This is a genomic window from Geodermatophilus sp. SYSU D00766 (assembly GCF_054049915.1).
Window position 1 is genome coordinate 1 of the sequence record NZ_JBJGYI010000019.1, and the last position, 56881, is coordinate 56881.

The following is a 56881-nucleotide window of genomic DNA, read 5'->3' on the forward strand; positions in this document are numbered from 1 at the left end:
TTACGGCGGTCATGGCGAGAGGGAAACGCCCGGTCCCATTCCGAACCCGGAAGCTAAGCCTCTCAGCGCCGATGGTACTGCCCTGGAGACGGGGTGGGAGAGTAGGACACCGCCGGACAACCATTCACGAGGACGGGAGTCGGAGCCGATGGGCTCCGACTCCCGTCCTCGCCCATTTCCGGGACATTCCCCGGCGACGTCTCCCCGCCGCCGGTCAGCGGCGACGGACCTCCTTGGTGGTCGCACCGACGTTGTCGGCGAACCAGGCGTTGAGCGGCACGAGGTCGCGCCAGGCGTCCCGGACACGGTCGAGCGCGCCGGGCCCGTGCAGCCAGTCGGCGTACTCGAACAGCCGGCCCGCGTGCAGCGAGCGGTGGCGCAACAGGTCGGCACGGTCGTCGTCGACGTCGTAGCCCTTGGGTGCGCGGGTGAGCCGGTCCCCGTCGATCACCCAGCCCTCGCCGGCCAGGCGGTGCACCTCGTCGCGCAGCCGGGGACCCTGGACGTCGTCGGCGACCGCCCGGCGGAAGCGCTCCACCTGGTCGGACTCCAGCCGCCACGCGCCACCGGCCACCCGGAGGCCCTCCGCGGAGATCTGCACGTACCAGGCGCCGGCTCCGCGGCCCTCGGGCACCACGACGGCACCCTGGTGGGTCTTGTACGGCGTCTTGTCGTTGCTGAAGCGGACGTCGCGGTAGGGCCGGAACAGCTTCGCGGCCCCGAACTCGGGGGCCAGCGCGTCGACCAGCGCCTGCATCGGCGCCCGGACGGAGGAGTCGTAGACCGACTTCGAGCGCGTCCAGTAGGTCTTGGAGTTGTCGGCCTCCAGGCCCTCGTAGAAGACCAGCCCGTCGTCGGGGAAACCGGCGAACGTCATGCGGCCTCCTCCAGGATCGTGTGCCAGCGGACCTCCCGCAGCGGCGTCCCGTCGGCGTCGAGCGTGCGGACCCAGCCGTCCCGGTCCCAGCCGGCCGACTCGAGGAACCCGGCGGTGACCCGGTCGCCCTCGGCCACCCACGTCTGGAGGCGGGCGGTGCCCGTCGACCGGGTCAGATCGGCGACGGCAGCGAGCAGCCGGCTGCCGTGGCCGCGCCGTCCCCAGCGCGGCTCCACCAGCAGGACGGCGAGCTCCGTGGTCGGCCCGGCCGGGTGGGGATCCTCCCCGGGCGCGACCTCCGCGGGACCGTAGGCGGCGAAGCCGACGACGCGGCCGTCGTCGAGGGCCACGAGGACACCGTGCCCCGGGGTCGGCGGGGAGGTGATGGCCGCCGTCCACGCCTCGGTGGCGGACGCGGCGTCCCAGCCGTCGAGGACCGCGGCAGGCAGCGCGGCCGCGGCGCGCCAGGCCTGCTCCTGCACCCGCGCCACCTCGGCGGCCTCGGCCGGGGTCGCGGGGCGCACCGACACGTCCGCGGTGCCGGTCAGGCGCGGGAACGGGGTCCGGGGGTCCACGCGGGGAGCCTAGGTCCGACCGGGGGCGGAGAACGTCACAGGACCGGGGCAGGATCGCAGGCGTGCCCGCACCGACCGCCGAACGGCTGCCCGCCGCGCTCGCCCGGCGCATCGCGCTGGCCGCCCAGGGCTTCGCCGACCCGCGCCCCGACGGCGTCGTCGACAGCCGCCGGCTGCGGCGGATGACCGACCGGCTCGCCGTCGTCCAGATCGACTCGGTCAACGTGCTCTCCCGCTCGCACTACCTGCCGGCGTTCAGCCGGCTGGGTGCCTACCGCCGCCCCGTCCTCGACGACTTCATGGCCCGCCGCCACGAGGTGTTCGAGTACTGGGCGCACGAGGCGTCCTACCTCCCCGTGCGGCTGCACCCCCACCTGCGGTGGCGGATGGCCGCGGCCGAGGAGCACGCCTGGGGCTCGATGGTCCGCATCCAGCGGGAGCGGCCCGGCTACGTCACCGAGGTGCTCGACCGGGTCCGCGCGTCCGGGCCCACCAAGGCCAGCGACCTGGCCGAGCCCCGGCCCGACCGGCCCGGGAGCATGTGGAACTGGCACGCCGGCAAGGTCGCGCTGGAGTGGCTCTTCTACACCGGCGCGCTCACCGCCCGGGCGCGGACGACGTCGTTCGAGCGGGTCTACGACCTCACCGAGCGCGTGCTGCCCGCCGCCGTCGTGCAGACCCCCACCCCGGAGCCGGCCGACGCCGTCCGGGAGCTGGTGCGCACCGCCGCCCGCGCGCTCGGCGTGGCCACCGAGCGCGACCTGCGCGACTACTTCCGCCTGCGCCCGGCGCCGGCCCGGCAGGCGATCGCCGAGCTGGCGGAGGCCGGTGAGCTGCTCCCCGTCGAGGTGGCCGGCTGGGGCGCGCCGGCCTGGCTGGACCCGGCGGCCCGGCGGCCGCGGTGGATCCGCACGCAGGCGCTGCTCTCGCCGTTCGACTCGCTGGTGTGGGAGCGGCCGCGGGTCGAGCGCATCTTCGGCTTCCGCTACCGCCTGGAGATCTACACCCCGGCCGCGCAGCGGGTGCACGGCTACTACGTCCTGCCGTTCCTCCTCGGGGACCGGCTGGTGGCCCGCGCCGACCTCAAGGCCGACCGGCAGGCCGGGGTGCTGCGCGTGCAGGCCGCCCACGCCGAGGCCGGGGTCGACCGCGCCGAGGTCGCCGCCGCGCTGGCCGCCGAGCTGCGGCTCATGGCCGACTGGTCCGAGCTCGACGACGTCGCCGTCGCCGGCCGCGGCGACCTGGCCGCCGACCTCGGCTGCGCGCTGCCGGGCCCGCGCCCGGTCGTCGCCTAGGCTGGCCCGCCGTGGGCAGCAGCAGCGGACCGGTCGACACCCAGTACGAGGACCTCCTGCGGCGGATCCTCGAGACCGGGACGCCGAAGTCCGACCGCACCGGCACCGGCACCGTGAGCACCTTCGGGGAACGCCTGCGCTACGACCTCGCGGAGTCCTTCCCGCTGGTCACGACGAAGAAGGTGCACTTCCGCTCGGTCGCCGTCGAGCTGCTGTGGTTCCTGCGCGGCGACGGCAACGTGCGCTGGCTGCAGGAGCAGGGCGTCACCATCTGGGACGAGTGGGCCGACGCCGACGGCGACCTCGGGCCGGTCTACGGCGTCCAGTGGCGGTCCTGGCCCACGCCCGACGGCGGCACGGTCGACCAGATCCAGGGCGTCCTCGACACGCTGCGCACCGACCCCGACTCCCGCCGCATGGTGGTGTCGGCGTGGAACGTCGCCGCGCTGCCGCAGATGGCGCTCGCGCCCTGCCACGCGCTGTTCCAGTTCGCCGTGCACGACGGCCGGCTGTCCTGCCAGCTCTACCAGCGCAGCGCCGACATGTTCCTGGGCGTCCCGTTCAACATCGCCAGCTACGCGCTCCTCACCCGCATGGTCGCCGCGCAGGCCGGCCTCGAGCCCGGCGAGTTCATCTGGGTCGGCGGCGACTGCCACGTCTACAGCAACCACGTCGAGCAGGTGCGCCAGCAGCTCTCCCGCGAGGCGCGGCCGTTCCCGACGCTGGAGATCGCGCCGGCGCCGTCGCTGTTCGACCACGCCTTCGCCGACTTCACCCTGCATGGCTACGACCCGCACCCGGCCATCCGCGCCGCCGTCGCGGTCTGACCCGTGTGACCGTCTCGCTCGTCTGGGCGCAGGCCCGCGACCGGGTCATCGGCGCCGGCGGCCGGCTGCCCTGGCACCTGCCCGAGGACCTGCGTCTGTTCAAGGAGCTGACCTCCGGCGGCACCGTGGTCATGGGACGCCGGACCTGGGAGTCGCTGCCCGCGCGCAACCGCCCGCTGCCGGGCCGGCGCAACGTCGTCCTCACCCGGGACCCCGCCTGGGCCGCCGACGGCGCCGAGCGCGCCGGCTCGGTCGCCGACGTGCTCGCCACCGCCCCCGGCTGCTGGGTGATCGGCGGCGCGGCCGTCTACGCCGCGTTCCTGCCGCACGCCGGCCGGCTGGTCGTCACCGACGTCGACCTCGCCGTCGACGGCGACACCCGCGCCCCCGCCCTCGACGGCCGGTGGCGGCCCGTCACCCGGACCCCCCGCGAGGGCTGGGCCACCTCGGCGACCGGGCTGCGCTACGCCGTCACCGAGTACGGGCGCGCCCGCGCTGCCGCGCCGGGGACCGACGGGCACGGTCGGTAGATCCGGAGACCGGCGGGGACGGTCGGTAGATTCGGGTGCATGACCTCCGACCCCGCCCGGCCGTTCGGGCGCGTCCTCACGGCGATGGTCACCCCGTTCACCGAGGACGGCTCGATCGACACCGCCGGGGCGCAGGAGCTGGCCGCGCACCTGGTCGACCGCGAGGCCCACGACGGCCTGGTCGTGCTGGGGACGACGGGGGAGTCGCCGACCGTCCGCGACGGCGAGTCGCGCGCGGTCCTCAAGGCGGTCCTCGACGCCGTCGGCGACCGCGCCGTGGTCATCGCCGGGGTGGGCACCAACGACACCGCGCACAGCATCGACCGGGCCCGCGACGCCGAGCGCATCGGCGCGCACGGGCTGCTCGTCGTCACCCCCTACTACAACAAGCCGCCGCAGGCGGGGCTGCTGCGGCACTTCACCGCCGTCGCGGACTCCACCGACCTGCCGGTCATGCTGTACGACATCCCGCCGCGCTCGGTGGTGCCGATCGAGGTCGAGACCCTCGTGCGGGCCGCCGAGCACCCGCGGATCGTGGCGGTCAAGGACGCCAAGGGCGACCTCGGCGCCGTCGCGTGGACGCGGGCGCGCACCGACCTGGCCTACTACTCCGGCGAGGACATGCTCAACCTGCCGCTGCTGGCGCTCGGGGCGGTCGGCGTGGTGAGCGTCGTCGGGCACCTGGCCGGGGCCCGGCTGGCCGAGCTGATCGCCGCCGTCGAGTCCGGCGACCTGGTCCGGGCGCGCGAGGTCAACCAGGGCCTGCTGCCGCTCTACACCGGCATCTTCCGCACCCAGGGCGTCATCATGGTGAAGGCGGCGCTGCGCGAGCTGGGGCTGCCCGCCGGTCCCGTGCGCCCGCCGCTGGTCGACGCCACCCCCGAGCAGATCGCGCAGCTGCGCGCCGACCTCGCCGCCGGCGGGGTCCACCTCCGAGAGGCCCACGTGAAGTGACCGTCAGCTCCGCCGGACAGGCCGGCCAGCCCCACCTCGACCTCAAGACGCCGCCGCCGCTGCCGGAAGGAGGGCTGCGCGTCATCGCCCTCGGCGGGCTCGGGGAGATCGGGCGCAACATGGCCGTCCTCGAGTTCGACGGCAAGCTGCTGGTCATCGACTGCGGCGTGCTCTTCCCCGAGGCCGAGCAGCCCGGCGTCGACCTCATCCTCCCCGACTTCGGGGTCATCGAGCACCGGCTGGGCGACATCGAGGCCGTCGTCCTCACCCACGGGCACGAGGACCACATCGGCGCGATCCCCTACCTGCTGCGGCTGCGCGGCGACATCCCGCTGGTCGGCTCCCGGTTCACCCTCGCCCTGGTGGCGGCCAAGCTGCGCGAGCACCGGCTGGTCCCCACGCTGGTCGAGGTCGCCGCCGGCGACGACCACGTGGCCGGGCCGTTCCACTGCGAGTTCATCTCGGTCAACCACTCGATCCCCGACGCGCTGGCCGTCGCCGTGCACACGCCCGCCGGCGTCCTGGTGCACACCGGCGACTTCAAGATGGACCAGCTCCCGCTCGACGGCGTCCTCACCGACCTCGGCGCCTTCGCCCGGCTCGGCCTCGAGGGCATCGACCTGCTGCTGGCCGACTCCACCAACGCCGAGATCCCCGGCTTCGTCACGCCCGAGCGCTCGATCGGCCCGGTGCTCGAGGACGTCTTCCGCCGCGCCACCCAGCGGCTGATCGTCTCCAGCTTCGCCAGCCACGTGCACCGCATCCAGCAGGTGCTCGACGCCGCCGAGATGCACGGCCGCAAGGTCGCCTTCGTCGGCCGGTCGATGGTCCGCAACATGGGCGTCGCGCGCGACCTGGGCCTGCTGCGCGTGCCGCCGGGCCTGATGGTCGCCCTGGACGAGGCCACGAGCATGCCGCCCGAGCAGGTGGTGCTGGTCAGCACCGGGTCGCAGGGCGAGCCGCTGTCGGCGCTGGGCCGGATGGCCCGCGGCGAGCACCACCAGGTCACCATCGAGGCCGGCGACACCATCGTGCTGGCCTCCTCGCTGGTCCCCGGCAACGAGACCGCCGTCTACAAGGTGATCAACGGGCTGGCCCGGCTCGGCGCCACGGTCGTGCACAAGGAGACCGCGCGCGTGCACGTCTCCGGGCACGCCCCCGCCGGGGAGCTGCGCACGCTGCTCAACGTGGCCAAGCCCCGCTACCTCATGCCGGTGCACGGGGAGTGGCGGCACCTGCGGGCGCACGCGGCGCTCGCCGAGGAGACCGGCATGGCCGCCGACCGCGTGCTGCTCGCCGAGGACGGCGTCGTCGTCGACCTCGTCGACGGCAAGGCGACGATCACCGGGTCGGTGCCGGTGGGCAACGTCTACGTCGACGGCCTCAACGTCGGCGACGTCGGCGAGGAGGCGCTGCAGGAGCGGCGGATCCTCGGCGACGAGGGCTTCGTGGCGCTGACCGTCGTCGTCGAGCCCTCCACCGGCACCATCGTGCGGCCGGTGCACCTGTCCACCCGCGGCTTCTCCGACGACCCCACGGCGTTCGACGAGGTGCTGCGGCTGGTCGAGGAGAACCTCAAGCGGGAGCTCTCCGACGGGCAGACCGACGCCCACCGGCTCTCGCAGACCATCCGCCGGACCGTGGGCAAGTGGGTGAGCGACACCCACCGCCGCCGGCCGATGATCATCCCGACCGTCCTCGAGGTCTGACGGGGGACTCCCTCGGCCCACCGCTCGCAGGCGGGCTCCTGGCAGGTGGCCGGGGCGCGCCTGAACGCGGTGGGCCCCTCGGCCGTACCCCCTCGTGTGCGGCGCCCGGTCCGCGGGCGTCGCCGCTCTCACGAGGGGACTGTCATGCCTCCAGCACCCGGGCGACCCGCCGCACTCCGCTCCGGCGCCGCGGCCGGTACGTCGGCGTTCGCCCTGCTCCTGCTCACGGCCACCCCCGCCGCCGCCGGCGGCCCCGGCGACTGGCACCACTCGGGCGGTTCGTACCACTCGGCAGGCCGGTCCTCCTCCGCCGGGTACGACGTCACCACGACCGACGACGGTGGCGCCGGCTCACTGCGCGCCGCGGTGCAGGCGGCCAACGCCGCAGGCTCCGGCAGGATCGTCCTGTCCGACCGCACCTACCGCCTGACGCTGGCCGGGTCGGACGACACCGCGGCCGCCGGCGACCTCGACGTCACCGGCCGGGTGGTGATCGAGGGCCGCGGTGCCACGGTCGACGCCGAGCACCTCGACCGGGTGTTCGACGTCCGGCCCGGCGGCTCCCTGACCCTGCGGGAGGTCACCGTCACCGGCGGCGTGGCTCCCGGCGCCCCGGGCACCACCGGCGGCGCCTCCGGAGGAGGTGTCCTCAACGCCGGCACGCTCGTCGTCGAGCGCAGCACGATCACCGGCAACTCGGCCACCCGTGCCGGGGGCGGCATCGAGGCGATCGCGGGGTCGACGACGACCGTCACCCGTTCGACGCTGTCGCACAACAGCACCGGCGCGAGCCCGGGCAACGGTGGCGGGCTGCACCTGACCGGCACCGGCACCGTGCACGTCGAGCGCAGCACCGTGGAGGACAACACCGCCGCCGCGGAGGGCGGCGGCCTCTGGAACTCCGCGACCGGCACGATGACCGTCGAGCGCAGCACCGTCACCGGCAACCGCGCCAGGGGCCCGGCGGCCGACAACGGCGGCGGTGGGCTGTTCAACGACGGCGGGTCGCTGACCGTCGACCGCACCGAGGTCCGCGGCAACGTCGCCGACGGCGCCTCCGGCTCCGGCGGCGGGCTGCTCAACGACAGCGGCACGATGACCGTCACCCGCTCGGTGGTCGAGGGCAACAGCTCCCGGCGGGCCGGCGGCGGCATCGAGGCCGACACCGGGACGACGACGCTCGACCGCACCGCGCTGACCGGCAACACCACCGGACCGGTGCCGGGCAACGGCGGCGGCCTGCACCTCACCGGCGCCGGGACCGTGCGCATCGACCGCGGCACCGTCACCGGCAACAGCGCCGCGGCCGAGGGCGGTGGGCTGTGGAACTCCGAGCCCGGGACCATGACGGTCACCCGCACGACCATCCGGGGCAACACCGCCCCGCTCGGCCCCGACGTCTTCCAGGACGGCGCGGGCGCCGGCTTCACCGTCGACGGGCGCACCGTCCCCGGCGAGGTCTGACCGACCCGGCGGAGGGCGCCGGGCACGGGGATCGGCGCCCTCCGTCGCACCTCGGGTGCGGCGGGTCAGGACCCCGGCGGGCTCAGAACCGCGAGCGGACCACCACCTCGCCGTCGGCGTCGACCACCTCGAAGCCGACGGCGTCGTCGCGCAGCACCGAGGAGTTGAGGCTGCAGCGCATCTGCTGCGGGCCCACCCCGAGGAACTCCCCGGCGGGCACCTCGCGGCCGGCGTCGTCGGTGACCGCCACCCGGTAGACCTCGCCGGCGGCGAACCCGGTGCCGGTCAGCTCCACCTCCACGCCCCAGGTGTGCGGCACCAGCTGCGCGCTGGCCTCGACGCCGGGCTCCACCGCCTGGACCGCCACCGGCTCCAGCGGCACCGGATCGGGCACCGGGCGCAGCGCCCACCCGACCGCGCCGCCCGCGGCGGCCACCCCCGCGACCGCCGCGGCGGCCAGCACCCGGCGCCGCGCCGCCGCCCGGCGCAGCGGTACGACCCGCCGCTCCTCCTCGGCGATGCGGGCCAGGACGCGGGCGCCGAGGTCCGGCGGGGGAGTGGGGGTGGCGTCGAGGGCGTCGGGGTCGACGGCGGCCAGCCGGGCGGCCAGCGGCGCGATCCCGGCCAGCTCGGCGCGGCACTCCGGGCAGCCGTCGAGGTGGGCCTGCACCCGGTCGCGCTCGGCCGGCCCGAGGTGCCCCAGCGCGTAGGCGCCCAGCAGCTCCCGCAGCTCCCGGTGCACGTCCCCGTGTGCGCCGCTCACGGCTCGACCCCCATCTCGTCCAGGGCCAGGCGCAGCGCCTTGAGCCCGTAGAACACCCGGCTGCGGACGGTCCCGACCGGGACGCCGAGCTCCGCGGCGACCTCCGCGTAGGGCCGCCCGCGCAGGTGCGTCTGCACGATCGCCGTCCGGTGCTCGGCGCTGATCCGCCGCAGTGCCTCCTCCACCACCCAGGCGTCGACCAGTCCCTCGTCGGCGGCGGCCACGGCGGGGCCGTCGACGTCCGCGCCGTCGGTCAGGTGCCGCTGCCACGGCCGGACGGCGAAGCGGCGGGCCTCGTCGACCACCACGTTGCGCGCGATCGCGAACAGCCACGTGCGCAGGCTCGCCAGCTGCGGGTCGAAGGAGCCGGAGGCGCGCCAGGCCCGGAGGAACACCTCCTGGACGACGTCCTGCGCGGCGCCGCCGTCGCCGAGCTGCCGCAGCGCGAAGCGGTACAGCTCCCCGCCGTGCGCGGCGTAGGCCGCCCGCACGTCCAGCCCCGTCGCCGGCACCGGTGTGTGCCGTCCCATCCACGACCTCCCGGCGCTGCGGCTGCCCGTCACGGGGACGTACGCACGCCGGGGCGCTCCGGTTCAGCCGGCGACGGCGCCGGCCGCCCTTACCGCACCACGGTGATCGGTTCGATCCCCTCGTCCTCGGGCAGCGCGAAGCCCCACACCTGCGCGTAGAAGGACAGCTCGCCGTCGAGCGCGGCGCGGATGTTCTCCGCCCGCCGGAAGCCGTGCTGCTCGCCCGGGAACAGCAGGTAGGCGTGCGGGACGCCCTTCTCCCGGAGCGCGGCGACGATCGCCTCGGCCTGGTCGGGCGGCACGACCTCGTCCTCCTCGCCCTGGAACACCGCCAGCGGGGTGTCGAGCGCGTCGACGTGGGTGATCGGCGAGCGCGCCGCGTAGACGTCGGCGCCCTCCGGCCAGGGCGCCACCAGGCCGTCGAGGTAGCGGGACTCGAACTTGTGCGTCTCGGCGGCCAGCGCGCCGAGGTCGGCGACGCCGAAGTGGCTGGCGCCGGCCGTGAAGACGCCCGGGCGCATGGTGAGGGCGGCCAGCGTCGTGTAGCCACCGGCCGACCCGCCCCGGATCGCCGTGCGCGCGGGGTCGACCCGGCCGGCGTCGGCGAGGAACCGGGCGCAGGCGACGACGTCGTCGAGGTCGACCTCGCCCCAGCGGCCGCGCAGCGCGTCGCGGTAGCGGCGGCCGTAGCCGACCGAGCCCCGGTAGTCGACGTCGGCGACGCAGAAGCCCCGCGTCGTCCAGTACTGCACCTCCAGGTCGAGCACGGGTCGCGCCGCCGCCGTGGGGCCGCCGTGCACGACGACCAGCAGCGGCGGGCGCTCGTCCTCCGGCGCGCTCACCGAGGGGTTCGCCGGCGGGTAGACCAGGGCGTGGGCGACCCCGATCCCGGTGCCGCGGTCCTCGGTCGGGAAGGTCACGTGCTCGGGCACCGAGAACCAGGCGGGGTCCAGGCCGAGGTCGCGGGCCGGCCGCAGCACCTCCGCCGCACCACCGTCGGCGCCGCCGTCGACGTCGACGCGCACCACCACCGGCTCGGTGGACGGGCTCGCGGCCACGCAGACCACCGCCGTCCCCTGCGCGCGCAGGTACCGGAAGGTGCGGTACGGGACGTCGAGCCGCCGCAGCTCCCCGTCGGCGGAGAGCACGCCCAGCACGTCGCCGCCCTGCTCGCCCACCGCCACGACCAGCCGCCCGTCGGCGAGCACGGCGTAGCGGCTGGACGCGAACTGCCACTGCGGGCCGCCGATGTCGCGGCCGACGTCGAGCACCGTCTCCACGGCGCCGCCGGGCCGCCACCGGTACAGCGACCAGCAGTCACTGCGGTCGCAGAGGAACAGCAGGTCGCCGTCGGGCCCCCACACCGGCTGCACGACGCTCTCGCCGGGACCGCCGGCCACGACCGTCTCCGCGCCGTCGCCGGCGCGGACCACCAGGCGGGCGGCGTCCCACGGCATGTCCGGGTGGTCCCACTGCAGCCAGGCCAGCTGCCCGTCCGGGCCGGGACGGGGGTCGGAGACGAAGTCGGGCCCGCTGACCAGCACCTCCGCCGTGCCGTCGGCGGCCAGTCGCACCACCTCGTTGACGACGTCGGCCGCGGCGCCGCTCGCCGCGTGCGTCTCGCGGACCGCCAGCAGCCCGCCGTCGCCGGTGGGGGTGAGGTCGGCGTACCGGACCCCGGCCGGCAGCTCCGGTGCCGGGGTGAGCGCGACCGGGTCGGCGGCTCCGGGGTCGAGGCGGTACAGCCGCTGGGTGTCGAAGTGCGTGAACCACAGCGTGCCGCCGGCGACCGCCCAGGCGCCACCGCCGTACTCGTGCACCCGGGTGCGGGCGTTCCACGGCTGCGGCAGCACGTCGGCGACCGCGCCGTCGGCCGAGCGGCGCACCAGGGCCGACCGGCCGCCCTCCCCGGGCCGTGACTCCGACCACCACACGTCCCCGCCGTCGACGGCGACCTCGCCCAGCCGGGCGGCGGCGCGCACGACGAGTGCGGAGGTGACCGGGGTGGGCCAGCTGCCGTACGGGACGGTCGGGGGAGTCGGCATGGGCCGACCGTAGGGGCAGGACACGAGCTCGCGCCTGCCCGGGAGGACCCTGGACGGCGGCTACCGTTCGACGCATGCCTGCCCGCACCACGCCCTCGCGCCGGCCGTCCGGCTCGGCTCCGAAGGGGAGGTCCGGGTCCACGGCCGCGGGCAAGCGGCCGCCCGCGCGCAACGGCAACCGCAAGCCCGCCGCCCGCCGGCCCGCGCAGCGCCCCGGTGCCGCCGCCGGGATCTGGCGCGCGACCGCCGGCGCCTGGGGCCTGCTCGCCCGCGGCGCCGGCGGCCTGGCCCGGTCGGTCGCCCGCCCGGAGGAGGCCGAGCCGCTCGCGCCCGAGCACCGCCGCGACGGCGCGGGCCTGGCCGTCCTCGGCCTCGCCGTCGTCCTGGGGGCGGCCGCCTGGTTCGACGGCATCGGCCCGGTGGGCGCCGGCCTGGCCGACGCCGTCCGCTGGGTCGTCGGCTCGCTGGTGGTGGTGCTGCCGGCGCTGCTGTTCCTCGCCGCCCTGCGGCTGCTGCGCCGTGCCCCGCGCCCGGAGGCCCGCGGCCGGCTGGCCATCGGCTGGCTGTGCGCCACGCTCGCGGTGCTGGGCATCGCCTCCGTCGTCGGCACCCCGGCCGACCCCGTCGCCGGCCGGCCCGGCACCGGGGGCCTGGTCGGCTGGGCGGTCGGCACCCCGCTGACCGCGGGGCTCGGTCCCGTCGTCGCGGTCGTGCTGCTGTCGCTGCTGGCGGTGTTCGCGCTGCTGGTCCTCACCGCCACGCCGCTGCACCAGGCGCCCGAGCGGCTGCGGGCCTTCGTCGACCGGACCACCGGCCGCTCCGACGAGGAGTGGGACGACGACTACGACGACGAGCACGACGAGGAGCCCGAGGAGGCCCCCCGACCGCGCCGCTCGAAGCGCGCCGCGCTCGCCGAGGTCCTCTCCGAGGACGCCCCCGACCTCACCACCACCGGGCCCATCGACCACGGGGCCTACGCCGAGGCGCCCCTGGCGGTGCGCACCGTGCCAGCCGAGGAGCCGCCCGCTCCGCGCCCCCCGGTGGTCGACCGCACGGCCGCGCCCGAGCCGCTGGAGCCGGTCGAGGAGCCGCAGCAGCTCGTCATCGAGCCGGTCGAGGGCGAGTACCGCCTCCCGGCGACCAGCCTGCTGCGCCCCGGCACGCCGCCGCGGGCCCGCTCGAAGGCCAACGACGACGCCATCGAGGCCATCCGCGGCGTGCTCGAGCAGTTCAACATCGACGCCGACGTCACCGACATGACCCGCGGCCCGACGGTCACCCGGTACGAGGTCACCCTCGGCCCCGCCGTCAAGGTCGAGAAGATCACCGCGCTGACCCGCAACATCGCCTACGCCGTCGCCAACGACAACATCCGCATCCTCGCGCCGATCCCCGGCAAGTCGGCGGTGGGCATCGAGGTGCCCAACACCGACCGCGAGACGGTCAGCCTCGGCGACGTCATGCGCTCGCCGGCGGCCAAGCAGGACCAGCACCCGATGCTCGTCGGCCTCGGCAAGGACATCGAGGGCCAGTTCGTGCTGGCCAACCTGGCGAAGATGCCGCACCTGCTCGTCGCCGGTGCCACCGGCGCCGGCAAGTCCTCGTGCATCAACTCGCTGCTGACCTCGCTGCTGCTGCGGGCCACGCCCGACGAGCTGCGGATGATCCTGATCGACCCGAAGATGGTCGAGCTCACGCCCTACGACGGCATCCCGCACCTGATCACGCCGATCATCACCGACCCGAAGAAGGCCGCGACCGCGCTGGCCTGGCTGGTCGAGGAGATGGAGCAGCGCTACCAGGACATGCGGGCCACCGGGGTGCGGCACATCGACGACTTCAACCGCAAGGTCGAGCGCGGCGAGATCACCGCCCCGCCCGGCAGCGAGCGGGTCTACCGGCCCTACCCCTACATCCTCACGATCGTCGACGAGCTCGCCGACCTGATGATGGTCGCCCCGCGCGACGTCGAGGACTCGATCGTGCGGATCACCCAGAAGGCGCGCGCCGCCGGCATCCACCTGGTGCTCGCCACGCAGCGCCCGTCGGTCGACGTCGTCACCGGCCTGATCAAGGCCAACGTGCCCTCGCGGCTGGCGTTCTCCACCTCGAGCCTCACCGACAGCCGGGTCATCCTCGACCAGCCCGGCGCCGAGAAGCTCATCGGCATGGGTGACGCGCTGTTCATGCCGATCGGCGCCGGCAAGCCGCAGCGGGTGCAGGGCGCCTACGTCTCCGACGGCGAGATCGAGGCCGTCGTCGAGTTCACCAAGCGGCAGGCCGAGCCGGAGTACCGCGAGGAGGTCTTCAGCGCCGCGCAGGGCGAGAAGAAGGAGATCGACGAGGACATCGGCGGGGACCTGGACCTGCTGTGCCAGGCCGTCGAGCTCGTGGTCACCAGCCAGTTCGGCTCGACGTCGATGCTGCAGCGCAAGCTGCGGGTGGGCTTCGCCAAGGCCGGCCGGCTCATGGACCTCATGGAGACCCGCGGCGTCGTCGGCCCCTCCGAGGGGTCCAAGGCCCGCGACGTGCTGATCAAGCCCGACGAGCTGGAGTCGGTGCTGTTCACCATCCGTGGCGGCACCCTGCCCGCCGGCGAGGACTGACCCCCGCGGGGAGCATCACCCCGCTCCGGCCGGGGCCGTCGGTCACCAGCACATACGATGGACCGGTGACCGCCGCGCCCAGCCCCGACCGGACCGTGGCGCTGGTGACCCTCGGCTGCGCCCGCAACGAGGTCGACTCCGAGGAGCTGGCCGGCCGGCTGGCCGCCGGCGGCTACCGGCTCGTCGACGACGCCGAGGGCGCCGACGCGGTGCTGGTGAACACCTGCGGGTTCATCGAGTCGGCGAAGAAGGACTCGGTCGACGCCATCCTCGCCGCCACCGACAGCGGCGCCCGCGTCGTCGCCGTCGGCTGCATGGCCGAGCGCTACGGCGCCGAGCTCGCCGGCGCGCTGCCCGAGGCCACCGTCCTCGGCTTCGACGACTACACCGCCATCGGCGACCGGCTCGACGACGTCCTCACCGGGCGCCCGCTGGTGCCGCACTCGCCCCGCGACCGGCGCACGCTGCTGCCGATCAGCCCGGTGGCCCGCACGAGCGCGGCGACCGCCCCGGAGGCGCCGGTCATCCCCGGCCACGGCTGGGTGCAGCGGCGGCGGCTCGCGGCCGGCCCCACCGCGGCGCTCAAGCTCGCCTCCGGCTGCGACCGCCGCTGCGCGTTCTGCGCCATCCCGACCTTCCGCGGCTCCTTCGTGTCCCGCCCGCCGGCCGAGGTGCTCACCGAGGCGCGCTGGCTGGCCGGCCAGGGCGTCACCGAGCTGGTGCTGGTCAGCGAGAACTCCACCTCCTACGGCAAGGACCTCGGCGACCTGCGCTCGTTGGAGCGGCTGCTGCCGGAGCTCGCCGCCGTCGACGGGATCGCCCGCGTGCGGGTGGCCTACCTGCAGCCGGCCGAGCTGCGGCCGGGCCTGCTGGAGGTCATCGCCGCCACCGACGGCGTCGCGCCGTACTTCGACCTGTCCTTCCAGCACTCCTCGCCCGGCCTGCTGCGCCGGATGCGCCGCTTCGGCGGCACCGACGACTTCCTCGCGCTCGTCGAGCGGGCGCGGTCCCTCGCCCCGGAGGCCGGGTTCCGCACCAACGTCATCCTCGGCTTCCCGGGGGAGACCGAGGACGACGTCGCCGAGCTCGAGCGGTTCCTCACCGGCGCGCGGCTGGACGCCGTCGGGGTGTTCGGCTACTCCGACGAGGAGGGCACCGAGGCGATCGGCCTGGACGGCAAGCTCGACCGGGCGGAGATCGACGCCCGCGTCCGCCGGGTCACCGACCTGGTCGAGGAGCTGACCGCGCAGCGCGCCGAGGACCGCGTCGGCACCCGCGTCGAGGTGCTGCTGACCGAGGACCTCTCCGCCGACGAGGGCCCGGGGGTGTGGGTCGGGCACGCCGCCCACCAGGACCCCGACGCCGACGGCACCACCACGGTCACCGGCGTGCCCGCCGACGCCCGTCCCGGGCAACTGCTGGCGGCCGAGGTGGTCGGCACCGAGGGCGTCGACCTCGTCGCCGCCGCGCTCGCGCCGGTCCCGGCCGCGTGAGGTCCCGGTGAGCGCGGTCGTCCCCGACCCGGCGGCGACCCCGCCCCAGTCGGCCCGGCTGGTCAACCTGCCCAACGCGCTGACCGTGCTGCGGCTGGCCCTGGTCCCGGTGTTCGCCGTGCTGCTGCTCTCCGACGGCGGCATGGACGACACCCGCCGGGTGTGGGCGACGGTGTTCTTCGCCGCGGCGATCATCACCGACCGCTACGACGGGCTCATCGCGCGCCGGACCGGGCAGGTCACCGAGTTCGGCAAGCTCGCCGACCCGATCGCCGACAAGGCGCTCACCGGCACCGCGCTCATCGGGCTGTCGGTGCTCGGCCTGCTGCCGTGGTGGGTGACGCTGGCCATCCTCGTCCGCGAGCTCGGCGTGACGCTGCTGCGGTTCTGGGTGATCCGGCACGGCGTCATCGCGGCCAGCCGCGGCGGCAAGGCCAAGACCGTGGTGCAGGCGCTGGCCATCGGTCTGTACATCCTGCCGCTGACCGGGCTGCTGGCCACCGCCCGCTGGTGGGTCATGGCCGCGGCCCTCGTGCTCACCCTCGCCACCGGCCTGGACTACGTCTGGCGGGCGCTCGCGCTGCGCCGGACCAGTGCCCGGGCGGCGCGGGCGGCGGCCGCCCGGCGGGCCGCCGGGCCGGCCGGTTCGCGCACCGACACCGCCGCCTGAGGAAGGACCTCCTCGCCCCCCACGCCTCGCTCCGCTCGGCGCGGGCCCCTGCGAGGAGGCCGTTCCAGCACGTCACCTGCTCGGCGCGGGCCCCTGCGAGGAGGCCGTTCCAGCACGTCACCTGCTCGGCGCGGACCCTTGCGAGGAGGCCGTGCCATCCCCTCACCCGGTCGGCGCGGGCCGGGAACGCGCAGGCCCGGCGCGGTGTTACGCCGTGAGCGGACGTGGGCCCGCCGGATCAGTGCCGGACAGGGGGCCCGCGTACCGTGGGCGCACGGCACCCCGGTGCCGCCGCTCTTCACTCCGCCAGACAGGAGACGGCCATGACGTTGCTGCGCACCCAGCTCGGGCAGACCCTGCGTGGTCACCGGCTGCGCCAGCGGCGGACGCTGCGCGACGTCTCCGGTGCCGCCCGGGTCAGCCTCGGGTACCTCTCCGAGGTCGAGCGCGGGCAGAAGGAGGCCTCCTCCGAGCTGCTCGCCTCGATCTGTGACGCCCTCGACGTGGAGCTCGCCGACCTGCTCGCCGAGGTGAGCACCGAGCTGCGCGGCCCGGGCAGCCGCGTCCGTCCGCTGGCCCCCGCCGGCACCCCGGCCGCCGAGGCGGCTCCTGCCGAGCAGGAGCCGGCCGAGGCGGCGCCGGTCCCGGCCGCCGAGCCGGAGCCCGCCCTCGCCCTGGTCGGCGCCACGCGGGCGGCCCACCGCGCCGGTGGCGCCGTCGCCCTCGCCGCCTGACCCGCGTGCCTGGCCCGCGTCCGGGCCGGGCACGTGGGAGGGTGGTCGGCGACCGCCCGGGCCCGGGCGGTCGGCCGCTGGGGGCCACCACGGGAGGTCGCGGTGCGATACCTCTTCCGTCCACCGGGGACCGACGGCGCGGAGCTGCTGACGCTGCCGTGGCACCAACCGCTCGAGGAGTGGGACCCCGACCTGCTGCTCGAGGTGCCCCAGCGCGGCATCTCCCGGCACGTCGTCCGCTTCGTCGCCGCCCAGGGCAGGGTCTTCGCGCTCAAGGAGATCGGCGAGCACCTGGCCCGGCACGAGTACGACCTGCTCGGTGACTTCGAGGAGGAGGGCCTGCCGTCGGTCTCGGTCCTCGGCATCTGCGTCGACCGCCCGAACGGGCAGGACGCCATCCTCGTCACCCGCTACCTCGAGTACTCGATGTCCTATCGGTACCTCTTCTCCCGGCCCAGCGCCCGCCAGTCGGTGGACCAGCTGATGGACACCCTCGCGGTGCTGCTCGTGCGGCTGCACCTCGCCGGGATCTTCTGGGGCGACTGCTCGCTGTCCAACACCCTCTTCCGGCTCGACGCCGGGGCGCTGGCGGCCTACCTGGTCGACGCCGAGACCGCCGAGCGCCACCCGTCGCTCACCCGCGGCCAGCGCCACTACGACCTCGACCTGGCCCGCGAGCGGGTCGGCGCCGAGCTGCTGGACCTGCAGTACGGGGAGCTGCTGCCCGACGGCGTCGACCCGATCGACGTGGCCGACAGCCTCCCGGTGCGCTACGCGTCGCTGTGGGACGAGGTCACCCACGAGGAGGTCTTCCGCTCCGACGAGCAGCGCTACCGGGTGGCCGAGCGCCTCCAGCGGCTCAACGACCTCGGCTTCGACGTCGGCGAGGTCGAGCTGGTCACCTCCGACGAGGGGGCCCGCCTGCGGGTCGAGACCCGCGTGTCCGCCCCCGGCCAGCACCGCCGGGAGCTGTTCCGGCTCACCGGCCTCGAGGTCCAGGAGAACCAGGCCCGGCGGCTGCTCAACGACCTGCGCTCCTTCCGCGCCTACCTCGAGCAGAAGGCGGGCGGGCCGGTGTCGGAGGCGGTGGCCGGGTCACGCTGGCTCGCCGAGGTCTACCAGCCGGTCGTCGACGCGATCCCGCCGGAGCTGGCCGGGCGCCTGGAGCCGGCCGAGGTCTTCCACGAGGTGCTCGAGCACCGCTGGTTCCTCTCGGAGCAGGCCGGCCGCGACGTCGGCACGACCGAGGCCGCGCGGTCCTACGTGCGCACCGTGCTGCCGTCGATGCCGCCCGAGCTCACGACACCCTCGGTGATCGTCACCCGCCCCTGAGCGGAGTGCCGCGCCGCTGGTCACGACCACGGCACGGCCGGGTTGCGGTCGTCTGTGGCCTGGGCCACGGTATCGACGACGCGGTGATCGTCGGTGTTCGCCGAGACGGAGGCGGTGCGTCTTGTCCATCGCAACAGTCGGAAACGTGGAGCCCGGTGGCGGGCGCACCCCCCGGAGTCGGCGCAGACGGCCACGGCGGGTGCTGGGGAGCGCGGCCGTCGCCGCCGTCGCCGCATCGACGCTGGCCGCCTGCGGCGGCGGTGATGCCGGGAGCACCCCCACCCTCACCTGGTACATCAACCCCGACTCGGGCGGTCAGGCGACCATCGCCGAGCGCTGTACGGAGGAGTCGAACGGGGCCTACCGCATCGAGGTGGCCCAGCTCCCCCGCGACTCGCCCGCCCAGCGGGAGCAGTTGATCCGCCGGCTCGCGGCCAACGACGAGTCGATCGACCTCATGAGCCTGGACGTGGTGTTCCCACCGGAGTTCGCCCAGGCGGGGTTCCTCGCCCCCGTGCCGGAGGACGTCGCGCAGGAGGTCAGCGAGGGCGTGTTCGAGGGTGCACTGGAGTCCGCCACGTGGAACGACGAGCTCGTCGCGGTCCCCTTCTGGTCCAACACCCAGCTCCTCTGGTACCGGAAGTCGGTCGCGGACGCGGCGGGGCTCGACATGAGCCAGCCGGTCACCTGGGACCAGCTGATCGAGGCCGCCGAGGGTCAGGACAAGCTGCTCAGCGCCCAGGGCAGGCGGTCGGAGTCCTTGATGGTGTGGTTCAACGCACTCCTCGAGTCCGCCGGTGGGCAGTACATCGTGGAGAGCGGGGAGAGCCCCGATGACATCGAGTTCGGGCTCGCCACCCCCGAGGCGGACCGCGCCGCCGAGGTGATGGCCGCCGTCGCCAACTCCTCCGCGGTCGGCGCCGGCTTCACCACGGCCAGCGAGGACACCAGCGCGAGCGAGTTCGAGAGCGACGACGCCGGCTTCATGGTGAACTGGCCGTTCGTCTACGCCCAGGCGCAGAGCAAGGTCGAGGCCGGCACCCTGGACGCGTCCGTGCCCGAGGACTACGGCTGGGCGCTGTACCCCGCCGTCGACGAGGGCACCCCGAGTGCACCTCCCCTCGGCGGGATCGACATCGCCGTGTCGGCGTTCAGCCGGAACGTCGACCTCGCCTACGAGGCGGTGACCTGCATCGTGCAGGACGACAACCAGGCCGAGTACATGGTGACCAACGGCAACCCGGCGTCGTCGGTCGCCGTCTACGACGACCCGGAGGTGCAGGAGGCCTACCCCATGGCCGACACCATCCGCGAGTCCCTGGAGCTGGCGGCGTCCCGCCCGCTGACGGCCTACTACAGCGAGGTCCTCGGGTGCTTCCTGCGGGAGTTCCACCCGCCGGGCTCGGTCAACGACCAGACCGGTGAGCGCACGGAGACGCTCACCCGGGCCGTCCTGTCAGGAGAGCAGCTGCTATGACCCAGACGACGCTCCCACCCACGGAGAAGACCCAGCCGGTCTCCTCCCCGCGCGGGTCGATCAGCGACCGGTCCCGGGCCGAGCGCAAGCTCGGCTGGCTGCTCGCCGGCCCGGCCTTCGTGGTCATGCTGCTGGTGACCGCCTACCCGATCGTTCAGGCGGTCTACTACTCGCTGTTCAACTACCGGCTCACCGACCCGGAGAACCGGTCCTTCGAGGGCCTCGGCAACTACTGGGTGATCCTCACCGACGGCGTGTGGTGGCAGGCCATCCTCGTCACCCTGATCATCACGGTGGTCACGGTGGCCGTCGAGCTGGTGCTCGGGTTCGCCCTGGCCCTGGTGATGGCCAAGGCGCTCTCGTCGATCCGCCCGGTGGTCCGGGCCGCCATCCTGATCCCCTACGCGGTGATCACGGTCGTGTCGGCCTACGCCTGGGCGTTCGCCTTCCGCATCAACACCGGCTTCGTCAACAGCTGGTTCGCCTGGCTGCCGGGCGTCAGCGAGACCACCGACTGGTTCGGTGGTCAGGCCTCCTCGCTCTTCGTGATCTGCCTGGCCGAGATCTGGAAGACGACCCCGTTCATCTCCCTGCTGCTGCTGGCGGGCCTGGCCCAGGTACCCGACGTGCTGCAGGAGGCGGCCAAGGTCGACGGTGCCACCTGGTGGCAGCGGATGTGGCGGGTCACCATCCCCAACATGAAGGCCGCCATCATGGTGGCACTGCTGTTCCGGACCCTCGACGCGTTCCGGATCTTCGACAGCATCTTCATCATGACCGCGGGTGCGAACAACACCGAGTCGGTCTCGTTCCTCGCCTACCGGCAGACGATCTCCCGGGTGGAGATCGGGCTGGGTTCGGCGGTCTCGGTGCTGCTGTTCCTCGCGGTCGTGCTCATCGCGTTCATTTTCATCAAGGGCTTCAAGGTCGACCTGGCCCAGGCACGAGGGGAGCGGTGATGTCGACCAAGGAGAAGACCTGGTGGTGGGTCGGCGGGGCCCTGATCATCCTCTACTGCCTGTTCCCGATCGCATGGGTCGTCTCGCTGTCGTTCAAGACGACGGCGGACCTGGCGAACAAGTCGTTCCTGCCGTCGGCCTGGACCTGGGAGAACTACTCGACGATCCTCACCGGCTCGGCGAGTGACCTGTTCCTGCCGGCGCTGCGCAACAGCTTCGGGATCTGCCTGATCGCGACGTTCATCTCGTGCCTCCTCTCGATGTTTGCCGCCTACGCGATCGCCCGGCTGGACTTCCCGGGCAAGAAGCTGATCCTGGGCACCGCGCTCGGGGTGGCGATCTTCCCGGTCATCTCGATCGTCACGCCGCTGTTCAACCTGTGGCGGCAGATCGGGCTCTACGACACCTGGCCCGGGCTGATCATCCCCTACCTGTCGCTGACGCTGCCCATCTCCATCTGGACGATGTCGGCGTTCTTCCGGGAGATCCCCTGGGAGATGGAGCAGGCCGCGCAGGTCGACGGCGCGACGACGTGGCAGGCCTTCCGCAAGGTGATCGTCCCGCTGGCAGCGCCCGGCGTCTTCACCACGGCGATCATCGCGTTCTTCATCGCCTGGAACGACTTCGCGTACGGCATCTCGCTGACGTCGACCAGCCGCGCGCGCCCCGTCCCCGCCGCGCTCGGTCTCTTCTCCGGGGCCTCCCAGTTCCAGGACCCGACCGGGGCCATCGCCGCGGCAGCGGTGATCGTCACCATCCCCGTCGTCGTCCTGGTCCTGCTGTTCCAGCGGCGCATCGTCGCCGGTCTCACCAACGGCGCGGTCAAGGGCTGACCCGGCCGTGCCCACCATCCCGCCGACCCACCGAGGGGACGAGATCTGATGGCCTCCATCGAGATGAAGCACATCGTCAAGCAGTACGGGGACGGCTACCCGGCCGTGAACGACGTCAGCCTGGACATCGCCGACGGGGAGTTCATGATCCTGGTCGGTCCGTCCGGCTGCGGGAAGTCCACCCTGCTGCGGATGATCGTCGGACTCGAGGACATCACCAGCGGCGACATGATCATCGGCGGCAAGCGCGTCAACGACCTGGCGCCCCGCGACCGCAACCTGTCGATGGTGTTCCAGAACTACGCCCTGTACCCGCACATGACGGTGTTCGAGAACATCGCCTTCCCGCTGCGGCTGTCCAAGACCCCCGACGACGAGGTGCGCCGCCGCGTCACCGAGGCCTCCGACGTCCTCGAGCTCAAGGAGCACCTCGAGCGCAAGCCGGCCAACCTCTCCGGTGGCCAGCGGCAGCGCGTCGCCATGGGCCGCGCGATCGTGCGCCAGGCCGAGGCGTTCCTCTTCGACGAGCCGCTGTCGAACCTCGACGCCAAGCTGCGTGGCCAGATGCGCACCGAGATCAGCCGGCTGCAGCGCCGGCTGGGCATCACCACGGTGTACGTCACCCACGACCAGACCGAGGCGATGACCCTCGGCGACCGGGTCTGCGTGCTGCGCAAGGGCAAGATCCAGCAGGTCGCCTCGCCGCGGGAGCTCTACGAGCAGCCGGTGAACCTCTTCGTCGCCGGGTTCATCGGCTCGCCGCCGATGAACTTCCTGCCGGCGACGTTGGACGGCAACCAGCTGCAGACGCCGTTCGGCCCGATCGCCCTCGACGAGCGGCAGGTGGCCGCGGTCCAGGGGCGGGACCTGCTGCTGGTCGGGATCCGGCCGGAGTACTTCGAGGACGCCACCATCGTCGACGAGGCCAAGCGGCCCTACGGCTCGGTCTTCCGTGCCCGGGTCGACGTCACCGAGTGGCTGGGCGACTCGCAGTACGCCTACATCCCCTACGAGGCGCCCGAGGCGATCACCGCGCAGCTGCGTGACCTGTCCCGCGAGCTGGACTCCGAGGAACTGCGCACCCAGGCGATCGTGTCCATCGACTCGACCAGCCGGATCCGCGAGGGCCGGGAGGCCGACTTCTGGCTCGACAGCCGCAAGGTGCACGTCTTCGACCCGCAGACGGGTGAGAACCTCACCCGTGACGCGGAGGCCGGCGCCCGGCTGACGCAGATGGCCACCGAGGACCGGGTCGAGCAGGTGCAGCACGCCCAGGCCACCGGGCAGACCGTCGGCTCCAGTGTCATCTCCGAGTCGCCCGGGTCCACCGGGTCGTCCGGGGCGCACCGATCCGGCGCCGCGTAACCACGCCCTCCGTGGACCACCGCCGTCCCTGGTGGCGGACGGCGGTGGTCTACGAGGTCTACCTGCGCAGCTTCGCCGACGGCACCGGCGACGGGCTGGGGGACGTGCCCGGGCTGCGCAGCCGGCTGCCGTACCTGGCCGACCTCGGCGTCGACGCGCTGTGGGTGACCCCCTGGTACCCGTCGCCGATGGCCGACGGCGGCTACGACGTCGCCGACTACCGCGACGTGGACCCGCGGTTCGGCACGCTCGGCGACGTCGACGCGCTGCTCGCCGACGCGCACGCCCTGGGGCTGCGGCTCGTCGTCGACCTGGTCGCCAACCACACCTCGGCAGAGCACCCGTGGTTCCGGGCCGCGCTGGCGGCCGCGCCGGGCTCCCGGGAGCGGGCGCGCTACTTCTTCCGCGACGGCCGGGCCGGCGGGGAGGAGCCGCCCAACGACTGGATCAGCGCGTTCGGCGGCCCGGCGTGGACGCGGGTGCGCGCGTCCGACGGCCGGCCGGGCCAGTGGTACCTGCACCTGTTCGCGCCCGAGCAGCCCGACCTGGACTGGGACAGCCCGGACGTGCAGGCGGAGTTCGACGGGATCGTGCGCTTCTGGCTCGACCGCGGGGTGGACGGCATCCGCGTGGACGCCGCCCCGGCCATGGCCAAGGTGCCCGACCTGCCCGACGCCGGGCACCCGCCGGGCGCGACGTTCGCCAGCAGCGAGTGGGTGGACAACCCGCACTGGGACGTCGACGCGGTGCACGAGGTCTTCCGGCGGTGGCGCCGCATCGGGGACACCTACGACGGTGAGCGGCTGTTCGTCTCCGAGGCCGTGGTCAACGGCCCCGAGCGGCTGGCCCGCTACGTGCGGCCGGACGAGCTGCACACGACCTTCAACTTCGACTACCTGAAGGCGCCCTGGGAGGCGCGGGCGCTGCGCGCGGTCGTCGAGGGCACCCTGGCCGCGCTGGCCCCGGTCGGTGCACCGGCCACCTGGGTGCTGTCCAGCCACGACGAGACCCGGCACGTCACCCGCTTCGGCCGGGCCGACAGCGGCGCCGCGGTCATGGGCTTCGACGCCGCCGCGCCGGCCGACCTCGCCCTCGGCCTGCGGCGGGCGCGCGCCGCGGCGCTGCTGACCCTGGCCCTGCCGGGCGGGGCCTACCTGTACCAGGGCGAGGAGCTGGGCCTGCCCGAGGTGGAGGACCTGCCCGAGGACGTGCTGCAGGACCCGACGTGGGAGCGGTCGGGGCACACCGCGCGCGGGCGGGACGGCTGCCGGGTGCCGCTGCCGTGGTCGGGGGACCGCCCGCCGTTCGGGTTCGCGCCCGACGGGGTGCGTCCCTGGCTGCCGCAGCCGGAGTCGTGGCGGTCGCTGACCGCGCAGGCGCAGCGTGCGGACCCGTCGTCGACGCTGTCGCTGTACCGGGACGCCCTGCGGCTGCGGCGGGAGCTGCTCGGGGAGGAGCCGCTGACCTGGCTGGACCTCGGCGAGGACGTGCTGGCCTTCGACCGCGGGCCAGCGCTGCGCTGCGTGGTCAACCTGTCCGCCCGGCCGGTCCCGCTGGCGGGCCTGGGGAGGGTGCTGCTCGCCAGCGAGGGAGCCGCCGGGGACCTGCCGCCGGACACCGCGGCCTGGCTGGCGCCCTGACCGGTCCTGGCGGCGCGCTACCCCTTCGCGGCGGCGAGCTCCGCGGCCGTCGGCGGGTCGGCGCCCACCCGGGTGCAGTTGAGGGCGGCGACGAGCGCGGCGTCGTCCACCACGGCCAGCAGGTCGTCGTCGGAGAGGCCCTCGAGCGCTCCGCGGCCGGTCACGCCGGCCCCGAGCAGCCCGACGAACAGGCCGGCGGCCAGCGAGTCGCCGGCCCCCACGGTGTCGACCACGGTGACCGGCGGCGGGGAGCGGTGCAGCAGCGGGCGCCCGGGCCGGGCGATCCGCAGCGGCGCCCCGCCGTCGGTGAGCAGCACCAGCGCCGGTCCGCGGGCCGCCCACCGCTGCGCGGCGTCGTCGAGGTCGGCGGTGTCCGGCTCGAGCCAGGCGAGGTCCTCGGCGCTGACCTTGACCACGTCGGCGACGGCGACCAGCCGGTCCAGCCGCGCCCGGACCGCGTCGCGGTCGTTGCCCAGCGCCGCGCCGACCGGGCCGCCGGCCAGCATCGGGCGCACGTTCGGGTCGACGCTGACCAGGGCGCTCCCGGCCAGGCGCTCGGCCAGCCGGGCGATCGCCTCACAGCCCGGCGGCGTCCACGAGGAGATCGAGCCGACGTGCAGGACCGCCGTCCCTTCCGGCAGGACCGCGGCCAGCTCCTCGTCGGACCACTGCCAGTCGGCCGCGCCGACCACGTGGAAGCCGTAGTCCGGCGAGCCGTCGGGCCCCAGCCCGACGACGGCGACGCTGACCGGCTCCGATGCCGCCACCATCCCGGCGACGTCGACGCCGGAGAGCTCGGCGTGCCGGCGCAGCGCGGGCGCCATCGGGCCGGTGCCCAGGCGGGCGAGCAGCGCCACCCGGGTGCCCAGCCGGCCCGCGGCGACGGCGACGTTGAGCGCGTTGCCGCCGGGGCGGGCCACGTAGTGCGGCGCGGTGCCCTCGGGGCCGGCGTCGGCGCCGGGGACCGGCAGCAGGTCGACGACGAGCTCGCCCAGCACGGTGAGGGTGGGCGGGACGGGGGCGTCGCGGTCCATCGCCCGACCATAGGGCCCGGCCGGCGCGGGCACCCGGGGATCCCCGGAGCGGAGGACGGGGGAGGTCCCTGCTGGGCCGGGTGCGGCTTCTCCTGGGACGATGACGGGGAGGACCGCCGCGGGCCGCGGCGGTCCACAGCAGCCACGAGGCGGCGCCGGAGCGCGCCGGACCAGGAGGAGCTCGACATGCCCAACCCGCTCGTCAAGCTGTGGCGGTACCTGACGGCGTCGGCCAACGCGCAGATCGACCAGCGCGCCGACCCGAAGATCCAGATCGCCCAGGCGATCGAGGCCGAGCAGCAGCGGCACCAGGCGCTGGCCAACCAGGCCGCCGCCGTCCTGGGCAACCAGCGGCAGCTGGAGATGCGGCTCAACCGCCAGCTCGGCGAGGTCGAGAAGCTGCAGGCCTCGGCCCGCCAGGCGCTGGTCCTGGCCGACCAGTCCCGCGGCAAGGGGGACGGGGCCAAGGCCGCCGAGTACGAGAACGCGGCGCAGGCCTTCGCCACCCAGCTCGTCGCCGCCGAGCAGGCGATGGAGGACCTCAAGCGCAGCCACGACGAGGCGCTGCAGGCCGCCGAGCAGGCGCGCGGCGCGGTCGAGCAGAGCCGGATGCGGCTGCAGACGACGCTGGCCGAGCGCACCAAGCTGATGAGCCAGCTCGAGCAGGCACGGATGCAGGAGCACGTGGCCGCCTCCATGCGGCAGGTCAACGAGCTCTCTGCGCCGGGGAACACGCCGAGCCTGGCCGAGGTGCGGGACAAGATCGAGGCCCGCTACGCCAACGCGCTCGGCCAGGCCGAGCTGGCGCAGACCTCCGTCGAGGGCCGCATGCTCGAGGTGCAGAAGGCCACCCTCGACGTCGCCGGCGCCTCCCGGCTGGAGCAGATCCGGGCCGGCATGGGCGGGGGCGGCACCGGACCGCAGGCGGTCGAGGGCGGCACGGGTGCGGCCGGGGCGATCGGCCCGGGATCGCCGGCGCCGTCGTTCGAGAAGACCGAGCAGCCGGCGCAGCGCCCCGAGAACGCCTGAGTAAGGACCCTCCTGCCCCCCACCGCTCGCAGGCTCGCGGCGGGACCCTGCAGGAGGGCCGTTCCAGCTCGTCACCGGTGGGCCCGGTCACCGCGAGGTGGCCGGGTCCCGGTGCTAGTGGGCGGTGGCGAAGGGCGGCGGGTGGTCGGGCTCGCCGGTGCGGGCCGCCGGGTCGACCGGGGCGTCGGTGGCCTGGCAGGTCGGGCACCAGTAGGTGATCCGCTCCTGCAGGTCCGGGCCCTGGTCGCCGCGCAGGATCGGGGTGCCGCACCGGTAGCAGGGCCGGTCCTTGCGGCCGTAGACCCAGTGGTCGCGGCCGCGGCGCAGGTCCCCGGTGGTGCTCTGCTCCGGGCGGTCGCGGTTGGCCAGCATCAGCCCGCGGGTGCGCTCGACCAGCCCGGGCAGGTCCTCGACGTCGGCCACCCGCATCCAGGGGTGCACGCCGCAGACGAACAGGCCCTCGACCTTGTAGAGGTTGCCCGGCCCGCACAGGTTGCGCTGGTCGAGGACAGCGACGCCGATCTGCTCGTCGGGGTGCGACCGCAGCCGGCGCACCGCCTCGTCGAGGTCCCAGTCCGGACCGAGGACGTCGGGGCCGAGGTGGCCGACGACGGAGTCCTCGTGCGCGGTGCGGACCATCGTGACGTCGTGCAGCCGGTAACCGACGCAGTCCCACCGGTCGGTCGCGAGGATCGCCCGGATCGAGAAGGCCGGCCCGCCGCGCCAGCGGGCGCCCTTGGCGTAGATGTGCCAGCTGCCGTCCATCCGGTAGTGGGTGCGCAGCGTCCAGCCGTCGCTGAACCGGGTCAGCATGTGCTTGCCGCGGGGCACCACCTCGCTGACGGTGCGGCCCGTCAGGTCGGTCGCGGCCAGCTGCGGCACCCGCAGCTCGCCGCGGCGCAGCGTCTGGCCGGCCAGCGCGGTGTTCATCCGCTTGGCCGCCAGCCAGACGGTGTCTCCCTCGGGCACGCCCTCCAGTGTCCCTGGTGACCAGGCGGTCGGCCCCCTGCAGGGGCCCGCCGCGAGCGTGCGAGCGGTGGGGGCAGGGGGTCCTTCGGCTGCTCAGCGCGAGGGAGGTCACGTGCGCGGCGGGAACGTCGCACACGGTGCGGGCGCTGCAGCACCCGTGCAGCGACGTCCCGACCCGGCCAGCACCACGCCCGCGCACCTGAGCTCTGCCGGCGAGCCGGTGACGGTGACCGTCGCCCGCGACGTGCGGCCCGACCAGCGGGAGGCGTTCGAGCGCTGGGCCGACGACGTCCTGGGGCTGGCCGCGGCCTTTCCCGGCAACCTCGGCGCCAGCGTGCTGCGGCCGGGTCCCGGCTCGACGCGCTACCACCTCGTCTACCGCTTCGCCGACGGCGAGTCGCTGGCCCGCTGGGAGCGCTCGTCGGTCCGGCAGGCCGCCCTGACCCGGGTCGAGAACCTCTCCGACGGCGCCGACTACGCCCGCGTCGCCGGGCTGGACAGCTTCTTCACCGCGCTGACCCCGCCGCGGCCGGGCCCGCGCTGGCGGCTCACGGTGCTCACCATCGCCGCCGTCTTCGCGATCACGCTGGGCTTCTCGCTGCTGGTGGCCCCGCACGTCGCCTCGTGGCCGCTTCCGCTGCGGCTGCTGCTGTCGGCGACGGTCGTCGTCGTGCTGCTCGGCCAGGTGCTCATGCCGCGGCTGACCCGCTGGTTCGGCCCCTGGCTGCGCGGCGGCCGCTGAGCGTCACACCCCGGGCGTAGACCGGGGGCGTGCAGCAGCGGATCCCCGTGCGCGGCCCGTTCGACCTGGCCCAGAGCACCCGCTTCCTCGAGGGCTTCACGCCGGCCCGTCACGTCGGCGCGCCCGACGGCGTGCTGCGCCTGGCCTGCTGGGTCGAGGGCTGCGACACCGCGGTGGGGATCGCCGTGTCCCAGGACGCCGACGGTGTGGTGCACGTGCGCGCCGACACCGACCCGCCCCGGCTGGCCGAGCAGGTCGCGCGGGTCCTGGGCCTCGACGTCGACGGCGGCGGGTGGGCCGGCGTGGCCGCCGCCGACCCCGTGCTCGCGCCGCTGGCGGCCGCGCGGCCCGGCTTCCGCCCGGTGTCGTTCTGGTCGCCGTACGAGGCCGCCTGCTGGGCGGTGCTCTCGCAGCGCACCAGCACCGCGGCGGCCGCGGGCACCAAGGCGCGCGTCGCCGAGCGCTGGGGCACCCGCCACGAGGTGGACGGCGTCGCGGTGGCGGCGTTCCCCACGCCGGCACGGCTGGCGGCCGTGGCCGGCGAGCTGCCGGTGCCGGCGGTCGAGCAGGAGCGGCTGCGGGGGCTGGCCGAGGCGGCGCTCGACGGGCGGCTCGACGGCGGGCGGCTGCGCGCCCTGCCTGCGGAGCAGGCGCTGGCGCAGGTCCGGGAGCTGCCCGGCATCGGCCCGTTCTCCGCCGAGCTGGTGGTGGTGCGCGGCGCCGGCTCCCCTGATGTCTTCCCGTCCGCCGAGCCGCGGCTGCACGAGGAGATGGCCGCCCGCTACGGGCTCGAGGACCCCTCGGCGGCCGCGCTGGCTGCCATCGCCGAGCGGTGGCGGCCCTACCGCAGCTGGGCGGCGGTCCTGCTGCGCGCCGCCCGCGAGCAGCGCGCTGGGTGACGGACCGGAACGGCCACCCTCCAGGAGCCCGCGCCGAGCGTGCGAGGTGCGGGGAGGAGGGTGGTCCTTCGACTAGTCGATCGGGCGGACGCCGCTGGCGCTGGTGCCGCGGGCGCCGGAGGTGCGGGTGAAGGCGACCCGCTGCCCCTCCTCGAGCTCGCGGTAGCCGCCGCTCTCCTCGATCTCGGAGAAGTGCACGAAGACGTCGTCGCCGCCGTCGTCGGGGGTGATGAAGCCGAAGCCCTTGTCGGGGTTGAACCACTGCACGGTGCCCTCGGCGTCCCCGCCGGCGTCCCCGCCCCGCGGGGCGCGGGCCGGGCGCTGGTCGCGGCCGCCCCGGTCGTCGCGCCGGTCGTCCCGGCGGTCGTCCCGGCGGGCGGGCCGGTCGTAGCCACCGCGCCGCGGGGTCGACGGCAGCAGCCGCACCGACTCCGCCTGCAGCCCGCGGTTGCCCTCGACCAGCTCGAACTCGACCCGGTCGCCCTCCTCGAGGTCGCCGCCGCGGGTCACCGCGGAGACGTGCACGAACACGTCCTCCGGCACGATGAAGCCGAAGCCGCGGTCGGCGTCGAAGCGCGCGACCGTGCCCTGGACGACGAGGCCGCGGGGCGCGCGGCCACCGCCGGAGCGGCCCCGGTCGTCCCGGCCCCGGTCGTCCCGGCCCCGGTCGTCACGGAAGCCGCCGCGGTCCCCGCCCCGGTCGTCGCGGCGGGCCCGCGGGGCGCCGCCGGTGGGTCGCACCCGGTCGGCCTGCGGCCCGCGCGGGCCCGCGGTGGCGTCGAACTCCACCGGCTGGCCCTCCTCGAGGGTGCGGAAGCCCCCCGTGTCCTCGATGGCCGAGAAGTGGACGAAGACGTCGTCCCCGCCCTCCTGCGGCTCGATGAACCCGAAGCCCTTGTCCGCGTCGAACCAGCGGACCGTGCCGGCTGCCATACCTGTTCCCTCATCCCTCACGACTGCGACCGTCCACGGTACGCGGACCCCGCGAGGCGCCGGTCAGCCCCGCAGGCGCAGGCCCCGGGGGGTGGCGGCGAAGCCGGCGGCCTGCAGCGCGCCCGACAGCGGGGTGTCCTGGTGCACCGAGGCGCCGTCGGCCTTCTGCACCACCATGCGCCCCAGCGCCCCGGCCGCGACCGCGCCGGACAGCGCGGTGGCCGCCTCCTTCAGCGTCTGCTCGTCCTCGGTGAACGACAGCAGCGACTTCCCGCCGCGCTCGACGTAGAGCACCAGATCCCCGTCGACGAGCACCACCAGCGCCCCGGCCTTGCGCCCGGCGCGGTGCCCGGTGGCCCGCTTCCCGGTGCCGGTGCCGGTGCCGGTGCCGGTGCCCTCGCCGACGTCGCCGGCGACCTGCTCGGCGGACTCCCCGTCGGAGGGGCCGCCGCGATCGGGCCAGGGCAGCGCGGCGCCGTAGACGTTGGCCGGGTCGGTGGCGGCGAGCACCACCGCGCCCTCGGGTGCCCGGTCGGGGGTGGCGAAGGCGCGCAGCCGGTCGACGGCGCCGACGGTGCCGAACTGCGCGGCGCCGAGGGTCTCGACGAAGTAGCCGCGCCGGGCCCGGTTGTTCTCCTCGAACGCCCGCAGCACCGGGTAGACGGCGGAGAACCCGCCGGGCACCTGCTCGGCCACCACCGCGCCGCGGGTGAGCACGCCGTGCCGCTCCAGCAGCGCCTCGGCGCGGGCGGTGGTGCGCCGCGTCGGGTTGGGCTCGCGCTCGGGCAGCCGCGACCAGCGGCCGGCGACCGTGGGCGGCCCGGTGCGGGTGGGCATCGCCGGGCGGCCCAGCCGGGTGCGGCCGTACCGCGTGCGGTCGACCCGGGCCCGCGGCGGCGCCGGGGTGCGCTTGTGCGTGCCGCCGCCGGCCAGCCGGGTGCGCAGCGGCGCCAGGGTGTCGTTGGTCAGCAGCCCGGCCCACACCAGGTCCCAGACGACGTCGGCGAGCGCGGTGTCGTCGGTGGCGCCCACGAGGTCGGACAGCCCGCGGAAGAACACCGCCTGCCCGGCCGACAGCTGCTCCAGGACGGCGAAGCCGACGCCACCCTCCTCCGGCAGCTCGACCGGGTCGGGCAGCAGCAGCGGCGCGACGTCGGCGGGCACCAGGCTCACCCAGCCGTCGCCGCCGGGCAGCCTCCCGGCCCCGGCCCAGAGCACCTCACCGGCACTGGTGAGCTCGTCGAGCATCGCGGGGGAGTAGTCGCGGACCCTGCTCGGGAGCACCAGCGTCTCCAGCGCGCTCGCGGGCACCAGCGCCCCGGCGAGCTGCTCGACCACGGCCAGGACGCCGTCGACGCCGCGCATCCGGCTGCCCACCGACTGCCAGGAGGGGGTGAAGCGGGCCAGGGTGCCGATCGGCACCGGCTCGACCTCCTGGCGCAGCTTCGCCAGGCTGCGGCGGCGCACCGAGCGCAGCACCTCGGCGTCGCACCACTCCTGGCCGCTGCCGCCGGGGCGGAACTCCCCGGTGACCAGCCGGCCGGTGCCCACCAGCCGCTGCAGCGTGGCGGTGACGACGGCGACGCCGAGGCCGAGCCGGGCGGCCACCTCGGCCGGCTGGAACGGGCCGTGGGTGCGGGCGTAGCGGCCGACCAGGTCGCCCAGCGGGTCGGCGACCGGCTCGGTGAACGCCTCCGGGACCCCGACGGGCAGCGCGGTGCCCAGCGCGTCGCGCAGCCGCCCGGCGTCCTCGATGGCGACGTGGCGTTCCTCGCCGGCGATCCGCACGACGATCGCCCGGCGGGAGGCGACCAGCTCCTCCAGCCACGCCGCGGGCACGCCGCGCAGCGCCGCCTCGGCCGGGGTGAGGTCACCGAGCAGGCGCAGCAGGTCGGCGGCGCCGTCGACGTCGCGGGGGTGGCGCTCGGCCGGCAGCCGCTGCAGCTCCCGCTCGACCTCGGTCAGCGCCTCGGCGTCGAGCAGCTCGCGCAGCTCCGAGCGGCCGAGCAGCTCGGCGAGCAGGCCGGTGTCGAGCGCCAGCGCCTGCGCGCGCCGCTCGGCCAGCGGGGCGTCGCCCTCGTAGAGGAACTGCCCGACGTAGCCGAACAGCAGCGACTGGGCGAACGGCGAGGCGGACTGGGTCTGCACGTCGACCACCCGCACGCGGCGGGAGCGGACGTCGCGCATCAGCTCGACCAGGCCGGGCACGTCGTAGACGTCCTGCAGCACCTCGCGGGCGGCCTCGAGCGTGATGGGGAAGGAGGAGAACTCGCTGGCGACGCTGAGCAGCTGCGCCGCGCGCTGGCGCTGCTGCCACAGCGGGGTGCGGCGGCGCGGGTCGCGGCGGGGGAGCAGCAGCGCCCGGGCGGCGCACTCGCGGAACCGGCTGGCGAACAGCGCCGAGCTGCCGACCTCCGCGGTCACCTCGCGCTCGACGTCGTCGGGGTCGAGGACGGCGAGGTCGGCCTCCGGCGGCTCGCCGGTGGTGTCGGGCAGCCGCAGCACGATGCCGTCGTCGGAGTGCATGGAGGCGACGTCGACGCCGTAGCGCTCCCGCAGCCGCGCGGCGAGCACCAGCGCCCACGGGGCGTTGACCTGCGCGCCGAAGGGCGAGTGCACGACCAGCCGCCAGTCGCCGAGCTCGTCGCGGAACCGCTCGACCAGCAGCGTGCGGTCGTCGGGCAGGTGGCCGGTGGCCGCCTTCTGCTCGGCGAGGTAGGCCAGCAGGTTGGCCGCGCCCCAGTCGTCGAGCCCGGCGGCCTGCGCCCGCTCGCGGCCCCGCTCGGGTGTGGCCGAGCCGACCTCGCGGAGGAAGGCGCCCAGCGCCCGGCCCAGCTCCAGCGGCCGGCCGGGGGCGTCGCCGTGCCAGAACGGCATCTTCCCGGGCTGGCCGGGGGCGGGGGAGACCAGCACCCGGTCGTGGGTGATCTCCTCGATCCGCCACGACGAGGAGCCGAGCAGGAAGACGTCGCCGACCCGCGACTCGTAGACCATCTCCTCGTCGAGCTCGCCGACGCGGCGCCCGCCGGACCCCTCGCCGCCGACGAGGAAGACGCCGAACAGCCCGCGGTCGGGGATGGTGCCGCCGCTGGTGACCGCCAGCCGCTGCGCGCCGCCGCGCGCGGTGAGGGTGTCGGTGACCCGGTCCCAGGTCAGCCGCGGCCGCAGCTCGGCGAACGCGTCGGAGGGGTAGCGCCCGGCGAGCATGTCGAGGACGGCGTGCAGCGCGGAGTCGGGCAGGCCGGAGAAGGGCGCCGACCGGCGCAGCAGCGCGCCGACCTCCTCCACGGTGCGCGGGCCCTCGGAGACGATGGCGACGACCTGCTGGGCGAGCACGTCGAGCGGGTTGCGCAGGTAGCGGATCGACTCGATCGCGCCGGCCTTCATCCGCTCGGCCACCAGGGCGCACTGCACGAGGTCGCCGCGGTACTTGGGGAACAGCACGCCGCGGCTGACCGCGCCGACCTGGTGCCCGGCACGGCCGACCCGCTGCAGGCCGGCCGCCACCGTGGGCGGTGCCTCCACCTGGACGACGAGGTCGACCGCGCCCATGTCGATGCCGAGCTCGAGCGACGACGTCGCCACCACCGCCGGCAGCTGCCCGGACTTCAGCGCCTCCTCGACGACGGCCCGCTGCTCGCGCGACACCGAGCCGTGGTGGGCCGCCGCGACCGGCCGCACCCCCTCGGGCACCCCGCCTCCGGACCCCGCCTGGGCCATGAGCGCGGCGGCGGTGGTGCCCGGCGGCACCGCCTCCCCGGTGGCCCGCTCGTAGGCCATCTCGTTGAGCCGGCTGGTGAGCCGCTCGGCCAGCCGGCGGGAGTTGGCGAACACGATGGTGCTGCGGTGGGCCTCCACCAGGTCGAGCACCCGCTCCTCGACCGCCGGCCAGATCGACGCCCGCGGCTGGTCCCCGGCCGCCGACCCCTCCAGCTCGCCGGTGGGCTGTCCCAGCTGGCTCATGTCCTCGACCGGGACGACGACCGACAGGTCCCACTCCTTGCCCGCCGGCGGCTGCACCACCTGCACCGGCCGGCCCCCGGCCAGGAAGGTGGCGACCTCCTCGATCGGGCGCACCGTCGCCGACAGCCCGATCCGCTGGGCGGGCCGCTCGAGCAGGTCGTCGAGGCGGTCGAGGGAGACCGCGAGGTGCGCGCCGCGCTTGCTGTCGGCGACGGCGTGCACCTCGTCGACGATCACCGTCTCCACCCCGCGCAGCGCCTCGCGCGCCGAGCTGGTCAGCAGCAGGAACAGCGACTCGGGGGTGGTGATGAGGATGTCGGTGGGCCGGCGGGTGAACGCCCGGCGCTCGTCGGCCGGGGTGTCCCCGGAGCGGATGCCGACCGAGATCTCCGGCCGCGGCAGCCCCAGCCGCAGCGCCGCCTGGCCGATGCCGGCCAGCGGCGCGCGCAGGTTGCGCTCGACGTCGACGGCCAGGGCCTTGAGCGGGGAGACGTAGAGGACGCGGCAGCGGCGGCTCTCGTCGGCCGGCGGCGTGCTGGTCAGCCGGTCCAGCGACCACAGGAACGCCGCCAGCGTCTTGCCCGACCCGGTGGGGGCGACGACGAGGGCGTGCCCGCCGCTGCTGATCGCCTCCCAGGCGCCCTCCTGGGCGGCCGTGGGCTCGGCGAAGGCACCGGTGAACCAGGCCTGGGTGGGCGCGGAGAACCGGTCGAGGGCGGGCACGTGTCCAGTGTCCCCGCGGGTACGACAGTCCGCTGGCCTGCGCGGACGCCGTCAGCGGGCGGGGTCGCCCGATCCGGGGGTGGCGTGCGGCACACTGCCGGGCATGCGCACCTCCCTCTACGAGGCCGAGCACGAGGACTTCCGGCAGACCGTCCGCACCTTCCTCGAGAAGGACGTCGCCCCGCACCACGACCGGTGGGAGCGCGACGGGATCGTCCCCCGCGAGGTGTGGCTCGCCGGCGGGGAGCAGGGGCTGCTCGGCATCGACGTCGACGAGCGGTACGGCGGCGGCGGGGTGCGCGACTTCCGCTTCAACGCCGTCCTCGACGAGGAGGTCACCCGCATCGGCGCCAGCGGCCTGGGCTTCGGGCTGCACAACGACGTCGTCGCCCCCTACCTGCGCGACCTGTGCACCGAGGAGCAGGCCGACCGGTGGCTGCCCGGCTTCTGCCGGGGCGAGCTGATCACCGCGATCGCGATGACCGAGCCGGGCACCGGCAGCGACCTGCAGGCCATCCGCACCACCGCGCGCCGCGACGGTGACGGGTGGGTGCTCAACGGCGCCAAGACCTTCATCACCAACGGGATCAACGCCGACCTGGTGATCGTCGTGGCGCGCACCGACCCCGACGCCCCCGGCTCGCGCGGCACCAGCCTGCTCGTCGTCGAGCGGGGGATGCCCGGCTTCAGCCGCGGCCGCAACCTCGAGAAGGTGGGCCTCAAGGCGCAGGACACCGCCGAGCTGTTCTTCGACGAGGTGCGCGTGCCCGCGGAGAACCTGCTCGGCGCGGAGAACCGCGGCTTCGCCCACCTCATGGAGAACCTGCCGCAGGAGCGGCTGTCGATCGCCGTCGGCGCGGTGGCCGCGTGCGAGACGGTGCTCGCGCAGACCCGCGAGTACGTGGGCAGCCGCACCGCGTTCGGCCGGCCGGTGGGCAGCTTCCAGCACAGCCGGTTCGTCCTCGCCGAGCTGCACACCGAGACGACGATCGCGCGCACGTTCGTCGACGAGTGCGTGCGGCAGCTCAACACCGGCGAGCTGACCGCCGTCGACGCGGCCATGGCCAAGTACTGGACCAGCGAGCTGCAGAACAAGGTCGCCGACCGCTGCCTGCAGCTGCACGGCGGCTACGGCTACATGGACGAGTACCCGGTGTCCAAGGCCTGGCGCGACGCCCGCGTGCAGTCGATCTACGGCGGCACCAACGAGATCATGCGCGAGATCATCGGCCGGTCGCTGGGGTTGTGACCGGCCGGTGACCACGCAGGAGGCGAGCCCCGACGTCGGGCGGGTGCAGCGGCGCACCGTCGGCGTGCTGTCCGGCGCGGTGGCGCTCGCCGGGCTCGGGGTCACCGTCGGCATCACCATCGGCGGCCTGCTCGCGCGCGAGGTCGCCGGCAGCGACGCCGCGGCCGGCCTCGGGCAGACCGCCGGCGTGCTGGGCGCCGCGGTGCTCGCCGTCCCGCTGGCCCGGCTGTCCGACCGCGCCGGCCGGCGCGCGGGGCTGGCCGCCGGCTACGCCGTCGCCGTCGGCGGGGCGCTGCTGACCGTGGTCGCCGCCGTCCTGTCGTCGCTGCCGCTGCTGCTCGCCGGCCTGTTCGCCTTCGGCGCCGCGACCGCGTGCGGCCTGCAGGCCCGCTACGCCGCCGCCGACCTGGCCGCGCCCGAGCGGCGCGGCCGCGACCTGTCCCTGGTGGTCTGGGCGACGACGGTGGGCTCGGTGCTCGGCCCCAACCTGGCCGCCCCCGGCGCCGACCTCGGCCGCGCCCTCGGCCTGCCGGCGCTCGGCGGCGGGTTCGCCGTCTCGGCGGTGGTGTTCGTGCTGGTGGCCGCGGCCCTCGTCGCCGGGCTGCGACCCGACCCGCTGCTGCTCTCCCGCCGGCTGCGCGGGCCGGTCGACGCCGTGCCGGCCCGCGGGCGCACGCGGTCGGGCCTGGCCGCGGTGTGGGGCTCGTCCGGGGGCCGGCTGGGACTGGTCGCCGTCGTGGTCTCGCACGCGGTGATGGTCGGCGTCATGGTCATGACGCCGGTGCACATGGGGCACGCCGGCGGCTCCGACGACGCGACGACGCTGCGGCTGGTCGGCCTGGTCATCAGCGTGCACGTGGCCGGCATGTACCTGTTCTCGCCGCTGGTCGGCTGGCTGGCCGACCGGGCGGGGCGGCGGGCGACGGTCGCCGTCGGCGGGGGACTGCTGCTGGCCGCCGTCGCGCTGGCGGGGACGGCACCTCCGGAGGCCACCGGCCGGCTGGGGGCGGGCCTGCTGCTGCTCGGCCTGGGCTGGTCGTGCGGGCTGATCGCGGGCTCGACGCTGGTCACCGAGTCGGTGCCCGCCGACGTCCGGCCGACGGCGCAGGGCGGCACCGACCTGGTCATGGGGCTGGGCGCGGCCGTGGCCGGCGCGGTCGGGGGCCCGCTGCTGGCCGCCGGCGGCTACGGGCTGGTCGCGGGGGTGTCGGCGGCGCTGGTGGTGCCGCTGGCCCTGGTGTGGGCGCGGCGCTGAGCGGTCAACAGCGCGGCTAGCAGCGCGGTCAGCGGCCCCGCAGGTTGCGCCACAGCATCACCAGCGTCACGAGGATGCACAGCGCGATGCCGATCTCCAGGACCGTGTCCCAGGTGGCCGAGCCGGTGGTGGGGAACACACCCCGAGGATAGTCCGTGTATCGTGAAGCCACTTCACGGTGCAGGAGGCTCACGATGACCGACGACGACGTCCGCATCGCCGCCCTCGACCGGCTGCTCGAGGTGTCCCTGCTGCTCGGCCGCGACACGGCGGCGTCACTGGCCGCCTCCGGACTCACCGTCGCGCGGACCACGCTGCTGTGGCGACTGCGCACCGCCGGACCGAGCACCCAGCGCGCGCTGGCCGACGCGCTGGGCGTCAGCGCCCGCAACGTCACCGGCCTCGTCGACGGGCTCGTCGCGGCCGGACTGGTCTCCCGCGAGCCGCACCCCGCGGACCGGCGGGCCACCCTGGTCACCCCCACCGCGCGGGGGCAGGAGCTGCTCGACGAGCTCGGGCGCGGCCAGATCGAGCTGGCCGGCCAGCTGTTCGACGGGCTCCTGCCCGAGCGGCTCGACGGCCTGGTGGCCGCGCTCGACGACGTCCTGGAACGGCTGCGGGTCCTCGTGCCGGGCGCCGTGGCGGGGGAGGAGGACCGGTGAGGGCCCGGGAGCTGCTGCGCCGCGCCGTGGCCTTCGAGCTGGGCACCTGGCGCAGCCTGTGGCGCTGGGTGCGGCGGCGGCCCGACGTGCCGCCCGGTGCGGAGGCCTTCCCGTACGCGTCGGCGGCCGCGCCGGTGCTGTGGACCTTCGTCGTGCTGTCGGCGGTCGAGATCCCGCTGGTCGACTGGCTGCTGCCCTGGCCCTCGCTGCGGATCGCGCTGCTGGTCGTCGGGGTCTACGGGCTGCTGTGGATGGTCGGTCTCCTCGCGTCCATGCGGGTGCACCCGCACGTGGTCGACGGCGAGGGGCTGCGGGTGCGCTCCGGGTCCGCCGTCGACGTCCGGGTGCCGTGGGAGGCCGTCGCCGCGGTGCGGGTGCGCCGGCGCAGCGTCGAGGGCTCCCGCACGGTCGTCGTCGCCGAGGAGGGCGGCCGGCGCGCGGTGTCGGTGACGGTCGTGTCCTCCACCCAGGTCGACGTCGAGCTGCGGACACCGACGGTGCTGCCGCTGGCGCGCACCGGCGGCCGGCCGGTCGACGAGCTGCGCCTGGCCGCCGACGACCCGGCGGCGCTGGTCCGCCGGCTCCGCGCCGGGATCGCCGAGGAGGCCGCCGGGCGGGCCGCCGCCGACGGGGACGCGCGCTAGCGTCGGAGGCGTGCGCCTGCAGGAGTTCTGGTCCCGGCTCGACGAGCAGTTCGGCTCGATGCGGGCCCAGAGCGTGACGCGCGACCACGTCTTCGCCGCGCTCGGCGGCCGGACCGCCCTCGACGCCATCGAGGCCGGGGTGCCGGTGCGGCGCGTCTGGCTGGCGATCTGCGAGGAGTACGACGTCCCGCCCCGGGACCGCTGAGCCGGACGACGGCGCGCCCGCCGTGTGTCGCTCGACTCGAACACCTGTTCGTCCTACAGTGACGGGTGCGTCCACAGGGACGTCGTCCCTCCACAGGTCGAGTCGGTCACCGGAAAGTGTCAGACCCCCGACCTAGCGTCGCCTCCGACACCGCTCCGACTCCCGACACGCGACTTCCCGAAGGTGAGCACCATGGCAACGCTCGACCGCGACAAGGCCCTCGACATGGCCCTCGCCCAGATCGACAAGCAGTTCGGCAAGGGCTCGGTCATGCGCCTGGGCGACAGCACCGCCCAGGCGATCAAGGTCATCCCGACCGGCTCGATCGCCCTCGACATCGCCCTGGGCATCGGTGGCCTGCCGCGCGGCCGCGTCATCGAGGTCTACGGCCCGGAGGCCTCCGGCAAGACCACGGTCGCCCTGCACGCGGTGGCCAACGCCCAGGCCGCCGGCGGCATCGCGGCCTTCATCGACGCCGAGCACGCCCTCGACCCCGAGTACGCCCGGGCCATCGGCGTCGACACCGACGCGCTGCTGGTCAGCCAGCCCGACACCGGTGAGCAGGCGCTGGAGATCGCCGACATGCTCATCCGCTCCGGCGCGCTCGACATCATCGTCATCGACTCCGTGGCCGCTCTCGTGCCCCGCGCCGAGATCGAGGGCGAGATGGGTGACAGCCACGTGGGTCTGCAGGCCCGCCTCATGAGCCAGGCGCTGCGGAAGATCACCGGTGCGCTGAACAACTCGGGCACCACCGCGATCTTCATCAACCAGCTGCGCGAGAAGGTCGGCATCGTCTACGGCTCGCCCGAGGTCACCACCGGTGGCCGCGCGCTGAAGTTCTACTCGTCGGTCCGCCTCGACGTCCGCCGCATCGAGACCCTCAAGCAGGGCACCGAGGCCGTCGGCAGCCGGGTGCGCGTCAAGGTCGTCAAGAACAAGGTCGCCGCGCCCTTCAAGCAGGCCGAGCTCGACCTGCTGTGGGGCCACGGCTTCAGCCGCGAGGGCGGCCTGATCGACGCCGGCGTCGAGCACGGCTTCATCCGCAAGTCCGGCGCCTGGTACACGTACGAGGGCGACCAGCTCGGCCAGGGCAAGGAGAACGTCCGGACCTTCCTCCGCGACAACCCCGACCTCGCCGACGAGATCGAGAAGAAGGTCAAGGAGAAGCTGGGCGTCGGCGCCACCCTCGACGCGCCCGCCCCCGACGCGGCCGACTTCTGAGCCACCCCGTGACCGGCTGGTCGGGCCCGCTCTCCGAGGAGATCGACCCCCAGCGGCCCGGCCGGCGCGGCCGCCGGACCCGTGCACCGGGTCCCGGTGACCGCGCCGGCCGTCCCCGGCGGCGGTCCGGGTCGTCCCCTGACCCGGACGACCCGGCCGCCGCCGGCACACCCCCGGGCGATCCCAGGGACCCCGCCGACGAGCCGGGTGACCCGGAGTCGGTGGCCCGCGCCATCTGCCTGCGGGCGCTCACCGGTGCGGCGAAGACCCGGCAGCAGCTGGCCGACCTGCTCGCCCGCCGCGGCATCCCCGAGGACGCCGCGACCGCCGTCCTCGACCGGTTCGGCGAGGTCGGCCTCATCGACGACGCCGCCTTCGCCCGCGCCTGGGTGACCTCCCGCCAGGCCGGCCGCGGCCTGGCCCGGCGAGCGCTGCGCGCCGAGCTGCGGGCCAAGGGCGTCGACGGCGAGGAGGCCGAGCAGGCCCTCGCCGAGGTCGACGACGACGACGAGCGCGCCGCCGCCCGCCGCCTGGTCGAGCGGCGGCTGTCCTCGCTGCGCCGCGTCGACCGGGCCACCGCCACCCGCCGGCTCATCGGGATGCTGGCCCGCAAGGGCTACAGCGGCGGTCTGGCCGCGGGCGTGGTCCGCGACGTGCTGGACGAGACGGGGTTCGGCACGGACGACCCCGATCCCGACCTGCACGACCGGCCCACCTGGGACACCTGACCCCGGGGTCCGGTCCCGACGCCTCCGGCCGAGCCGGCCGGTCAGCCCGCGGCGGGCACAGCGGCGGCAGGAACAGCGGCACCGAGGAGCGGCATGGCCGTCGTCGGCAGGTGCGTGACCGTGGCCGACGGCGCCGCCCACGCGGTCAGGTCGACGGCGTAACCGTCGGGGGCCTCGTCGTCGGCCACCAGCCCGGCGGCCTCGCCGTCGGGAGCGGCGGCCAGCCACTGCTGGATCTGTGCCTCGAACGTGCGGTCGGGCAGCACGGCCGGCCGGCTGACCGGCCCGAGGAAGGTCACGTCACGCTCGCCGCCGTCGGGGGAGCGCAGGACGACCCGGCAGCGCGCCCGGCGGTGCCGGGCCGGGGGGACGACCTCCCGGACGACGGCGGACCCCGCGCCGGCCGCGTCGGCGAACCGCGGCGCGGCGGCGCGCAGCCGGTTCACGAACTCCTGCGCGACGTCGACCTGCCCGTCGGGCAGACGCACGATCGACGGCAGCGGCGGCACGACGGGGCGGAGAGCGGTGTCCACGGCTGTGTCATCGGCAGGCCCGCGGACCGGCGGTACTACCGGCCGCCCGACTCGGTCACCAGCCCACCGCCGCTGCCGTCCATCTGCACGTCGGCCAGTCCGACAGTGTCGGAGCCCGCGGTCCTGCGGTCCCGGCGGGTGCGCTTCTCCACGTACTTGGCCAGCTGCGAGAGCAGCACGTTGACGATGATGTAGATGAGCCCGGCGGCCACGTAGAGCTGGAACGTGTAGATGTTGCCGAACTGGAAGTTGAAGAACTCGACGAGGCTGCGCGCCTGCCGGAGCAGCTCGACGTAGCCGACGATGAAGCCCAGCGAGCTGTCCTTGAGCAGCACCACGAGCTGGGCCACGAGCACCGGCAGCATCCGGCGGACCGCCTGGGGGAGCAGCACCAGCGTCATGACCTGCGTCTTGCGCATGCCGAGGGCGAAGGCCGCCTCCCGCTGGCCGCGGTCCACCGACAGGATGCCCGCCCGGAAGATCTCGGCGAGCACGGCCATGTTGTAGAGGGTCAGCCCGAGCGCCAGGGCGCGGAAGGCGGTCATCGGGACGCCGACGGTGGGCAGGAACAGCAGGCAGAACAGGATGAGCACCAGCAGCGGCACGGCGCGGAAGAACTCCACGACCACCCCCACCGGCCCGCGCACCCACGCGTGGTCGGACAACCGGCCGACCGCCAGCAGCGCACCCAGGACGGTGGCCGCCACCATGGCGACGGCGGCGACGGCGAGGGTGTTGAGCAGCGCCTCGCCCAGGGCCTGGGGCACGCCCGCGGCTGGGTCGAACAGGATCGCCCAGCGGTCGGGGTCGAGCTGACCGTTGCTCCCCAGCCGCCACAGCACCAGCGCGACCAGGCCGGCGATCAGCAGCGCGCCGATCACCGTGCCGATCCGCTGCCGGCGGCGCGCCCGCGGTCCGGGGAGGTCGAACAGGACGGTCGGTGCGCTCATCGGACGATCGCCACCCTCTTCTCGATGACCCGGATGGCCCACGCGGAGGGCAGCGTGATCACCAGGTAGCCGGCGACGATGGCCGCGAAGACCAGCAGGAGCTGGTCGGCGTTGGCGTTGGACAGCCGCTGCAGCGCCGCGGTGAGGTCGGTGACGGCGAAGCCCGCGGCGATGGAGGTGTTCTTCGCCAGGGCGATCCACACGTTGCCCAGGGGTGGCACGACGGTCCGGAAGGCCTGCGGCAGCACGATGGTGCGCAGGCTCTGGCCGAAGTCCAGGCCCAGGGCGCGGGCGGCCTCGGCCTGACCCGGCGGGACGGCGTTGATCCCCGAGCGCAGCGCCTCGCAGACGAACGCGGCGGTGTAGAGCGACAGCGCGGCGACGGCGGCGATGAACCGGCTCGGGAAGGACAGGTCGATCTGGACGATGCCGAAGACGAGGAAGAAGAACACCACGGTGAGCGGGGTGTTGCGGAACACCTCGACGTAGAAGGTGGCCAGCCCGCGCAGCGGCGGCACCGGGCTGACCCGCATGCCGGCGAGCACCGTGCCGAGCACGAGGGCGCACACCCCGCTGGTGACCGCGAGGGACAGCGTCGTCAGGAACGCGCTCCACAGCAGGTCGGCGTTGTCGGTCAGGAAGCCCATGGCGCCTCGCCGTCAGGTCGTCGGTCGTCGGGGACGGTCGTCGGGGACACGTCGGGAGCACGGCCGGCGCCGCCGGGCGGGGGAGTCCCGCCCGGCGGCGCCGGGGTGCTCAGTAGCGGTCGACCGTCGGCGGCTCGGGGGCCTCCTCGCCGGTGATCGCACCGGCGGTGCGGTCCCAGGCGTCGGCCCAGCGGCCGTCCTCGAAGGACTCCTCGAGCACGTCGTTGACGAAGTCGCGGAAGTCGTTGTCGCCCTTGGCCAGGCCGATGCCGTAGGGCTCCTCGGTGAACGGGTTGCCGACGAGCTCGAAGCCCTCGGGGTTGCCCGCCACCAGGCCGGTCAGGATGACGTTGTCCGTCGTCACCGCCTGGACGTTGCCGTTGGCCAGGTCGTCGGCGCACTTGGAGTAGACGTCGTAGGTGACCAGGTTGGCCTCTGGGTAGTTGTCCCGGATGTTCTGCGCCGGCGTCGAGCCCTCGACCGAGCAGACCGTCTTGCCGGCGAGGTCGTCAGGGCCCTGGATGCCCTCGGGGTTGCCGGCGGCGACCATGATGTCCTGGCCGGCGATGTAGTACGGCCCGGCGAAGTCGACGACCTGCTTGCGGGTGTCGTTGATGGTGTAGGTCGCCACCACCATGTCCACCTGGCCGTTCTGGATGAACGGCTCGCGGTTGGCCGACACCGTCTCGGTCCACTCGATGTCCTCGGGCGCGATGCCCAGCTCACCGGCGATGATCTTGGCGATCTCCACGTCGAAGCCCTCGGGCACGCCGTCGGGGTTGAGCAGGCCGAAGCCGGGTTGGTCGTACTTCGTGCCGATGGTGATGCTGCCGGCCTCGGCCAGCTCGGCCATGGTCGACCCCTCGGGGAAGTCGACCTCCTCGGCCACGGTGGGGGCGCTGGCGGCCTCCTCCTCGGCCTGGTTGCCGGCCTCGCTGGAACAGGCCGCGAGGGTGAGGCCGAGGGCGGCGAAGGCCGCCAGCTTCCGGGTGCTGCGCATGGGTGTCCTCCCGTGGTGGGTCAGTGCTCGAGGATCTTGGACAGGAAGTCGCGGGCCCGGTCGGAGCGCGGGCTGGTGAAGAAGGTCTGCGGGTCGGCGGCCTCGACGATCCGGCCGCCGTCCATGAACACGACCCGGTTGGCCGCCCGGCGGGCGAAGCCCATCTCGTGGGTGACGACGACCATCGTCATGCCGTCGCGGGCCAGCGACGTCATGACGTCGAGGACCTCGTTGATCATCTCCGGGTCCAGCGCCGACGTCGGCTCGTCGAAGAGGATGACCTTGGGGTCCATGGCCAGGGCTCGGGCGATGGCCACGCGCTGCTGCTGGCCGCCCGACAGCTGCGCCGGGTACTTGTCGGCCTGGTGCCCGACGCCGACCCGGTCGAGCAGCTCACGCGCGCGCCGCTCGGCGTCCGACCTGGACTGCCGGCGCACCCGGGTGGGAGCCAGCGTGACGTTCTGCAGGATCGTCTTGTGGGCGAAGAGGTTGAAGCTCTGGAAGACCATCCCGACGTCGCTGCGCAGCCTGGCCAGCGCCTTGCCCTCCTCGGGCAGCTTCTGGCCGTCGATGCGGATCTCGCCCTGCTGGATGGTCTCCAGGCGGTTGATCGCCCGGCACAGCGTGGACTTGCCCGAGCCCGACGGGCCGATGACGACGACGACCTCGCCGCGGTCGATCGAGAGGTCGATGTCCTGCAGCACGTGCAGGTCACCGAACCACTTGTTGACCCCGGTCAGCTCGACGAGCGGTGCTCCGGTCTGCTGGCTGGTCACGCACGGCACCCTAGGGCCGCCCGGCTCCGGCAGCGTCCCGGGGCCGTCACGAAGCAGTCACAAATGCCGTCACGCCCGGTCACGACCGGCGCGCACCCGGCCGGGCCGCGGGGCGCCGTACCCTCGCAGGCGCCATGGGAACCGAGGTCGACAGCCCGCAGCGCACCTACCGCGTGCGCACCTACGGGTGCCAGATGAACGTGCACGACTCCGAGCGGCTGTCCGGGCTGCTGGAGGCCGCCGGCTACGCCGCCGCGGGCGAGGACGAGGACGCCGACGTCGTCGTACTCAACACCTGCGCGGTGCGGGAGAACGCCGACAACCGCCTCTACGGCAACCTCGGCCACCTCCGGCCGGTGAAGGACGCCCACCCCGGCATGCAGATCGCCGTCGGCGGCTGCCTGGCGCAGAAGGACCGCGGCGAGATCGTCCGGCGCGCGCCGTGGGTCGACGTCGTCTTCGGCACGCACAACGTCGGGTCACTGCCGGCGCTGCTCGAGCGCGCGCGGCACAACGCCGAGGCCCAGGTGGAGATCGCCGAGGCGCTGGAGGTGTTCCCGTCGACGCTGCCGGCGAAGCGGGACTCCGCCTACGCCGGCTGGGTCTCCATCAGCGTCGGGTGCAACAACACCTGCACGTTCTGCATCGTCCCGGCGCTGCGCGGCAAGGAGAGGGACCGCCGTCCCGGCGAGATCCTGGCCGAGGTGCAGGCGCTGGTCGACCAGGGCGTGCTCGAGGTGACGCTGCTGGGGCAGAACGTCAACGCCTACGGCGTCGAGTTCCGCGACCGGGGGGCGTTCGCCGACCTGCTGCGCGCGACGGGGGCGATCGAGGGCCTGGAGCGGGTCCGGTTCACCAGCCCCCACCCGCGCGAGTTCACCGACGACGTCATCGAGGCGATGGCCGAGACGCCCGCCGTGTGCCCGCAGCTGCACATGCCGCTGCAGTCGGGGTCGGACGAGGTGCTGCGCCGGATGCGCCGCGGCTACCGGCAGGAGCGCTACCTCGGGATCATCGACCGGGTGCGGGCGGCCATGCCCGACGCCGCGATCACCACCGACGTCATCGTCGGGTTCCCCGGCGAGACCGAGGCCGACTTCGAGCAGACCCTCGAGGTGGTCCGGCAGGCCCGCTTCGCCGGCGCCTTCACCTTCCAGTACTCCAAGCGCCCCGGGACGCCGGCCGCCGACATGGACGACCAGCTGCCCAAGGAGGTCGTGCAGGAGCGCTACCTGCGGCTGACCGCGCTGCAGGAGGAGATCGGCTGGGCGGAGAACCGGGCGCAGGTCGGCCGGACCGTCGAGCTGCTGGCGGCGGCGGGGGAGGGCAGCAAGGACGCCCGCACCGGCCGGATGAGCGGCCGGGCCCGCGACGGCCGGCTGGTGCACTTCGCGGGGGGCGACGGCGTCCGGCCCGGCGACGTCGTCGAGACCGTCGTCACCGCCGCCGCGCCGCACCACCTCATCGCCGACGGGCCGCTGCTGTCGCACCGGCGCACCCGGGCCGGGGACGCGCACGAGGCCGGCACCCGGCCGACGACGCCCGGCGTGCTGCTCGGCATGCCCCCCGTCGGCGCCCCCGCCTGAGCGTCCCGCCCGGGCGTGGCCGCATGATCAGGTGACCTGATCGTGCGGCGTCCTGGCTCACCGTGGGAGGTGAGCCAGGACGCGTCGCGGTGAGCTCAGCTGATCGTGCGTCAGCGGCGGGAGGCGGACCGCTCGGCCTCGGTCAGCCACTCGCGGCGGGTGGCCAGGTTCGCCCGCGCCTCCTCGATCCGGCGTGCGTCGCCGGCGGCCTCGGCCTTGGCCAGCTGCTCCTCGGCCTTGGTGACCGCGGCCCGCATCGAGGCGACCATCGGGTTCTCCGGCGCGGTGCGGACCCGGCCTGCGTCGACGGCGCCGCGGACGCGCTGCTCGACGGCCTGCATGCGGTCCTCCAGCGAGCGCATCGCGCCGCGCGGCACGTGGCCGATCGCGTCGTAGCGCTCCTGGATGCGCCGCAGCGCCGCCTGGGCGCCGCGCAGGTCGGTGGACGGGTCGAGCTTCTCCGCCTCGGCGAGCAGCTCCTCCTTGGCCTGCTGGTTGGCCAGCTGCTCGGAGTTGCGCGCCTTGTCCGACTCGGCGCGGGCGGTGAAGAAGACGTCCTGGGCGGCGCGGAACTGCTTCCACAGGTCGTCGTCGCCGTCGCGGCCGGTGCGCGGCACCGCCTTCCAGCGGTCCATGAGCGAGCGCATGGCGGCGCTGGTCGGGCCCCACTCGGTCGACGTCGACAGCCGCTGCGCCTCGGCGATCAGCTCCTGCTTGGCCGCGCGGGCCTCGCCGCGCTGCACGTCGAGGGCCGCGAAGTGCGCCCCGCGCCGCCGGCCGAACGCGTCACGGGCGGCGGCGAACCGCGACCACAGCGCCTCGTCGGTCTTGCGGTCGATGCCGCGGATCGTCTTCCACTCCTCGACGATGGCCTTGAGCCGGTCGCCGGCGGCCTTCCACGACGTCGACTCCGCGGCGATCTGCTCGGCCTCGGCGGCCAGTGCCTCCTTGCGGGCGACCTGCGCGGCGCGGGCGGCGGCCTTCTCCGCGCGCGACTCGGCGGCCGCGGAGTCGGCGGTGTCCACCATCGCGCGGGCGCGGGCGGCCAGCCCGTCGAGGTCGCCGACGGCGGTGGCGGTGGGGATGGACTCGGCCAGCGCCTGCGCCTTGGCCTTGATCTCGGTCGGGTTGCCGGTGTGCGCCCGCAGCCGCGCCTCCAGCAGCGACACCTCGGTGGCGAGGTCGTCGTAGCGGCGGGCGAAGTGGGCGAGCCCCGCGGCGGGGTCGCCGGCCTGCCACGAGCCGACCGCGCGCTCGCCGTCGGCGGTGCGGACGTAGACGGTGCCGTCCTCGTCGACGCGACCCCACCGGGTGGGGTCGGAGGAGACGGCCACGGCCGGCTCCGGCGCCGCCGGGACGGGGGTGGCCTGCTCGGGGACGGCGACCGGCCCGGGGACGGCGGTGCCCTCGGCGGCGGCTCCCTCGACGGCGGTGCCCTCGGCGGCGGTGCCCTCGGCGGCGGCTCCCTCGGCGGCGGCGCCCTCGGCGGCGGCGCCCTCGACGGCGGCTCCCTCGGGACCCGGGACGTCCGCGGCGCCCGCCGTCGTCTCCGCCGTCGGGTCGGCCAGCCCGGCCGCCTCGGGGGTGGGCGCGGCCGGCGTCCCGGCGTCGGGGGTCACCGCGTCGGGACCGGCCGTCTCGGGGGAGGGGACCTGCTGCGACCCGGCTCCGGGGTTCTCCGTGCTCGACACGCACCGCAGTGTCCCACGCCGCATCGGCGACACTGCTGCGGTGAGCAGCCCGCCTGCCGGACCGGTCTCGGTCGCCTTCTGCCCGTGCCCCCCGCTGCTGCTCCCGCAGGTGGCCGGACGCGCCGCCGCCGACACCGCGGCGCTGCGCGCGGCCTGCGCCGACGCCGTCGAGGCGGTGCTCGCCGCCCGGCCGGAGGTGGTGGTCCTCGTCGCCCCGGACGCCGAGGGCCGCTACGGCCCCGGTGACGGCGGTGACCTGCGCGGCTTCGGCGTCGACGTCGAGGTGCCGCTGTCGGGTGGGACGCGGCCGGGCGGCCGGCGGACGCCGCCGGGCCTGACCGTCGGTGCCTGGCTGCTCGACGCGGCCGGGCACGCCGGCGCCCGGATCGGGACCGGCCCGCAGGACCTGGCCGCGGTGGTCGCGGGCCTGACCGGGCCGGTGGCGGTGCTGGCCATGGGCGACGGGTCGGCCCGCCGCAGCCTCAAGGCGCCCGGGCACCTCGACGACGCCGCCGCGCCGTTCGACGCTGCGGTCGCCGCGGCGCTCGCCGCCGGGGACGCCGCCGCGCTCGCCGCGCTGGACGCCGCCGAGGGCGAGCGGCTGCTGGCCGCCGGCGTCCCGGTGTGGCGGGCGGTCGGGGCGCTGCTGGCCGGCCGCGACGTGGACGCGCGGCTGCTCGCCGACGAGGCGCCCTTCGGCGTCGGCTACCTGGTGGCGGCGTGGACGGGCCGGTGACCCTCCCGCCGGTGGTCGCCGTCGTCGGGCCCACCGCCACCGGCAAGACGGCGCTGGCGGTGCAGCTGGCGCTCGAGCTCGGTGGCGAGGTGGTCAACGCCGACTCGATGCAGCTCTACCGCGGCATGGACATCGGCACGGCCAAGCCCGACGCGGCCGAGCGGCGCGGCGTCCCGCATCACCTGCTCGACCTCTGGCCGGTGCGGCAGGCGGCGTCGGTGGCGGAGTACGCCCGCGCGGCCCGCGCCCAGATCGACCGGCTCCGCGCGGCCGGGGTGCTGCCGCTGCTGGTGGGCGGGTCGGGCCTCTACGTGCGCGCCGTCCTCGACGACCTCGACATCCCCGGCACCGACCCGGCCGTGCGCGCGCGGCTGCAGGCCGAGCTCGACGACGTCGGGCCGGCCGCGCTGCACGCCCGGCTGGCCGCGCTCGACCCGGCCGCCGCCGCGGCCGTGCTGCCGAGCAACGGGCGGCGGATCGTGCGGGCGCTGGAGGTGGTGGAGCTGACCGGCGGGCCCTTCCGCGCCACGCTGCCCGAGCCGCGCCCGCACTACCCGGCGGTGGTGGTCGGCGTGGACCGGGAGACCGCCGAGCTCGACGCCCGGGTGGCCGACCGCGTGGACCGGATGTGGGCCGCCGGGTTCGTCGCGGAGGTCGAGGCGCTGGCCGCCGAGGGGCTGCGGGAGGGCCCCACGGCCTCCCGCGCGCTGGGCTACGCCCAGGTGCTCGCGCAGCTCGACGGCGCCCTCACCGCCGGGGAGGCCCGCGAGCGGACGGTCACCGCCACCCGCCGCTTCGTCCGCCGGCAGCGCTCCTGGTTCCGCCGCGACCCCGCGACGACCTGGTTCGACGCCGCCCGGCCCGACCTCCCCGACGCCGTCGGCGCGCTGCTGGCCGGCCGTACGATCGGGCGGTGAGCGACCGGTTCCTCCTCGGGCACGGCACCGAGAACGACTTCGTCGTCCTGCCCGACCCCGACGGGGACCGCTGGCCGGAGGACCGCCTCGACGCCGCGCTGGTGCGCCGGCTCTGCGAGCGCCGCTCCGGCCTCGGCGGCGACGGCGTCCTGCGGGTGGTGCGCAGCCGGCACGTGCCCGACGCCCCCGCCGTCCTGGGGGACGCGCTCGACGCCTGCGAGTGGTTCATGGACCACCGCAACGCCGACGGCTCGCACGCGGAGATGTGCGGCAACGGCATCCGGCTGTTCCTGCACGTGCTGGTGACCGAGGGCCTGCTCGACCGCGCGGCCTGCGCCGACGGCGTCCTGGTGGGCACCCGCGGCGGCCCCCGCCGGGTGGGTGCCGGCGCCGACGGCACGTACTGGGTCGACATGGGCCCGGCCCGGCCGTTCGGCCGCGGCGAGGCCACCGTGGCGGGGCAGGCGTTCGCCGGCCAGGCGGTGTCGATGGGCAACCCGCACCTGGTCTGCCTCACCGACGCCGACCTCGGCGCGCTCGACCTGACCGCGCAGCCCGGGTTCGACCCCGGGCTGTTCCCCGAGGGCGTCAACGTCGAGTTCGTGCAGGTGCTCGCCCGCCCCGCCGAGGGCGCCGACGCGCACGTGCGGCTGCGGGTGCACGAGCGCGGCGTGGGGGAGACCCGCTCCTGCGGGACCGGCGCCTGCGCCACCGCCTACGCCGCGCTGGCCGCCGGGTCCGACGGCCCGCAGCGCGGCACGGTCGTCGTCGACGTCCCCGGCGGCCGGCTGACCGTCGACGTCACCCCGGAGACGACCGTGCTGCGCGGGCCGGCCGTCGTCGTCGCGACCGGCGGGCTCACCCGGGAGTGGCTGGACTCCTAGGGGTTGTCCGGGGTGTCGGCGCGGGTCTCCGGCTCGTCGGTCGGCGCCTCGGGCTTGTCGCCGGGGCCGACGTTGCCGGTGCCCCGCGGCCGGCCGGCCCCGGTGTCCTGGTCGGCCCCGCCGAAGGGGTTGCGCGGGACCTCGAGGCCCACGGGGTCGCGGCCCGGGTCGTCGATGCCCTCGCTGCTGCTGGTGCTCACGGGGTGCCCCTCTCGTCGTCCGTGCGGTCCGTCCCGACCTACCCGCCTCCCGGCGGGATGCACCTGACCCGTTCCGGTGTTGCACCCCGTGTATGACGACTGCAGAGACGACAACCCAGGTGACCGCTGACGACGCGCGTGTCACGCTGGACGCGATGACGACCGCCCCCCAGAGCACCTCTCTCGACGACGAGACGACCGTCGAGACCCGTCCCGCCCCGGCCGGCCGGTGGGACGAGGACGACGACACGACCGGCTCCTACGACCTCGAGGCCCGTGGCGCCCTGCGCCGCGTGGCGGGGCTCTCCACCGAGCTCGCCGACATCAGCGAGGTCGAGTACCGCCAGCTGCGCCTCGAGCGCGTCGTGCTGGTCGGGGTGTGGACCGAGGGCACCCAGGCCGACGCCGACCGGTCGCTGGCCGAGCTGGCCGCGCTCGCCGAGACGGCGGGCTCGGAGGTGCTCGAGGCGGTGAGCCAGCGGCGGGACAAGCCCGACGCCGGCACCTACGTGGGCTCGGGCAAGGCGTCCGAGATCCGCGACATCGTCGCCTCCACCGGCGCCGACACCGTGATCTGCGACGGCGAGCTGACCCCCGGCCAGCTCAACGCGCTGGAGAAGATCCTCAAGGTCAAGGTGGTCGACCGGACCGCACTGATCCTCGACATCTTCGCCCAGCACGCGACCAGCCGGGAGGGCAAGGCCCAGGTCGAGCTCGCGCAGATGCAGTACATGCTGCCGCGGCTGCGCGGGTGGGGTGAGTCGTTGTCCCGGCAGGCCGGTGGCCGCGTCGCCGGCGGCGGCGGCATCGGCACCCGCGGTCCCGGTGAGACGAAGATCGAGACCGACCGCCGCCGCATCCGGTCGCGGGTGAGCCGGCTGCGCCGCGAGATCGCCGGCATGGCGACGGCGCGGGCCACCCAGCGCTCGGCGCGCGACCGCAACGCCGTCCCGAGCGTGGCGATCGCCGGCTACACCAACGCCGGCAAGTCCAGCCTGCTCAACCGGCTGACCGGCGCGGGCGTGCTGGTGGAGAACGCGCTGTTCGCCACCCTGGACCCCACGGTGCGCCGCGCCCAGTCGCCCGACGGCCGCGAGTACACGCTCACCGACACCGTCGGGTTCGTGCGGCACCTGCCGCACCAGCTGGTCGACGCGTTCCGCTCGACCCTGGAGGAGGTGGCCGGCGCCGACCTGCTGCTGCACGTCGTCGACGGCTCCGACCCCGACCCGCTCGGCCAGATCGACGCGGTGCACGTGGTGCTGCGCGAGATCGACGCCGCGGCGGTGCCCGAGCTGATCGTCGTCAACAAGGTCGACGCGATGACCGAGGAGGACGTGCTGACCCTGCGCCGGGCGCTGCCCGGTGCGGTGTGGGTCTCGGCGCGGACGGGCGAGGGCATCGAGCAGCTGCGCGAGGTCGTCGCCGCCCGCCTGCCGCACCCCGACGTCGAGGTCGAGGTGCTGGTGCCCTACGACCGCGGCGACCTGGTGGCCCGCGTCCACCGCGACGGCGAGGTCCTCAGCGAGCAGCACGAGGCGGAGGGCACCCGGCTCACCGCGCGCGTCGACGGCGGCCTGGCCGCCGCGCTCGAGCGGTTCGCCGCACCGGTCGGCTGACCGGCGCTCCTCCGTCCCCCGCCCGGGGGACCGGCTCCCCGCCGGTCACCCGGGCGGCTCGCCGTCTCCCTGCGGCGAGGTCACGGGCGGGTCACGGCCCGGTACCGTGACCGCGTGACCAGCGGCGTGGTACGACGCGGGAGGGGAGCACCGGCCGACGGCGACCCGTCGGCTCCCGTCCGCACCGTCGTGACCGCCGGGCGCCCGTCCTGGTGGCTGCTGCTCGTGGCGTTCGTCGTCACCACGGCGGTCACCGTCGACCTGCTCAACCGCGGCGTGCTCGAACGGCTCGACCTGGAGGTCTCCGAGGTCGTCAGCGCGTGGGACCTGCGGGACTCCCCGGGCTACTGGCCGGTCTGGGCGGTCACCCAGATCGGCGGGCGCGGCACCATCCTCATCGTCCTGGCCGGGCTGGTCGGCTGGCTGTGCATCCGCCGGCGGACCCTGCTGCCGCTGCTGCGGGTGCTCACCGCGCTCGCGCTGCTGACCGTCGTGGTCTACGCGTTCAAGTACGGCACCGGCCGCACCGCGCCGGCCTACCCCGGGTCCTTCTTCCACCGCGACGGGGCCAGTTACCCCTCCGGGCACGTGGCCAACGCCGTGCTCATGTGGGGCGTGGCCTACTGGCTGGCGGTCGAGTACCGACTGGCCCCGGGCGTGCAGCGGACGCTGTGGTGGCTCAGCGTCGTGGGCCCGGTGCTGACCGGGATCGCCATGGTGTCCCTGGACTTCCACTGGGTCACCGACGCGGCGGTCGGCGCCTCGGTGGGGGTGCTGCTGCTGGGCGTGGTTCACGCACTCGACGCAGTCGTTCTGTCACGCTGGGGCAGTGCCCGAGCCGGCCGTCCCCCCGCGTAGCGCCGGGGCACACCCCGGGTGGGCCGTGGCCGCACTCGCCGGTCTGGCCCTCGCGCTCGGCCCCGCATTCCCCGCTGCCGCCGAGGAACCGGGCGCGCCGTCGCTGCGCTGCCAGGTGACCGACCCCCGGCTCGCGGAGCTCTCCGGCCTCGTCGACGTCGGGGACCGCCTGCTGGCCATCGCCGACGGCGGCGAGCAGGTGGCCGTCTCCGTGCTCGACGGGACCTGCCGCGTCGTGGACGAGACCGTCGCGCCGCTGGACCCCTACGACCCCGAGGACCTCGGCGTCGGTCCCGACGGCACCGTGTGGCTGGCCGACACCGGCGACAACAACGCCACCCGGGAGACCGTCGCCCTCATCGCCCTGCGCCCCGACGGCGGCACGGCGCTCTTCCGGCTCACCTACCCCGACGGCCCGCACGACGCCGAGGCGCTCCTGGTGGCCCCCGACGGCACGCCGTACCTGGTGACCAAGGAGGTGCTCGGTGCCAGCCGCGTCTACCGCCCCGCGGCGCCGCTCGTCGACGGCGGCACGGTGGCGCTGGTCGACGTCGGCAGCGTGGCGTTCACGCTGACCGGGACACCGGGCGGCCCGGTGGGGCGGGCCGGTCAGCTCCTGGTGACCGGCGGCGCGGTGGCCCGCGACGGCAGCCGGATCGCGCTGCGCACCTACACCGACGCCTACGTCTGGCCGCTGACCGGCTCGGACGTGCCGGCCGCCCTGGCGGGCGAACCGGTGCGCATCGCGCTGCCCGAGGCGCCGCAGGGGGAGGCGGTGTCGTTCACCGCCGACGGCGCGGCGCTCCTCGTGGCGGGCGAGGGGCTGCCGGGCGACGTCACGCTCGTGCCGATCCCCGCCGGGACGGCGGCCCCGGCGCCGTCCTCGGCGGCCGACCCGTCGCTGGCGGCCGTCCTCGACGACGGCGGCACCGGCGTGTCCCCGGTCGCCGCGGGGCTGGTCGCCGCCGGGGTGGCCACGGTGCTGGTGTGGGTCGCCGGCCGGGTACGCCGGGGCCGCGCCGCGGGACCGCCGGCCGGCTGAGGCTGCCCGCCGTGCCGCGGGACCGCCGGCCGGTCGAGGTCGCGGAGCCCGGCCGCCGCCGACCCGGGGCGGGTCCGCGGGGCCGGGAGCGCGTCCCGGGCGGTGCGGGTCAGACGCGGCGCAGGACGGTGACCACCCGGCCGAGGATGGTCGCCTCGTCGCCCGGGATGGGCTCGTAGGCCGGGTTGTGCGGCAGCAGCCACACGTGCCCGTCGCGGCGCTTGTAGGTCTTGACGGTGGCCTCGCCGTCGAGCATCGCGGCCACGATCTCGCCGTTCTCGGCGGTGGGCTGCTGGCGCACGACCACCCAGTCGCCGTCGCAGATGGCCGCGTCGACCATCGAGTCACCGGCCACCCGGAGCATGAACAGGGTGCCGTCGCCGACCAGCTCGCGGGGGAGCGGGAAGACGTCCTCGACCGCCTGCTCGGCGAGGACCGGGCCACCGGCGGCGATCCGGCCGACCAGCGGCACGTACGTGGGGGCGGTGGTGTCGCCGGCCGCGGCGGCCGGCGGTGCGGCCTCCGCCGCGGTGTCGCCGGGCAGCCGCACGTCGAGCGCGCGGGGGCGGTTGGGGTCGCGCCGCAACCAGCCCTTCTTCTGCAGCACGGAGAGCTGGTGGGCGACCGACGACGCCGAGGACAGGCCCACGGCCTCGCCGATCTCGCGCACCGAGGGCGGGTAGCCGCGGCGCTCGATCGAGTCGCGGATGACCTCGAGCACCCGGCGCTGGCGCTGCGTGAGCCCGTCGCCGGCCTCACCCCGGTCGGGGAAGGTGCGCACCGCGCCGGTCCGGGTGCCGGTCCCCTCGGCGGCGGTGTCGGTGCCCCGCCGGCCGCCACCCCGCCGGGTGGTGGTGCTCCCGCGCGTGCCCTGGCCGGTCCCGCTGGTGCCCGCCACGTCTCCTCCTCGCCGGCCGTGTCCCCACGGCCCTCGTGTCCCGCCCCGTCCCCGGCTCCGGGACCTCCGGTCGGTGACCGACGGGTGCCGGTGCGGCCGGGATCGACCGCCGGGTGCCGGGCGGACGGCTGCTGATCGGACCGTAGCGCCTCGGGACCGGGACTTCAAACGTGTGTTCGAAACCGGTGGGCGGTGTCGGTTGGCTCCTGTCGGTGCCGTGCGGTAGACATCGCACACACGTTCGATCGAACGCCTGTTCGATGCAATGGGGTCGACGAGGAGAGTGGTCATGGGCAGCGTGCGCCAGGCAGTGCTGGAGTTCGACGCGACGGTCCGGGTGCCCTGGCGGCCGCTGCTCGCCGACGGTGCCGGGGGCGGCCCCGCTCCCACCCGTCGGCCGGTGCGCCCCGACACCTCCGGGCGCCCCGTTGGCCAGGCGCCCCCGGCACCTCCGGCCCCGCTCCCCGGCGCCGGCCCGCGCGTGGCCGGTCACCTGCGGCCGGTGCCCGACCTCCCGGCCGAGCCGGCCGCCCGCGCCACCGGCCCCGCCGCGGGGGCGCGCCACACGCGCCGCGACCCGGCCCGGCCCGGAGGGCGGCCGGTGTCCGCGCAGCCGGTCCGGCGCGCGGCCGGCCCGTCGCCGGCGCCCCTCCGGCTGACCCGCCGCGGGCGGCGCCTGGTCGTCGCCCTGGTCCTGGCCGCGGGCATCGGGGGCGCGCTCCTGGGCCGGGAGGTCCTCGCTCCCCAGCAGGGCCTGCAGCTCGCCGGGGAGAGCAGCGTCGTCGTCGAGCCGGGCGACACGGTGTGGTCCATCGCCGACGAGGTCGCCGGCGACGGTCAGGACGTGCGCGCCGTGGTGCACGCGATCGAGGCGCTCAACGACCTCGAGGGTTCCGCGGTGGTCGCCGGGCAGGTCCTCCGGCTCCCCTGACCCGGCGGAGGGGACACGGGACGGCCACCGAGGGCCGCCCGGAGAAGTGACGAGAGCGTCCTCGACGGTTCGTCAACCATCGGTCCCCGGTCGCTCACGCACCGATCTCGGATCAACACATACGGTGAGGGGCGTGTCAGCAGCCGTGAACAGCAGGGCGGCGGTGTCCTTCGGGTCGCCGCAGGACGTCGAGGTGCTCGTGGACGGCGCCTGGGTGCCGGGTGCGATGCTCGGCTGGCGGCACGACGACAGCGGCGCCTGCGAGGTCTGGGTGCGGCTGCGGGCGGAGGTTCCCGGGGTCGTCGAGGGCGCCGGGACCTGGGTGGAGCTGACCGCGGTCCGGCTGCCCGAGCGCCGCCTGACGCTCGCGCCGGCAGCCGACGCCGCACCCGCGGCCGCGCCCGCCCCGGCGGACGCGCCCGCCACCGCTGCGATGCCAGCCCTCGCGGCGGTGCCCGGTGTCGCGGCGGTGCCCGCGGTCGCGGCGGTGCCCGCCACGGCTGCGGTCGTCTCCGTCGGGGGTCCGGTTCTGCGCCCCCGCCGGTTCCGGCGGCACGGCGCCGACGCGACCGCCGAGCAGCCCGCCGTCGGTGCGGGCGGGGCCGGCCGGCACCGCGCACCCGCCGGCGCCGGGTCGGGCCGCCACCGCGCGGTCACGACCGAGATGCCCGCCGTC

The 56881-nt window shown here is 75.4% G+C and carries 52 protein-coding genes and 1 rRNA gene (1 of these 53 cut by a window edge); 36 read left to right on the forward strand and 17 right to left on the reverse strand.

Annotation, left to right across the window (positions count from 1 at the left end; all coding sequences use genetic code 11):
* Position 1 precedes the first annotated feature (1 nt).
* Positions 2-118, forward strand: a 5S ribosomal RNA gene (gene rrf, locus ACI8AD_RS14625).
* A gap of 96 nt (positions 119-214) precedes the next feature.
* Here rrf and ACI8AD_RS14630 read toward each other — a convergent pair.
* Together ACI8AD_RS14630 and ACI8AD_RS14635 are read right to left on the reverse strand one after the other, a co-directional pair.
* Positions 215-877, reverse strand: coding sequence for a DUF2461 domain-containing protein (locus ACI8AD_RS14630; protein ID WP_456871253.1), 663 nt, complete (start codon positions 875-877; stop codon positions 215-217).
* Positions 874-1452, reverse strand: coding sequence for an N-acetyltransferase family protein (locus ACI8AD_RS14635; RefSeq protein WP_456871254.1), 579 nt, complete (start codon positions 1450-1452; stop codon positions 874-876). The genes ACI8AD_RS14630 and ACI8AD_RS14635 overlap by 4 nt, the downstream gene beginning before the upstream one ends.
* Before the next feature lie 62 nt (positions 1453-1514).
* On the opposite strand from ACI8AD_RS14635, the gene ACI8AD_RS14640 reads away from it, so the two are divergent.
* The 6 genes from ACI8AD_RS14640 (at position 1515) to ACI8AD_RS14665 (ending at position 8231) form a co-directional block, all read left to right on the forward strand.
* Positions 1515-2747 carry a winged helix-turn-helix domain-containing protein gene (locus ACI8AD_RS14640; RefSeq protein WP_456871255.1) on the forward strand — a complete coding sequence of 411 codons (1233 nt, stop codon included), beginning with the start codon at positions 1515-1517 and terminating at the stop codon, positions 2745-2747.
* A gap of 11 nt (positions 2748-2758) precedes the next feature.
* Positions 2759-3574 (forward strand): thymidylate synthase, encoded by an 816-nt coding sequence (locus ACI8AD_RS14645; RefSeq protein WP_456871256.1) that lies wholly within the window; start codon positions 2759-2761, stop codon positions 3572-3574.
* A gap of 5 nt (positions 3575-3579) precedes the next feature.
* Positions 3580-4104 (forward strand): dihydrofolate reductase, encoded by a 525-nt coding sequence (locus ACI8AD_RS14650; RefSeq protein WP_456871257.1) that lies wholly within the window; start codon positions 3580-3582, stop codon positions 4102-4104.
* 39 nt (positions 4105-4143) lie between these two features.
* Complete coding sequence (gene dapA, locus ACI8AD_RS14655; RefSeq protein WP_456871258.1) at positions 4144-5058, forward strand: 4-hydroxy-tetrahydrodipicolinate synthase; 915 nt, start codon at positions 4144-4146, stop codon at positions 5056-5058.
* Positions 5055-6767, forward strand: coding sequence for a ribonuclease J (locus tag ACI8AD_RS14660; RefSeq protein WP_456871259.1), 1713 nt, complete (start codon positions 5055-5057; stop codon positions 6765-6767). The genes dapA and ACI8AD_RS14660 overlap by 4 nt, the downstream gene beginning before the upstream one ends.
* A gap of 144 nt (positions 6768-6911) precedes the next feature.
* Complete coding sequence (locus ACI8AD_RS14665) at positions 6912-8231, forward strand: right-handed parallel beta-helix repeat-containing protein (RefSeq protein ID WP_456871260.1); 1320 nt, start codon at positions 6912-6914, stop codon at positions 8229-8231.
* A gap of 82 nt (positions 8232-8313) precedes the next feature.
* Here the strand turns inward: ACI8AD_RS14665 and ACI8AD_RS14670 are convergent, their stop codons facing one another.
* The 3 genes from ACI8AD_RS14670 to ACI8AD_RS14680 form a co-directional block, all read right to left on the reverse strand.
* A complete protein-coding gene (locus ACI8AD_RS14670; protein ID WP_456871261.1) occupies positions 8314-8994 on the reverse strand; it encodes an anti-sigma factor family protein in 681 nt (226 codons plus the stop codon).
* On the reverse strand, positions 8991-9524 hold the full coding sequence (locus ACI8AD_RS14675; protein WP_456871262.1) for a sigma-70 family RNA polymerase sigma factor: 534 nt from the start codon (positions 9522-9524) through the stop codon (positions 8991-8993). The genes ACI8AD_RS14670 and ACI8AD_RS14675 overlap by 4 nt, the downstream gene beginning before the upstream one ends.
* 89 nt (positions 9525-9613) lie before the next feature.
* Complete coding sequence (locus ACI8AD_RS14680) at positions 9614-11569, reverse strand: prolyl oligopeptidase family serine peptidase (protein ID WP_456871263.1); 1956 nt, start codon at positions 11567-11569, stop codon at positions 9614-9616.
* A gap of 74 nt (positions 11570-11643) precedes the next feature.
* Here ACI8AD_RS14680 and ACI8AD_RS14685 point away from each other — a divergent pair, with 74 nt between their 5' ends.
* From ACI8AD_RS14685 to ACI8AD_RS14730, 10 genes are all read left to right on the forward strand, one after another.
* On the forward strand, positions 11644-14175 hold the full coding sequence (locus ACI8AD_RS14685; RefSeq protein WP_456871264.1) for a DNA translocase FtsK 4TM domain-containing protein: 2532 nt from the start codon (positions 11644-11646) through the stop codon (positions 14173-14175).
* A 65-nt stretch (positions 14176-14240) separates the two neighbouring features.
* Positions 14241-15668, forward strand: coding sequence for a MiaB/RimO family radical SAM methylthiotransferase (locus ACI8AD_RS14690; RefSeq protein ID WP_456871265.1), 1428 nt, complete (start codon positions 14241-14243; stop codon positions 15666-15668).
* 7 nt (positions 15669-15675) lie between these two features.
* Positions 15676-16338, forward strand: coding sequence for a CDP-diacylglycerol--glycerol-3-phosphate 3-phosphatidyltransferase (gene pgsA / locus ACI8AD_RS14695; RefSeq protein ID WP_456871266.1), 663 nt, complete (start codon positions 15676-15678; stop codon positions 16336-16338).
* A gap of 323 nt (positions 16339-16661) precedes the next feature.
* Positions 16662-17072 (forward strand): helix-turn-helix domain-containing protein, encoded by a 411-nt coding sequence (locus tag ACI8AD_RS14700; RefSeq protein ID WP_456871267.1) that lies wholly within the window; start codon positions 16662-16664, stop codon positions 17070-17072.
* A gap of 102 nt (positions 17073-17174) precedes the next feature.
* On the forward strand, positions 17175-18404 hold the full coding sequence (locus tag ACI8AD_RS14705; protein ID WP_456871268.1) for a DUF4032 domain-containing protein: 1230 nt from the start codon (positions 17175-17177) through the stop codon (positions 18402-18404).
* Between the two features lie 199 nt (positions 18405-18603).
* Complete coding sequence (locus ACI8AD_RS14710) at positions 18604-19881, forward strand: extracellular solute-binding protein (RefSeq protein ID WP_456871269.1); 1278 nt, start codon at positions 18604-18606, stop codon at positions 19879-19881.
* A complete protein-coding gene (locus ACI8AD_RS14715; RefSeq protein ID WP_456871270.1) occupies positions 19878-20840 on the forward strand; it encodes a carbohydrate ABC transporter permease in 963 nt (320 codons plus the stop codon). Before ACI8AD_RS14710 ends, ACI8AD_RS14715 begins: the two co-directional genes overlap by 4 nt.
* Entirely contained in the window at positions 20840-21673 is an 834-nt protein-coding gene (locus ACI8AD_RS14720) for a carbohydrate ABC transporter permease (protein WP_456871271.1), read from the forward strand. Before ACI8AD_RS14715 ends, ACI8AD_RS14720 begins: the two co-directional genes overlap by 1 nt.
* Before the next feature lie 48 nt (positions 21674-21721).
* Positions 21722-23038, forward strand: coding sequence for an ABC transporter ATP-binding protein (locus ACI8AD_RS14725; RefSeq protein ID WP_456871272.1), 1317 nt, complete (start codon positions 21722-21724; stop codon positions 23036-23038).
* Positions 23039-23049: 11 nt separating this feature from the next.
* The gene (locus tag ACI8AD_RS14730; RefSeq protein WP_456871273.1) at positions 23050-24678 is read left to right on the forward strand and encodes a glycoside hydrolase family 13 protein; all 1629 of its coding nucleotides are present in this window, start codon (positions 23050-23052) and stop codon (positions 24676-24678) included.
* 17 nt (positions 24679-24695) lie between these two features.
* Here ACI8AD_RS14730 and ACI8AD_RS14735 read toward each other — a convergent pair whose 3' ends face one another.
* The gene (locus ACI8AD_RS14735; RefSeq protein ID WP_456871274.1) at positions 24696-25712 is read right to left on the reverse strand and encodes a PfkB family carbohydrate kinase; all 1017 of its coding nucleotides are present in this window, start codon (positions 25710-25712) and stop codon (positions 24696-24698) included.
* A gap of 186 nt (positions 25713-25898) precedes the next feature.
* On the opposite strand from ACI8AD_RS14735, the gene ACI8AD_RS14740 reads away from it, so the two are divergent.
* On the forward strand, positions 25899-26741 hold the full coding sequence (locus ACI8AD_RS14740) for a PspA/IM30 family protein (RefSeq protein ID WP_456871275.1): 843 nt from the start codon (positions 25899-25901) through the stop codon (positions 26739-26741).
* Positions 26742-26855: 114 nt separating this feature from the next.
* Here ACI8AD_RS14740 and ACI8AD_RS14745 read toward each other — a convergent pair whose 3' ends face one another.
* Positions 26856-27710 (reverse strand): DNA-formamidopyrimidine glycosylase family protein, encoded by an 855-nt coding sequence (locus ACI8AD_RS14745; protein ID WP_456871276.1) that lies wholly within the window; start codon positions 27708-27710, stop codon positions 26856-26858.
* Positions 27711-27867: 157 nt separating this feature from the next.
* Between ACI8AD_RS14745 and ACI8AD_RS14750 the strand changes: the two genes are divergently transcribed.
* Together ACI8AD_RS14750 and ACI8AD_RS14755 are read left to right on the forward strand one after the other, a co-directional pair.
* The gene (locus ACI8AD_RS14750) at positions 27868-28452 is read left to right on the forward strand and encodes an antibiotic biosynthesis monooxygenase (protein ID WP_456871277.1); all 585 of its coding nucleotides are present in this window, start codon (positions 27868-27870) and stop codon (positions 28450-28452) included.
* A 29-nt stretch (positions 28453-28481) separates the two neighbouring features.
* Positions 28482-29351: a DNA-3-methyladenine glycosylase family protein gene (locus ACI8AD_RS14755; protein ID WP_456871278.1), complete on the forward strand. Its 870-nt coding sequence runs from the start codon at positions 28482-28484 to the stop codon at positions 29349-29351.
* A gap of 72 nt (positions 29352-29423) precedes the next feature.
* On the opposite strand, the gene ACI8AD_RS14760 is transcribed toward ACI8AD_RS14755, so the two are convergent.
* Both ACI8AD_RS14760 and ACI8AD_RS14765 read right to left on the reverse strand, forming a co-directional pair.
* Entirely contained in the window at positions 29424-30284 is an 861-nt protein-coding gene (locus tag ACI8AD_RS14760) for a cold-shock protein (protein ID WP_456871279.1), read from the reverse strand.
* A gap of 63 nt (positions 30285-30347) precedes the next feature.
* A complete protein-coding gene (locus ACI8AD_RS14765) occupies positions 30348-34970 on the reverse strand; it encodes an ATP-dependent helicase (RefSeq protein ID WP_456871280.1) in 4623 nt (1540 codons plus the stop codon).
* A 103-nt stretch (positions 34971-35073) separates the two neighbouring features.
* On the opposite strand from ACI8AD_RS14765, the gene ACI8AD_RS14770 reads away from it, so the two are divergent.
* From ACI8AD_RS14770 to ACI8AD_RS14800, 7 genes are all read left to right on the forward strand, one after another.
* Entirely contained in the window at positions 35074-36219 is a 1146-nt protein-coding gene (locus tag ACI8AD_RS14770; protein ID WP_456871281.1) for an acyl-CoA dehydrogenase family protein, read from the forward strand.
* Between the two features lie 7 nt (positions 36220-36226).
* Complete coding sequence (locus tag ACI8AD_RS14775) at positions 36227-37474, forward strand: MFS transporter (RefSeq protein ID WP_456871282.1); 1248 nt, start codon at positions 36227-36229, stop codon at positions 37472-37474.
* Positions 37475-37668: 194 nt separating this feature from the next.
* Entirely contained in the window at positions 37669-38136 is a 468-nt protein-coding gene (locus ACI8AD_RS14780) for a MarR family winged helix-turn-helix transcriptional regulator (protein WP_456871283.1), read from the forward strand.
* Positions 38133-38780 carry a hypothetical protein gene (locus ACI8AD_RS14785; protein WP_456871284.1) on the forward strand — a complete coding sequence of 216 codons (648 nt, stop codon included), beginning with the start codon at positions 38133-38135 and terminating at the stop codon, positions 38778-38780. The genes ACI8AD_RS14780 and ACI8AD_RS14785 overlap by 4 nt, the downstream gene beginning before the upstream one ends.
* A gap of 10 nt (positions 38781-38790) precedes the next feature.
* On the forward strand, positions 38791-38985 hold the full coding sequence (locus ACI8AD_RS14790) for a DUF3046 domain-containing protein (RefSeq protein WP_456871285.1): 195 nt from the start codon (positions 38791-38793) through the stop codon (positions 38983-38985).
* Positions 38986-39177: 192 nt separating this feature from the next.
* Positions 39178-40209, forward strand: a complete 1032-nt coding sequence (recA, locus tag ACI8AD_RS14795) for a recombinase RecA (protein ID WP_456871286.1) — start codon at positions 39178-39180, stop codon at positions 40207-40209.
* A 221-nt stretch (positions 40210-40430) separates the two neighbouring features.
* Positions 40431-40937 carry a regulatory protein RecX gene (locus tag ACI8AD_RS14800; protein WP_456871287.1) on the forward strand — a complete coding sequence of 169 codons (507 nt, stop codon included), beginning with the start codon at positions 40431-40433 and terminating at the stop codon, positions 40935-40937.
* 41 nt (positions 40938-40978) lie between these two features.
* On the opposite strand, the gene ACI8AD_RS14805 is transcribed toward ACI8AD_RS14800, so the two are convergent.
* The 5 genes from ACI8AD_RS14805 to ACI8AD_RS14825 form a co-directional block, all read right to left on the reverse strand.
* Positions 40979-41470 (reverse strand): hypothetical protein, encoded by a 492-nt coding sequence (locus ACI8AD_RS14805; protein ID WP_456871288.1) that lies wholly within the window; start codon positions 41468-41470, stop codon positions 40979-40981.
* Between the two features lie 35 nt (positions 41471-41505).
* Entirely contained in the window at positions 41506-42420 is a 915-nt protein-coding gene (locus ACI8AD_RS14810) for an amino acid ABC transporter permease (RefSeq protein ID WP_456871289.1), read from the reverse strand.
* A complete protein-coding gene (locus ACI8AD_RS14815) occupies positions 42417-43067 on the reverse strand; it encodes an amino acid ABC transporter permease (protein ID WP_089404365.1) in 651 nt (216 codons plus the stop codon). The genes ACI8AD_RS14810 and ACI8AD_RS14815 overlap by 4 nt, the downstream gene beginning before the upstream one ends.
* Positions 43068-43176: 109 nt before the next feature.
* Positions 43177-44067 carry a transporter substrate-binding domain-containing protein gene (locus ACI8AD_RS14820; protein ID WP_456871290.1) on the reverse strand — a complete coding sequence of 297 codons (891 nt, stop codon included), beginning with the start codon at positions 44065-44067 and terminating at the stop codon, positions 43177-43179.
* A gap of 20 nt (positions 44068-44087) precedes the next feature.
* Positions 44088-44843 (reverse strand): amino acid ABC transporter ATP-binding protein, encoded by a 756-nt coding sequence (locus ACI8AD_RS14825; RefSeq protein ID WP_456871291.1) that lies wholly within the window; start codon positions 44841-44843, stop codon positions 44088-44090.
* A 134-nt stretch (positions 44844-44977) separates the two neighbouring features.
* Between ACI8AD_RS14825 and miaB the strand changes: the two genes are divergently transcribed.
* Positions 44978-46429 carry a tRNA (N6-isopentenyl adenosine(37)-C2)-methylthiotransferase MiaB gene (gene miaB / locus ACI8AD_RS14830; protein WP_456871292.1) on the forward strand — a complete coding sequence of 484 codons (1452 nt, stop codon included), beginning with the start codon at positions 44978-44980 and terminating at the stop codon, positions 46427-46429.
* Positions 46430-46539: 110 nt separating this feature from the next.
* Here the strand turns inward: miaB and ACI8AD_RS14835 are convergent, their stop codons facing one another.
* Entirely contained in the window at positions 46540-48120 is a 1581-nt protein-coding gene (locus ACI8AD_RS14835) for a DUF349 domain-containing protein (RefSeq protein ID WP_456871293.1), read from the reverse strand.
* A 40-nt stretch (positions 48121-48160) separates the two neighbouring features.
* Between ACI8AD_RS14835 and ACI8AD_RS14840 the strand changes: the two genes are divergently transcribed.
* From ACI8AD_RS14840 to dapF, 3 genes are read left to right on the forward strand one after another with little or no spacing between them, the layout of a single operon-like run.
* Positions 48161-48856, forward strand: a complete 696-nt coding sequence (locus ACI8AD_RS14840) for a hypothetical protein (protein ID WP_456871294.1) — start codon at positions 48161-48163, stop codon at positions 48854-48856.
* Positions 48853-49773: a tRNA (adenosine(37)-N6)-dimethylallyltransferase MiaA gene (gene miaA, locus ACI8AD_RS14845; protein WP_456871295.1), complete on the forward strand. Its 921-nt coding sequence runs from the start codon at positions 48853-48855 to the stop codon at positions 49771-49773. The genes ACI8AD_RS14840 and miaA overlap by 4 nt, the downstream gene beginning before the upstream one ends.
* Positions 49770-50657: a diaminopimelate epimerase gene (gene dapF / locus ACI8AD_RS14850; RefSeq protein WP_456871296.1), complete on the forward strand. Its 888-nt coding sequence runs from the start codon at positions 49770-49772 to the stop codon at positions 50655-50657. Before miaA ends, dapF begins: the two co-directional genes overlap by 4 nt.
* On the opposite strand, the gene ACI8AD_RS14855 is transcribed toward dapF, so the two are convergent.
* The gene (locus tag ACI8AD_RS14855) at positions 50654-50857 is read right to left on the reverse strand and encodes a hypothetical protein (protein WP_089404359.1); all 204 of its coding nucleotides are present in this window, start codon (positions 50855-50857) and stop codon (positions 50654-50656) included. The two genes, dapF and ACI8AD_RS14855, sit on opposite strands and share 4 nt — an antisense overlap.
* Positions 50858-51012: 155 nt before the next feature.
* Between ACI8AD_RS14855 and hflX the strand changes: the two genes are divergently transcribed.
* The 3 genes from hflX (at position 51013) to ACI8AD_RS14870 (ending at position 54376) form a co-directional block, all read left to right on the forward strand.
* Positions 51013-52476 (forward strand): GTPase HflX, encoded by a 1464-nt coding sequence (gene hflX / locus ACI8AD_RS14860; protein ID WP_456871297.1) that lies wholly within the window; start codon positions 51013-51015, stop codon positions 52474-52476.
* Positions 52477-52590: 114 nt separating this feature from the next.
* Positions 52591-53334, forward strand: a complete 744-nt coding sequence (locus ACI8AD_RS14865) for a phosphatase PAP2 family protein (protein WP_456871298.1) — start codon at positions 52591-52593, stop codon at positions 53332-53334.
* A gap of 25 nt (positions 53335-53359) precedes the next feature.
* The gene (locus ACI8AD_RS14870; RefSeq protein ID WP_456871299.1) at positions 53360-54376 is read left to right on the forward strand and encodes a hypothetical protein; all 1017 of its coding nucleotides are present in this window, start codon (positions 53360-53362) and stop codon (positions 54374-54376) included.
* 109 nt (positions 54377-54485) lie between these two features.
* Here ACI8AD_RS14870 and lexA read toward each other — a convergent pair whose 3' ends face one another.
* Complete coding sequence (lexA, locus tag ACI8AD_RS14875; protein WP_456871300.1) at positions 54486-55274, reverse strand: transcriptional repressor LexA; 789 nt, start codon at positions 55272-55274, stop codon at positions 54486-54488.
* A 289-nt stretch (positions 55275-55563) separates the two neighbouring features.
* On the opposite strand from lexA, the gene ACI8AD_RS14880 reads away from it, so the two are divergent.
* Both ACI8AD_RS14880 and ACI8AD_RS14885 read left to right on the forward strand, forming a co-directional pair.
* Complete coding sequence (locus ACI8AD_RS14880; protein WP_456871301.1) at positions 55564-56205, forward strand: LysM peptidoglycan-binding domain-containing protein; 642 nt, start codon at positions 55564-55566, stop codon at positions 56203-56205.
* 133 nt (positions 56206-56338) lie between these two features.
* Positions 56339-56881 carry the 5' portion of a hypothetical protein gene (locus tag ACI8AD_RS14885; protein ID WP_456871302.1) on the forward strand. It continues 168 nt past the right edge of the window, so 543 of the gene's 711 nt are visible here — the first part of the coding sequence; it begins with the start codon at positions 56339-56341; the stop codon falls past the right edge of the window.

What these genes read in the sequence shown, in the direction of transcription:
- ACI8AD_RS14630 (WP_456871253.1), bottom strand. Translation starts at nt 877, where the DNA reads ATGACGTTCGCCGGTTTCCCCGACGACGGGCTGGTCTTCTACGAGGGC.
- dapA (WP_456871258.1), top strand. Translation starts at nt 4,144, where the DNA reads ATGACCTCCGACCCCGCCCGGCCGTTCGGGCGCGTCCTCACGGCGATG.
- ACI8AD_RS14665 (WP_456871260.1), top strand. Translation starts at nt 6,912, where the DNA reads ATGCCTCCAGCACCCGGGCGACCCGCCGCACTCCGCTCCGGCGCCGCG.
- ACI8AD_RS14675 (WP_456871262.1), bottom strand. Translation starts at nt 9,524, where the DNA reads ATGGGACGGCACACACCGGTGCCGGCGACGGGGCTGGACGTGCGGGCG.
- ACI8AD_RS14680 (WP_456871263.1), bottom strand. Translation starts at nt 11,569, where the DNA reads ATGCCGACTCCCCCGACCGTCCCGTACGGCAGCTGGCCCACCCCGGTC.
- ACI8AD_RS14685 (WP_456871264.1), top strand. Translation starts at nt 11,644, where the DNA reads ATGCCTGCCCGCACCACGCCCTCGCGCCGGCCGTCCGGCTCGGCTCCG.
- ACI8AD_RS14700 (WP_456871267.1), top strand. Translation starts at nt 16,662, where the DNA reads ATGACGTTGCTGCGCACCCAGCTCGGGCAGACCCTGCGTGGTCACCGG.
- ACI8AD_RS14715 (WP_456871270.1), top strand. Translation starts at nt 19,878, where the DNA reads ATGACCCAGACGACGCTCCCACCCACGGAGAAGACCCAGCCGGTCTCC.
- ACI8AD_RS14720 (WP_456871271.1), top strand. Translation starts at nt 20,840, where the DNA reads ATGTCGACCAAGGAGAAGACCTGGTGGTGGGTCGGCGGGGCCCTGATC.
- ACI8AD_RS14725 (WP_456871272.1), top strand. Translation starts at nt 21,722, where the DNA reads ATGGCCTCCATCGAGATGAAGCACATCGTCAAGCAGTACGGGGACGGC.
- ACI8AD_RS14735 (WP_456871274.1), bottom strand. Translation starts at nt 25,712, where the DNA reads ATGGACCGCGACGCCCCCGTCCCGCCCACCCTCACCGTGCTGGGCGAG.
- ACI8AD_RS14740 (WP_456871275.1), top strand. Translation starts at nt 25,899, where the DNA reads ATGCCCAACCCGCTCGTCAAGCTGTGGCGGTACCTGACGGCGTCGGCC.
- ACI8AD_RS14760 (WP_456871279.1), bottom strand. Translation starts at nt 30,284, where the DNA reads ATGGCAGCCGGCACGGTCCGCTGGTTCGACGCGGACAAGGGCTTCGGG.
- ACI8AD_RS14770 (WP_456871281.1), top strand. Translation starts at nt 35,074, where the DNA reads ATGCGCACCTCCCTCTACGAGGCCGAGCACGAGGACTTCCGGCAGACC.
- ACI8AD_RS14780 (WP_456871283.1), top strand. Translation starts at nt 37,669, where the DNA reads ATGACCGACGACGACGTCCGCATCGCCGCCCTCGACCGGCTGCTCGAG.
- recA (WP_456871286.1), top strand. Translation starts at nt 39,178, where the DNA reads ATGGCAACGCTCGACCGCGACAAGGCCCTCGACATGGCCCTCGCCCAG.
- ACI8AD_RS14810 (WP_456871289.1), bottom strand. Translation starts at nt 42,420, where the DNA reads ATGAGCGCACCGACCGTCCTGTTCGACCTCCCCGGACCGCGGGCGCGC.
- ACI8AD_RS14815 (WP_089404365.1), bottom strand. Translation starts at nt 43,067, where the DNA reads ATGGGCTTCCTGACCGACAACGCCGACCTGCTGTGGAGCGCGTTCCTG.
- ACI8AD_RS14820 (WP_456871290.1), bottom strand. Translation starts at nt 44,067, where the DNA reads ATGCGCAGCACCCGGAAGCTGGCGGCCTTCGCCGCCCTCGGCCTCACC.
- miaB (WP_456871292.1), top strand. Translation starts at nt 44,978, where the DNA reads ATGGGAACCGAGGTCGACAGCCCGCAGCGCACCTACCGCGTGCGCACC.
- hflX (WP_456871297.1), top strand. Translation starts at nt 51,013, where the DNA reads ATGACGACCGCCCCCCAGAGCACCTCTCTCGACGACGAGACGACCGTC.
- ACI8AD_RS14880 (WP_456871301.1), top strand. Translation starts at nt 55,564, where the DNA reads ATGGGCAGCGTGCGCCAGGCAGTGCTGGAGTTCGACGCGACGGTCCGG.